38 protein-coding genes and 3 pseudogenes (1 of these 41 running past the window's edge) are annotated in these 57,671 nt (G+C 49.2%); 6 read left to right on the top strand and 35 right to left on the bottom strand.

Annotated features, from left to right (window positions below):
- Positions 1–137: 137 nt before the first annotated feature.
- From AC0YN4_RS03640 to AC0YN4_RS03570, 15 genes are all read right to left on the bottom strand, one after another.
- On the bottom strand, positions 138–779 hold the full coding sequence (locus tag AC0YN4_RS03640) for a hypothetical protein (RefSeq protein ID WP_475835177.1): 642 nt from the start codon (positions 777–779) through the stop codon (positions 138–140).
- Positions 780–811: 32 nt separating this feature from the next.
- Positions 812–1,987, bottom strand: a complete 1,176-nt coding sequence (locus tag AC0YN4_RS03635; RefSeq protein ID WP_475835176.1) for a hypothetical protein — start codon at positions 1,985–1,987, stop codon at positions 812–814.
- A 34-nt stretch (positions 1,988–2,021) separates the two neighbouring features.
- Entirely contained in the window at positions 2,022–3,824 is a 1,803-nt protein-coding gene (locus AC0YN4_RS03630) for a DNA/RNA non-specific endonuclease (RefSeq protein WP_475835175.1), read from the bottom strand.
- A gap of 55 nt (positions 3,825–3,879) precedes the next feature.
- On the bottom strand, positions 3,880–4,971 hold the full coding sequence (locus AC0YN4_RS03625) for a hypothetical protein (protein WP_475835174.1): 1,092 nt from the start codon (positions 4,969–4,971) through the stop codon (positions 3,880–3,882).
- A 60-nt stretch (positions 4,972–5,031) separates the two neighbouring features.
- Complete coding sequence (locus AC0YN4_RS03620; RefSeq protein ID WP_475835173.1) at positions 5,032–6,342, bottom strand: S8/S53 family peptidase; 1,311 nt, start codon at positions 6,340–6,342, stop codon at positions 5,032–5,034.
- A 37-nt stretch (positions 6,343–6,379) separates the two neighbouring features.
- Positions 6,380–7,933: a hypothetical protein gene (locus AC0YN4_RS03615; RefSeq protein ID WP_475835172.1), complete on the bottom strand. Its 1,554-nt coding sequence runs from the start codon at positions 7,931–7,933 to the stop codon at positions 6,380–6,382.
- The gene (locus tag AC0YN4_RS03610) at positions 7,933–12,468 is read right to left on the bottom strand and encodes a hypothetical protein (RefSeq protein ID WP_475835171.1); all 4,536 of its coding nucleotides are present in this window, start codon (positions 12,466–12,468) and stop codon (positions 7,933–7,935) included. Before AC0YN4_RS03610 ends, AC0YN4_RS03615 begins: the two co-directional genes overlap by 1 nt.
- Positions 12,469–12,677: 209 nt before the next feature.
- Entirely contained in the window at positions 12,678–15,374 is a 2,697-nt protein-coding gene (locus tag AC0YN4_RS03605; RefSeq protein WP_475835170.1) for a hypothetical protein, read from the bottom strand.
- 1 nt (position 15,375) lies between these two features.
- Positions 15,376–18,699: a DUF6603 domain-containing protein gene (locus AC0YN4_RS03600; RefSeq protein WP_475835169.1), complete on the bottom strand. Its 3,324-nt coding sequence runs from the start codon at positions 18,697–18,699 to the stop codon at positions 15,376–15,378.
- Positions 18,700–19,076: 377 nt separating this feature from the next.
- Positions 19,077–20,081: a DUF6236 family protein gene (locus AC0YN4_RS03595; protein WP_475835571.1), complete on the bottom strand. Its 1,005-nt coding sequence runs from the start codon at positions 20,079–20,081 to the stop codon at positions 19,077–19,079.
- 167 nt (positions 20,082–20,248) lie between these two features.
- Positions 20,249–20,587, bottom strand: coding sequence for a hypothetical protein (locus AC0YN4_RS03590; protein ID WP_475835168.1), 339 nt, complete (start codon positions 20,585–20,587; stop codon positions 20,249–20,251).
- Positions 20,547–20,810 carry a hypothetical protein gene (locus AC0YN4_RS03585; RefSeq protein ID WP_475835167.1) on the bottom strand — a complete coding sequence of 88 codons (264 nt, stop codon included), beginning with the start codon at positions 20,808–20,810 and terminating at the stop codon, positions 20,547–20,549. The genes AC0YN4_RS03590 and AC0YN4_RS03585 overlap by 41 nt, the downstream gene beginning before the upstream one ends.
- A gap of 172 nt (positions 20,811–20,982) precedes the next feature.
- A complete protein-coding gene (locus AC0YN4_RS03580) occupies positions 20,983–21,600 on the bottom strand; it encodes a hypothetical protein (protein ID WP_475835166.1) in 618 nt (205 codons plus the stop codon).
- 325 nt (positions 21,601–21,925) lie between these two features.
- On the bottom strand, positions 21,926–22,273 hold the full coding sequence (locus AC0YN4_RS03575; protein ID WP_475835165.1) for a hypothetical protein: 348 nt from the start codon (positions 22,271–22,273) through the stop codon (positions 21,926–21,928).
- A 192-nt stretch (positions 22,274–22,465) separates the two neighbouring features.
- Positions 22,466–22,762, bottom strand: a complete 297-nt coding sequence (locus tag AC0YN4_RS03570; protein ID WP_475835164.1) for a hypothetical protein — start codon at positions 22,760–22,762, stop codon at positions 22,466–22,468.
- Positions 22,763–22,960: 198 nt separating this feature from the next.
- Between AC0YN4_RS03570 and AC0YN4_RS03565 the strand changes: the two genes are divergently transcribed.
- Positions 22,961–24,322 (top strand): catalase, encoded by a 1,362-nt coding sequence (locus AC0YN4_RS03565; protein WP_475835163.1) that lies wholly within the window; start codon positions 22,961–22,963, stop codon positions 24,320–24,322.
- A 316-nt stretch (positions 24,323–24,638) separates the two neighbouring features.
- Here AC0YN4_RS03565 and AC0YN4_RS03560 read toward each other — a convergent pair whose 3' ends face one another.
- Positions 24,639–25,019 (bottom strand): NUDIX domain-containing protein, encoded by a 381-nt coding sequence (locus AC0YN4_RS03560; RefSeq protein ID WP_475780014.1) that lies wholly within the window; start codon positions 25,017–25,019, stop codon positions 24,639–24,641.
- Here AC0YN4_RS03560 and AC0YN4_RS03555 point away from each other — a divergent pair.
- Positions 25,001–26,139 (top strand): annotated as a pseudogene (locus AC0YN4_RS03555) (IS110 family RNA-guided transposase). The gene AC0YN4_RS03560 and the pseudogene AC0YN4_RS03555 overlap by 19 nt on opposite strands.
- 531 nt (positions 26,140–26,670) lie before the next feature.
- On the opposite strand, the gene AC0YN4_RS03550 reads toward AC0YN4_RS03555, so the two are convergent.
- The 16 genes from AC0YN4_RS03550 to AC0YN4_RS03475 all read right to left on the bottom strand — a co-directional run bounded on the left by AC0YN4_RS03550 (position 26,671) and on the right by AC0YN4_RS03475 (position 49,390).
- Positions 26,671–27,666 (bottom strand): glycoside hydrolase family 113, encoded by a 996-nt coding sequence (locus AC0YN4_RS03550; protein ID WP_475780015.1) that lies wholly within the window; start codon positions 27,664–27,666, stop codon positions 26,671–26,673.
- Between the two features lie 23 nt (positions 27,667–27,689).
- On the bottom strand, positions 27,690–28,706 hold the full coding sequence (locus tag AC0YN4_RS03545) for a glycosyl hydrolase (protein ID WP_475835162.1): 1,017 nt from the start codon (positions 28,704–28,706) through the stop codon (positions 27,690–27,692).
- Between the two features lie 32 nt (positions 28,707–28,738).
- Entirely contained in the window at positions 28,739–30,517 is a 1,779-nt protein-coding gene (locus tag AC0YN4_RS03540; RefSeq protein WP_475835161.1) for a DUF5060 domain-containing protein, read from the bottom strand.
- A gap of 27 nt (positions 30,518–30,544) precedes the next feature.
- The gene (locus AC0YN4_RS03535) at positions 30,545–31,501 is read right to left on the bottom strand and encodes a carbohydrate ABC transporter permease (protein WP_475780114.1); all 957 of its coding nucleotides are present in this window, start codon (positions 31,499–31,501) and stop codon (positions 30,545–30,547) included.
- A 63-nt stretch (positions 31,502–31,564) separates the two neighbouring features.
- Entirely contained in the window at positions 31,565–32,467 is a 903-nt protein-coding gene (locus AC0YN4_RS03530) for a carbohydrate ABC transporter permease (RefSeq protein ID WP_475780018.1), read from the bottom strand.
- Complete coding sequence (locus AC0YN4_RS03525) at positions 32,464–35,040, bottom strand: DUF5696 domain-containing protein (RefSeq protein ID WP_475835160.1); 2,577 nt, start codon at positions 35,038–35,040, stop codon at positions 32,464–32,466. Before AC0YN4_RS03525 ends, AC0YN4_RS03530 begins: the two co-directional genes overlap by 4 nt.
- Before the next feature lie 14 nt (positions 35,041–35,054).
- Complete coding sequence (locus AC0YN4_RS03520) at positions 35,055–35,675, bottom strand: Yip1 family protein (protein ID WP_475835159.1); 621 nt, start codon at positions 35,673–35,675, stop codon at positions 35,055–35,057.
- Complete coding sequence (locus AC0YN4_RS03515; RefSeq protein ID WP_475780021.1) at positions 35,656–37,128, bottom strand: gluconolactonase; 1,473 nt, start codon at positions 37,126–37,128, stop codon at positions 35,656–35,658. The genes AC0YN4_RS03520 and AC0YN4_RS03515 overlap by 20 nt, the downstream gene beginning before the upstream one ends.
- A 13-nt stretch (positions 37,129–37,141) precedes the next feature.
- Complete coding sequence (locus tag AC0YN4_RS03510; RefSeq protein WP_475780022.1) at positions 37,142–38,008, bottom strand: carbohydrate ABC transporter permease; 867 nt, start codon at positions 38,006–38,008, stop codon at positions 37,142–37,144.
- Positions 38,009–38,012: 4 nt separating this feature from the next.
- Entirely contained in the window at positions 38,013–38,885 is an 873-nt protein-coding gene (locus AC0YN4_RS03505) for a carbohydrate ABC transporter permease (RefSeq protein WP_240548257.1), read from the bottom strand.
- Between the two features lie 109 nt (positions 38,886–38,994).
- On the bottom strand, positions 38,995–41,931 hold the full coding sequence (locus AC0YN4_RS03500; protein WP_475835158.1) for an extracellular solute-binding protein: 2,937 nt from the start codon (positions 41,929–41,931) through the stop codon (positions 38,995–38,997).
- A 192-nt stretch (positions 41,932–42,123) separates the two neighbouring features.
- Positions 42,124–43,518, bottom strand: a complete 1,395-nt coding sequence (locus tag AC0YN4_RS03495; protein WP_475780024.1) for an ABC transporter substrate-binding protein — start codon at positions 43,516–43,518, stop codon at positions 42,124–42,126.
- 352 nt (positions 43,519–43,870) lie between these two features.
- Positions 43,871–44,911 carry a substrate-binding domain-containing protein gene (locus AC0YN4_RS03490; protein ID WP_475780025.1) on the bottom strand — a complete coding sequence of 347 codons (1,041 nt, stop codon included), beginning with the start codon at positions 44,909–44,911 and terminating at the stop codon, positions 43,871–43,873.
- Between the two features lie 485 nt (positions 44,912–45,396).
- On the bottom strand, positions 45,397–46,671 hold the full coding sequence (locus AC0YN4_RS03485) for a glycoside hydrolase family 5 protein (RefSeq protein ID WP_475835157.1): 1,275 nt from the start codon (positions 46,669–46,671) through the stop codon (positions 45,397–45,399).
- Between the two features lie 24 nt (positions 46,672–46,695).
- Positions 46,696–47,232 carry a GNAT family N-acetyltransferase gene (locus tag AC0YN4_RS03480; protein ID WP_475835156.1) on the bottom strand — a complete coding sequence of 179 codons (537 nt, stop codon included), beginning with the start codon at positions 47,230–47,232 and terminating at the stop codon, positions 46,696–46,698.
- 538 nt (positions 47,233–47,770) lie between these two features.
- A complete protein-coding gene (locus AC0YN4_RS03475; RefSeq protein ID WP_475780028.1) occupies positions 47,771–49,390 on the bottom strand; it encodes an ATP-binding protein in 1,620 nt (539 codons plus the stop codon).
- A gap of 522 nt (positions 49,391–49,912) precedes the next feature.
- Between AC0YN4_RS03475 and AC0YN4_RS03470 the strand changes: the two are divergent.
- Positions 49,913–50,167: pseudogene (locus AC0YN4_RS03470) on the top strand (IS110 family transposase); the annotation flags it as partial.
- A gap of 425 nt (positions 50,168–50,592) precedes the next feature.
- Here the strand turns inward: AC0YN4_RS03470 and AC0YN4_RS03465 are convergent.
- The 3 genes and pseudogenes from AC0YN4_RS03465 to AC0YN4_RS03455 form a co-directional block, all read right to left on the bottom strand.
- Complete coding sequence (locus AC0YN4_RS03465; RefSeq protein WP_475835155.1) at positions 50,593–51,357, bottom strand: SDR family NAD(P)-dependent oxidoreductase; 765 nt, start codon at positions 51,355–51,357, stop codon at positions 50,593–50,595.
- Between the two features lie 152 nt (positions 51,358–51,509).
- A pseudogene (locus tag AC0YN4_RS03460) lies at positions 51,510–51,689 on the bottom strand (NADPH-dependent oxidoreductase); the annotation flags it as partial.
- Between the two features lie 25 nt (positions 51,690–51,714).
- Positions 51,715–53,154 carry an ester cyclase gene (locus tag AC0YN4_RS03455; protein WP_475835154.1) on the bottom strand — a complete coding sequence of 480 codons (1,440 nt, stop codon included), beginning with the start codon at positions 53,152–53,154 and terminating at the stop codon, positions 51,715–51,717.
- Between the two features lie 653 nt (positions 53,155–53,807).
- On the opposite strand from AC0YN4_RS03455, the gene AC0YN4_RS03450 reads away from it, so the two are divergent.
- From AC0YN4_RS03450 to AC0YN4_RS03440, 3 genes are all read left to right on the top strand, one after another.
- A complete protein-coding gene (locus tag AC0YN4_RS03450; RefSeq protein WP_475780032.1) occupies positions 53,808–54,707 on the top strand; it encodes a LysR substrate-binding domain-containing protein in 900 nt (299 codons plus the stop codon).
- A 610-nt stretch (positions 54,708–55,317) separates the two neighbouring features.
- Complete coding sequence (locus AC0YN4_RS03445; protein WP_475780033.1) at positions 55,318–56,742, top strand: spore germination protein; 1,425 nt, start codon at positions 55,318–55,320, stop codon at positions 56,740–56,742.
- Positions 56,743–56,746: 4 nt separating this feature from the next.
- Positions 56,747–57,671: the 5' portion of a GerAB/ArcD/ProY family transporter gene (locus AC0YN4_RS03440; RefSeq protein WP_475835153.1), read on the top strand. The gene runs 197 nt beyond the window's last position; the window shows 925 of its 1,122 coding nt (coding positions 1–925); the start codon lies at positions 56,747–56,749; its stop codon lies beyond the right edge, outside the window.

Raw genomic sequence — 57,671 nt, 5'->3', positions numbered from 1 at the left:
TATTGAACTATCGTGTTCCGTTAGTTTAGCATTTCAGGTGTCTGAATCCACAAGTCAAAACACTCGGGACGTTAATGGAATTTATTATTTATTAACTTTCTTACAAAGGACATTTACCGAATAATCGACATTAATTATCACCCTTCCTTTTTAAAGGATTCAGAAAGCTCATTTTCTATTTTTTTCGGTTGAACGTATAATTTCCGGGTTTCCAGAAACACATCAAATCCGTTAATTTTATCTTCCATTGCAAAATCTTTTTTAATGTTTCGTTTGATCTCTTTATTAAATCCTCTTGGATCTAGATTTTTGAACATAGAGGATGTAAATTCTCTTTGCAATTCCTCCAAATGATGACGATACTTTATCGCATCATCTAATTCGAATATCCGGTGCGAATAGACAAGGAAACTTAAAATCGGCTTTCGATAGCCTCTAAAAGCCAATTGCTTTGATTCGCCAAATCCATCATTTAAGTCCAAATTCGGAAAATAGAATCTTCCTATTTCAATGAGTACGGACAGTTTTGACTTTAGATCTCGAATATATTCTTGTCTATCTGAAAAATCACTACAAACTTCATTCCTTAAAACAATCAGAGCCTCGATCGTTTTAGAATACCAGTCCAAATATTCTTTGTGCTTTGTGCTTTTTAGCTCATATCTCTTTGTATTTGAGATGTAGGTATATAAGAATGCGCTTGCAGACAAGAGCAATGAAAAGACAGGAACATAATCCGTAAATTGCATTTCAAACACCTCGTCTGCAGAATCCCCCATCCTTGGTCAAGCGTGGGGGTGACTTATGCGATTTACTCGAGTACCGGCGGGTTCTTAAATTGATAACTCTCTGTATACAAAATACAACGAATTTTTGTTTCTTCCATAGGCCCTCCATCAATCGTACGCCATACTTTCACTTGTTGAGTGGTATCGTCTGTCCAGAAAGTCAATGAAACATTATCTTTATTAGGTATATTCGGATCATAGATATAGAAAGTCATCTGTGACGCGTTTTGAAAATATCCCCATACAATTACCTGATGATGCTCTCCAAGATCAAGCGGGTTATAGGATACTGCCTGTATTAGACCAATGGGGGACAGTCTTCCAGCATCGATATCCGCACGCACTCGTTCTACCGTTTCGCGGTAAGTTACCCATGCCCGACCACGCCATAAGCCCACCGCTCCCGCTACATTGTCGTCACCGTCCGGATACATGGGAAATTGATAGGCCAAGTACCTGCTGCCTCTATTAGCAAAGTCAAAACTTTCTACGAGCCGATCGCGGATATATTGGAATAGCGGATCGTTGGAGGCGGCAGGCGTCATAATCCGGGTCGGAATCGACATCCCGCCGTTGAAATAGTCCATAGCTGCAAAAACCATCCCTCCGCATAGTCCAGCATTCGCGCGCGTGAGGGGAATATCTTGAAACGCTACTTCGAAAGGCGCGGTTATTAAACTAAAAGGAACCGGAAGACCCTTATGCAATTCGTGAAACAGTTGACCAACGGTCATAACGATAAGTGATGGGCTCCATTCCGTATTCTTGAAATGAAAGCCATTTGCTGTTGGTCGAAAGTTCGTTAGATGCATCTCGGCAGGACGAAATGAAAACACGGGCTCTGCCGCATGACCTTGACCGCCTGTATGAGATAATTCGAAACCCGGAGGGCATTGCTCTTGATAGGTGTTCCCAAATTGCGATTCCACCAGAGGGCTATTCCAACGTATAGTCACGGTGTCGGAACCCGGGGGTTCTCCGATGATATTGTAACTAATCCATCCATCGGTTCCGGTCACTGGAACTTCGCCCATAATCGAGTTTCCTTCGCTTTGAAACAACGCGGATTGTCCTGGCTCAATCCGCAACGGAGCTTCAAGCCCCTGAGTCCAGCTTCCATGATCAATCCCTTCAGCTACCTTCGAAAGCGGTCGATCGGTTAAGTTTTGAAAAGTTATCCTTACTGTGATTCTTGACATTATATAGCCACCTCATTTTTCGTTTATTCCTTATTCACAGCTTGATGTCCTCTGTATCTCCGACCACATGTGTCAACTCTGCTTCCATTCCCATCGGGTCATGCTCGCGCAAATTGCCGAACCGCAGACCTGTCACCTCTTCAATTTGAGCGACCGGCACTTGATAGGTACGATACTCACCATAAGCGAACTCCAGATTCGTAATCAGATTTTTTTGCGATTGAAGATAAGCTGTTGCCGACAGGCTTCCGTCGGCCTTTACCATTACGACAACTTTCCAAAACTCTCCTGGAATTTGAACGCCTCTATAACGCATGTCATCCGATCGAAAGACCGGTCCCGTAAAAACGGAAACCTTCAATCCCTCATTGTGGGCATTTTGCAAAATGTAGTCTTCCAGGTCATTCCACGTTTGTTGATTTAATTTGGCATGCTGAGGCGTACTGTTCGTAAAATGGAACGTATCCTCATTCGCGACCTCCGCAGATTTGCCCCAAACCGGATCCAGTCTGCGAACCAGATGCCCGCGATCGAGGTTGTTATTGCTGTAAAGTTCCGGACCGCACTGGAATGCGCTATCGATCCGTGGATCGAAATACCATTTGTCATCCCCACGTTTCAATTCAGTCGATTGTTTACCATCAATATTTACCGCAGTGAAATATGCCAGCTTGCGGGTTTTGCTCATCACGATAGAGAAATGGGTGTAGGTCAATACTTTATCGCCTGTCTTGAGAGGAGCAATGTCTTGCTGCAGATCTTCCCGTAATTCGGGAAGAGGTATTTTATAATCATTGCCGAGAAAAAAGGGATCGTAGCCGGTTAGCCCTGCGTATCTATCGATGCTTAATTGTTCTGCTTCCTTTGATTCCGGATTTTCTGTGGCGGATTGTCCGCTTTGGATCAATTCATCAATCAACGCTGTTTGCTCGCCGCTTATACCGGAGTGTTGCTGTTCCAGAACGAATGACATGATGCTGCTGATGCGTATACCTTCATTCGCGATGAATTTGCCGCTGTCATTAGCGTCAGGCACGCCGGCATGATGAAGTGCGATAACCGTCCATTCGTCATTAAAAACCGGCGATCCCGACGATCCTTCCAACGTATCGGACGCATAGTGGACGTACTCGTCAAAGATGTCCATAATTTTATTTTCTCTGATCGTTACGGCTTTAGGGGCACCTCCCGGGTGCTGAATGATAGATGCGGATTCGCCTACCAGCGCTTTCCCCGTCTGCCTCAAAAGCTGCAAAAACCCGAAATCGCTCAATTTGCGTCCGTCGGCGGACATGGTCTCTACAGCTGTCAGGCTAAAGTCCAGCTTCGAATTCGTCATGAAAAAACGAGTGGGATTCAGACGAAAGCTTGCAACCGACTGCTCCCGCAGCTGAAGATCCAGCTCATAGTTGAATTGCGCCAAGCTGGAAAGCGCCGTATCCTCATCTTCCAAAACGTGGTTATTAGTCAATAACAATGAAGGCGAAACAAGGAACCCCGTGCCGTATCCGCGCACTCTTCCGACGCGATCCCTGACTTCGATCCTGCAAACCGGTTTGCTTGCTTTAAGCCCCGCTTCCAGGTAATTAATCGGAAACATGTCGTTGTTTCCGATCAAACGCTCCATCGCGAGACCGTTCCTCGGATGGATCATAGCTTGGCGCCGGGCAGCCCGCTCCGCTGTGTCGGCTTCGAGCGGATTTTTCGATTCGAGCTTACGGGCGGCTTGTTCTCGCGTTTCGGTTCTTTCCTTGTAACGTTGTTGCGCCGCGCGCTGCTGCAATTCAGCACGATCATGATTCACCTGTCGGATCCCGTCAAGTCCGATGATTGACATTGATTCACACCTCCATTTATTGGAAGAAAACGGCTATCATGTATCTAGTAGAGCATTACGCGGTGGCGTTTATATAACTTTCAATTGTATGCTCAATAATAAATCGTAAAGCATTATGCGCTGTCGTATCATTAATACAATCCTGCCAAACAGTAATAAATTTTCTCCCGGATGGTTTGTGCGTGAAAATAGTCCCTTCAGATGCAACAATTACACCAGACTTCAAAGGACCCAATCCTATTTTCGTTTCGAAACAATCTATTGTGGACGGTATTATGCTTGGTATAAACCGGACTACGTTTAAAAAAGATGGTTCTCTTATTGCAGTTTCCTTGAGCATCGTATTTATCACTGCAGAACTAACCGTATCTTCAATGAGCGTTCCATTAAAAATATGCGCATATAATCTGGCCATATCGTAACAAGTCGTAGCTTGAGCAACAGGACCGTCGTTCACACTTGGAATTCGTATATAAGGCAACGATTGGTTAAAAGTACCGGCAAGCCATATGCCACTTTGACTTTCTGGGTTTGGAGTGAAGAAATCTCCTGCTTCCAATGATCCGTTAATCCAACAATAACCAAGCGATTTAATGCAAGCCGCTGCGGCATTATTATCGCTTAGAACAATCATGTCATGAAGATTATTTACAAACTTCGGGCTGAAATGAATCGTGTTGTCGGTATGAAGAATAAAGATTTCCTCGTATTTTGGTGGGTATATTGTTGATAAAATTTCTGGAGAAATTGGCGAAATGCCAAGCCGCATGATAATATCCCGGAAACTATCCGTGATGATCTGATCGAACTGCATATGTGTTTGTATGAATAAACCGTTAAAGTCAATCGGTGCAGCTGGAAACAATTCTTCAGCAAGATTATTGATACTTTTCTTTAATTCAAATGCTGCATATAAAGCTGCTATCTTCAGTAGACTTGCTGAATAACAAAAATCAGTTGCTCGTATTCCAGCATGTGAATAAACATAATTAGATTCATCAATTGCTACCAAAGAGATTGCTGGACGAAATGGGATGATACTAGGAAAATGGTTGGAAGCTTCCCCTACAGCGTTTAGTAAAAATTGCTCTAAAACGGAATCCTCTGTTAATAAATTTATATAAGTGGATGGAAATAGAGTATTCATTCGTTAAAGCCTCCTAATCTTTCCTAGAAAAGCAGAAATTATTGGTTTCATTCGTCACTCCTAAATGCGGCTGACGGCTTCTTTGAGATTCGGCATGACGCCTATCCGGTCTGCGTTCGTCGTAGCGGTATTGAACGAACCTGAAAGAAGTTCGCGCATGCGGAAAGGGGATAGTTTCTTTCCTTGCTTTTTGGCTATGCCTTGCATGACGATCGCCGCACCAGCAATAATGGCGCTGGCTCCCGAAGTTCCACCGAAACCCAAACCCTCATCACCGCCGCCAAGTGGGTTCAAGCCCGTGTATCGCCCAAGCAAGCTGGGAATCGGAGACGTTGTGACGATTCTCTCTCCCCAGGCATGGCAGTCTATGCGGCTTCCGAAATTTGAGAACGATATGCGGGAAGGGACTCCTGCTTCTCTGGCACCGACCATGATGGCTCCCGAGTCGAAAAAGTTGAACGTCGTTCGCTCAAAGCTTGTTCCATCGCTGCGCAAGATGGTGTCTAGATCATGGCGGCCATTGCCTGCTGGTTCGATGACGGTGATACCGAGGATAGACAAGGTGAGGATGATTAACGCGATATGGGGATCCATCTCGACCGGCTCACACTTTTCTGTTTGATCCTCAATAAGCAAAACATCTCCGTCTTCTAGAAATTCAAGGGATCTAAGAAGCACTTCCGACAAATTTGGTTTATGTGAACTTGCAACGGCTCCTTTTACTTTTGGCGCAATACCGATAATCCCTTTGTCGTTGTCTTGTGCGAGGACGATCCCAAGACATTTAGTCGAATGCTTTACATTTTCGATTCCGGGCTCGCTTTCAGTTAGTTCATTAATGCCTGCGCCCATTAAATCTTCATGGGTAAGGTCCCAGCCCCATTCTATATCCAGAAACTTGACGTCCGCTCCGTCCGCGCCATCAAAGTTCCATGCGGAAAAAGCATCGATTCCGATAGGCGCCGCAAGTAAATACGCTTGAGTGGCTGCCAGGGGATCGTCTATGAAATTTATGGTAGCCTGTTCGAGCGGCGATTCCTCATAGGCGTATTCAACGAAAGGCAATGCATTCAGAGCTGCCATGAGCGTCGGTCGATCGACGAAGCCTTGAACTTCCATGGCCATAATCGACAATAGATTCGGAGGCTCTTGCCCCGCTATGTCCCGGGCGGCATTCAACAATGCGGCAAGCTGATCCGCCGTATGAGACTGCACAAGCCTATTCAAGGTTAACAACGCGGCGGGAAATAGGTTCGTCAGTTGCTGCCACATGATCGAGACGGGCTCCGGTAAAAACTGCTCTGCCGCGTCTTGATAAGGAATTATAAAGTCCGGTTTGAATTTGACAATGATTCTTTTATCGGTTGGCATATGCGTCCTCCTTGAACCTTTCATTATTTTAAAGGCGTTACACCTTCAGCTCGATTTCCTCCAAGACGTCAAAACGCAGGAGATGTACAGGTGGTGAAATGAGAGGCTTACGTTGGCGTTGTATCCACGAGACGGGATTTCCCAGAAGATCCCGAGCGAGCATCCAGCGGCGTTCGATCTCGATGCCGTTCGATGGGATAGCCGATGGATCAACCCGGTGAAGCAGACGCGCATTCGGCGTTCCCGCGTATAAAGTTTCGGCTTCAGGATGAGGAAGCGGGATCGGTTGATGACGCGACAGGTCCGCGAGTCCGCGTTGCACGAAAACTCTTCGATTGTCTTCCGTCTCGAGATCATATGGGTGCCAATACCGCTGCGCGCCTATACCCGGAATGTACTGATAAGATTTGGCTTTGTGTACCGCACTGCTCGGTTTGCTCGCGGGATCCAAAATCGGCGGATTGTCGGGATCGTCGATCAAAGGTCGTTCTCTCGATTCGACCTCTCTGCCGTCGATGATGCGTTCCACGCCCCAGAGATAGTTCATTTGTTCATCGATGCCGAATTGTACGCGTTCGATCGCTTCGCTTTCGAGCGGGCACTCGGCGATGTTCCACAGCAAAAGGGACGCCGAGTCCATTCCAGCACAATTAAACAAGCCCCAGTCGGACGGCGGAAGCAGTCCCGGACACGCGGGATCCGTACTCTTGTACGATCTTCCGAAGCAATCCTTCAACTCGATTTCCTTGATCGTCGAAATACTCCCGGCCTTGACGGTAACGGGAAAGAGAAACCAATCGTCCGAGTGGGAGTAGATCAAGTCCACCAGCAGCATTGTCGCGAAACTTGACGGATCAGGAGGGCAACCGCCGATGTCGGTGTTCGCCTCTTCGATTTGCCACCAACGGGGATTAGGGGCACCCGGATAGACGAGCGGCGATGGGATTACGGTCCCCTCCACAATCGTTGCGGGATCGCCGTCATTGCTCGGTTCCTTAGCATCAACGGAATACCAGTCCATCGGCCCTCCGTGATGGCGCTTCACATCCAGAACGGATGACGATGCATCGAAAGAGCGTTCGTATTGGAGATGAGCCGAGTCCCAAGCAAGCGGGCTATCCGGCGGAGGCGCCTCGTTCCATACGAAACCGTTCAATTCGGGAAGAACATCTTTACGGCGCCATACAGCAAGTCCGTCGACTTCGCCGTGAAAAGCGTCGTATGGAGGCGGCGGTCGATAGAACTTTAGCTCCGAATGAGCGTCGCCAATCAACGATTTTACCTGTCGCCCCAACCGAATGCGCCTTCCCATCGTCCACCAGTCGTCAAGCTCCGACTCGACGACTGCTTCCGCGGGAACCTCGGTTAAATTCACTTTGAGCTCGTCTTGAAGCGTCCGAATCTCTTCCAAGGAAAAGCTGTAATGGGCTGAAACAGGCGAAGAAGCATTTTCGCCCTGGTGTTCGCCCATTTGCCATTGGCGGGCAAGAAACCAGCAGGGATCATGGACACCGGCTTCGAATCCGCGTTCCAGATTGCGCACGCGGGAGTAGGGTTCGAGCCTTACATATCGATCGTAAAAGGCTTCCATTAGAGAGTCGACCTCCTGTAACGGTAGCTTTCGTCGAACCGAACGCTATCCGGGGTACCGTCCTGAAACCAAAGACTGGAGGAGAGCTGGCCTAGTTCATTTAAATCCTCGGGTCTAACAGCCCTCGCGTGAGCGAGTTCTCTCGTCTCGGAGAGGATGTCGATCAGAGTTTCTCCCTCCAGCTTCTCTCGGGTCTTTGGCGGAACGGCAAGCAAAATAGCTTGCGGCGCCTTCGATGCCGGGGCGTTGAACCCGAACGCGACGAAGGAGGTCCGCTCTGCCATGGGAATACTCTCGCTGAATTTGTCCAGCAATCCGATGGCCAACTTATCGCCATTCCACGCATCCGAAGGTCCGTAAGCGGCGACGAGCCGCGGGATATCGAACTGTGGCGCTTTACCTGCCTTTTTCAATACTGCATTCTGTTCAATAATCCCGGTGCGCCATGGATCGTTCGGGAAATTACTCCTTGCAAGCAATGGTTCGTGCGTCTCGAGCACCAATGCTTGTAATTGAAGCGATTCGAGCTTCGCGAGAGGCCTTCTTACTGACGCCAGCTTCGTGAGCCACTCCATTTGAAATGGCGGATTTTGTTCCGTCTCCATGGCCGTCAAGGATAGTGCGTCCTCCTTCTGCCATAAGCCGAGAATCGGAAGGGAACAATCCGGTGTAGCAACGGCGGATACGATTCTCGCCAAATCCGCGATTTCCACGTTTAGTCCCGGCGATTGAGGCAAACGTGATTCGAGGGTGTCGGCAGCAGATAGGGCGAAACGAGCGAGCAAATCCGGCGAAGTGGTCTCCGCCATCTCGGGAGGTGAGCCGTGAACGAACCAATGGAACAGCATTCGTCGTTCGAACGTGTCGCTCGTCGGAACGATGCCCCAACGGAGCGCTTTGCGCAGAGCGACGAGGCGTTGAGAGTCCTCCGATGCGTTCCGAAGCTCCACCAAAGTCTCGGTCATGACTGTCGCAAGGTTGTTCAATCTAACCAAAAGATCCTCTTTGATATCGTTATCCAATGCTTTCGCATTTGCTGCAGTAAGCTTGATATCCTTCGTGAGCGATCTGGCGTCGGCCGGTTGACTGGCGAATATTCCGATCAATTGCCGGGCTGCGGAATAGGCTGCGGGAGACGTTACCGAAACAACTCGATTGAAATTACACCGAGCGCCGGCCAAGTCGGCTAAAATCTCCTCCGGCAGCAAAGCCGCTTCGGTGAGCTTCCAGCCCATTCCCAACTGAGCCAGCGTCACGATGCCGCTGCGCTCCTCTTCGACTGCTTCACCGCCGTCATCCGCCGGTAAAGCTACCGTGCCTTTCACGTTCCACGAGTAGTCATCCCCGGGGAACAGCCCCATCACGTAATCATAAAGCGAAGGTTCGGCGATCCGGCAAGGGTGTTCTTCGGATAGATCCAGAGGCAACTCCATCCACGGAAGCGCGGTCAGAACGCTTGTATGCAGCGCATACCCGGACGGCTGCGTCCGGACGGCCTCGAAAGCCGGAGGTCTTCCCAAACCGGATGCTGCCTCCATGGTCGAAGAAGCCATGTCCGGGCGCCCAGTGACGATCTGATGCACGGCGTCGGTCACAAGTAAGTCGGCGTAAGCATCGAGAGAGCGATAGAGCAGGTCGACTTCCTCTCGTTGCCCTTCGTTGAGTTCGGGAAAAGTTTCGTTCTTTCGCCATCCATTGACCGCGTTGATTCCATGGCAACTCTCCCTTAGAGGGTTATCCGATGACCGCATCGGGTAAGTTTGCCGAAGGAGTTCCACTTTTTCCTTGCTGCCGACGATACCTTCTAGGCGTCTCCCGACGACTTCATACAGATGGAATCCCATGCGAGTCTCTTCCGCGAGCTCGACGGCCGTTCGCACGGTTTGTGAATTTAAGTCGATCCGCCAAGTACCGGGGCTGTCCGCCGCCGAGCCATCGATCGCGACTGCTTCTTTTTGGGCGGTCAAATATTTGTCCCGCAAGATGAGCGCCGTTAGCGCCTGTGGATAAGAAGGCGCATGCAACCGTCCGGCGTCGGTAGGACCGGACTTTCCCAAAAACGGGCCGTCGACCCAGCCATACGCGCCGAGCCTGAACTTTTTACGAGTACTATTACCGGCCGTTTGGATACGGCCCCAAGCGAGTCCGGTCAACCAGGGATCGATCCGGTGTGTCGCCGTGTCCAGCGTAGCCTTAAAAGCACGTTCCAGTTGGGCCACTCGGTCGGCGGGAATATCGAAAAACGCAAAGCGATCGTCCAGCTCGTGCCAAAAGCCGTCCAGTTCACCGTCCAGTTCACCGGCTAGTTTATTCAAAGCGTCAATATGGGATTCCATAATCTTGTGAATGTCGGGTCCGCCTTGAGCGTCTTCATATAAAGGAGGGAATCTCCTTCGGAAGGTATCTAATACAGTACTATCCAAATTGCCCTTCAATGGCTCCAGCAACGGATCCTTGTTGTCGAGCGCGGTTTGAGAATACCAGGCTTGGCTAAGCGACAAGGCGTGGAGCATCAAACGAATGAGCAAGCTGTCCGGCCAAATGCTTTGAAACTCCTCTCTCGCGATACCGTCGAAAGAAGTGCCCGATAAGAAGGCTTTGATCATAGCTTTCATCGGAAATTTAAGAGGCGATTGTCTAGGTACGATCAGTTGAAGACCCACTTCGTGAATGCCTTTATGCATGTTTATATAAAAGCGTTCCGGATCTTTCTCCATGACGGAGATGGCGTTCTCGTAGAAGGAACGGGTCACGTCCAGGAGTTGCTGGAATTGCTGCCCCCCCAATGCGTAAGAGTCGGCCAGAAATTCCACGGAAGAGAAGACCCGATAGCCGTATGATACGCTCAAAGCGTCTTGGCTCAGAAGATCAATCAGCCGTTCCGTGTCCGAACCGACCGTCGTCCCGCGACCTTCGGCGGAGGCGGCCCAGCTTTTCCGCAACCTTGTCATTCGACGAGCCAACAGGGTTTCCAAGTCTCCCTCCCCTTCCGGGTCGCCTTCCCATCGCGTCCAAGCCGTCACCGGCAACAATCCGTAAGGCTGGTCATCGATGCGAACCGGGGGAAGCGGTCCCTCTGGATATAAATATTTCGCCGCCCAGCTGCCAAGCGCGACGGCTTCGCTTCCTTTCCCCCACAGATCTCGTAAAAAATGACCCCACAAGGCCGGCCACAACGCTTGAACGAATAGCGCGCTATCCCGGGTATCTTCCTCATGCCCTCCCGGAATGCATGGCACGGATCGGTCTTCACCCGTCAATGCCCGGCTTATGGCCGCCGAGACGGGTTGCTGTTTGGCATAATCGCCTGGCTCCGTTTGTTGCCGGATTCGGGCTAAAGCCACGCCTAGCCAACCGTCCGGATCTTTGAACAGATCGGCGGCTTCCGCGCCGTGAACGCTATTGGTGGACTCTCCTAGACGGAGAATACCCATCTCCCCGGCGTCGGCTTGTGTACGGAAATGTTCGTCAGGCGTCTCTTCGCCAAGTCCTACGACGTAGATCGCGCGAATAGTAGAGGGGCTCCACTCGGCAGGCAGGTCTTGCTCAAATCCAAGTCCGATGCGCTTCGCAACTTTCCAATTCGCCCACCAGGCATTATCCATGAATTCCTTGTCATTCGGTAAAGATAGACTGGACAGAGCCTTCTTCCGGTCTTCCAAGCCGCCTTCTCCCTCCGCTTGGAGCGTGCCCACGAGTATTCGTAGAGGAACGCCAGGCTCCTGGAGAAGGCTATCGTGCACGGCCCATACTTCCAGCGAATCGGGCAGCCCACCGAACCGGTTCGGGATGGCTTCGCCGATTCGTTCGGCCGGAACGTTTGCAACGAAGGAGCCTTCTCCGAAGGAGGCAGGAACAAACGAAGAGACGAGCCACGCGGCTCTTGCCGGAGCAACCCTTCCGCACAATCGCCTCCAAGCCGGACCGACCAGCATGCGGTCCTCCATGAGAACCAAAAGTTCGGTCAAGTTGGTCGGATTGTGCGGCTGCACGCCCAAATGAAGATCGGTCCAGAAGTCGTCCAAGTAACGATGCTCCGATTCGTTAACGTTGGACGAATCGCGTTGCAGCGACGCTTCGTCCGGTATTACTCGAAGAGAGAGTTTCCAGTTGCCAGGAGCGGACTCATCGAATAACGTCTCCAGGCGCAGCGGGAGAAGGACTCCGACTTCGTCATAGGGATAGAGACGGCTGCCGCGCTCCAGAAACCACAGGCGGTGTCCATTGATCAATAGATCGTCGAAAATCCGATCATCGGCGGCGATCGCCACCTTCACTTGTTCCGCGAAGCCAGCGGGAGCATCCCCCGTTCCAAGAGCGACGTCCGCAATTTCTTGTCCCATCTCGGCGGTAAAAGCGGTAGGCTGCTTCAACAGACGAGCCACGGGATCTTCCTGCATGCGGTTAAACGAGCTAGCGGCGTTTTCCCATAGCCATTGCAGGCCGACCTCACGGTAGATTTCGTCCGTAACTTGCCAACCGGAAGTGTTCAACAAGGCAAGTTCCCGCTCCAGAAGGGTTCTCCAATCTGACAACTGCTTCAACCGAAGACGCCGTAATGGGTCTAACGGCGATGGAACCGGAAACGGAATAGGAATACGGTTGGGGTCTGACCCTCTCCGGGGCCGCTCGCCCGTTCTGGTAGGAGGGGGAGTGCGCGCTTTTTCTTCCTCTGTGGCCAAAACTTCTATTGCCTTATTGACGAGGTCCAACCGTTGGTCTCGATATCCAAATTCCATGATTATCATTCCGCCTGTTCTTTAAGATAGTGGCCATCCCAAGCCACACGGGTCGGGTGGTCGATCGTATGCCTAGCGAAATCGACACTGGTCACGCCGTCCATAGGATCATCCTTATCCGGCACCGTCTCCTGCTTGTAAACGAATCGCAGCTCTGCCGGCGGTTCATCAAGGATAAGCCAATACTCATCGAGCGTATCAGGGTCGATGTCGAAGAGGAATGCATGCAGGTCCGGCTCAAGCTCAGCCATGAAATTCGGCCCGACGTAAGTCCGTGTGCCCTTCTCGCCGGAGCCGTAAGCGAAATCGGGGGTATGCTTTAGTTTTTCTTCGGTCGACCCGTCTTCCTGTTTGCGTACAAGATAGACAAGTGTGGAGGGGTATCTTCGGAACAAATCGGTTCGAAATACAACGGCGAGGTTTTCGTTCGACTCCTCATCGCCAGGTGCTTGAAGGGCAAGCTTCGGTGAACCGAGATCAGCTTCCGACGCCTTTACCCACTCCATGAAAGGAAGGATATCGGGTTGTCTCGCCACGTCCTCGGCCTCCGCAGTCTTCTCGTAATTCACGCGCCCCCAGAACCGGCGGAGCGGAGTGAACGTCGGGTCGACGGGCAAGTTGCGCCAACGCATCTCACGCATGAACTGGGTATTGATTCCAACCATGAAAGCGTCGATGAATGCCGGGTTCGTCTTCAGGGACACAATGGAGTCTTTGGGCAAGTCCCCAACGCCCGGCAGCAACCACTCTTTGGCGTGCTTGTTCAACAGTTGCCACGTCGGAAAGTACAGCCCGAGCGGCAGTTCCGGCGGAGACAAATGAGCGATATCCAATCCCTCAATCGTCGAAACGACGCGACGCCAGGCTGGCGGCTTCTCTTGCGTCGGGTCGATTCCGGCTCCGACTGCTTCCGCGAGCTTCCTAAGTTCTACGGGACGAACAAAGGATTGCCGAGGCGGAAGCAACGTATCCAGAATGAACGCGGGATTGATTCTCATTCTCTCATCCGTTACTTTGAAGAAGCACACCCTCAGCACGGTTCGGACGATCTGATCCTTATCCAAAACTTGGAGACTGGATTGTTCAAATACTTGCAAGACATCCGAACAGAAGTCCGATGATTTCAGCATGCGGAGCAACTTGTCTCTCATGTCCGGAGTATTGGGCTGTCCGTCGAACTTCTCTCCGATCTCGTATAAGCGCGCCAGTAAATCCGACTTGATCGGCTTCTGTTTAAATCGCTTTTCCAACGGGGATTGGCCAAGTTTGACCAAAATGTCGTTCGCATACGGGATTCCCGCGGCCGTGCTCTCAGTAGAGTCGATCGGACGATTGGCTGCTTCGAGCGCTTTGGTTCTATCGAACGTACCGTTTAGATGACGCGTTCTGGCCGTGCCGCCTCTCAGCACTCGCATAGCCGCGCTGGAGAACATGGCGGACGACAACGGACTCGTCCCGGAGGTTACTCGGTCCAGCACGCGGCGGCCATCGGAAGTTCGCATGCGCCCCATTGCCGGTCCGAAGAGGCTCAGGCGGCGAAGCGGATGATCCGGCAGCCTGCGGAGCCACAAACTTCGCGAAGCCAACAAGCCTTGCGCGAGCTGCCGAATGCGCTGCGATGCGTCGAGCAGGCTCCCCGCTTGCTCGACGGCGGCCTTCATGAGTTCCTCCTGCGATTTGATACCCAACCAAGTGCCTAATCCCGAGACCGACCTATAGCGGGGATCGTCGTTCAGCGTCGTTCCCCATACCGTTGAACGACGATCCGGTAGCCATGGTCGACCATACTGCGGCAAACCAATGATTTCTCTCGTCGGTTCGCTGACTTCCTGAGCATCTTGTGCCAAACGATTCAGGTCTTCTCTGACTTTCGCTTCTTTGTCCTGCGCTTCAGGTGTAACAGGAGGCAGCTTGAGCGAAGTAAGTGCTCCTCGCGCCTCTAACGTCACGTTAATATTGATCGGAGGCTCTTCCACTTGGCGTGCATAGCGCAGCTTAGCCAGCCCAAGATCGCCGCCTTCCTGCACCTTTAAGGCCGCGGCGAGCGTCTCGAAGTCGCCCGCTTCCGCTGTCCAAAATTTCCAACTGTAGAGTACGGTCCTTACGGCGTGGTCGGATAAATCTTCATTTGACCATGCAGGTCCTCCCGAGGCATCGAAGGCGTGTACAAGGGCTGCGACGTATTCGGTGAATGGCTCAAGTTTAACGGGAGACAGAAGACGGGATCGGCCATTCTGAACGTGGGCCCACAAATAGGAATTATCTAAATTATAATATTGAGTCAATAAGTGCGAGCTTACCTCCACCAAACGACCTTCCTTAATGACGAGCTGCTCGGGCGTGCCGACTAGCAGCGCGAGCCAGGGCTTAAGGAGTGGCGAATTCTCTTTAGGCGTATAGCGCCAAGGTAAATCTTGTTCGACGAAGTCCACATGTGCAAGTTTCGTCGTCTCCGCGTCGTGGGTGAACGGCCTCGGCGCGACGCCGTGAATGGCTCCGCTTTTTAGGCCGACGATCTCGTCCGCCGAATAGAAGGCGAAGAAAAGCGGATTTGGCGCTTTAGCGGAGCTAATCGTGATGTCGTCATGCAATGTCAACTCCAAGGATCCGACAAGCCGTTGCCCCTTTTCTTCCATCATACGGAACAAAGGCGAACGCGCATTGGCATGAAATTGCAGTGGAGCAGGTACGGAATCCGCCATGTCAGATCACCTCGCTTAGGTCGATTGTCGAATCCAGGTCGGAAAGAGCGAATCCACCCTTCGCCCGCGCAGAGAGGATGGCTTGCGTAGGATTGAGAGCAGTCCGTTCCACGGATCCCTGTTTGTCGTACGAGGACCAATTTTCCTGGCGCGTCTTCACCGTCGGTTCGGTTGCTCGCGCGGGGACGTAATTTCCTCGTTCACGTTGCAAGTCCATCAAGCAGGTGCCCATGTAGTTGAGAGCGCCTTCGATGCGAATTATGGGAAATCTTATCGGCAATTTCCGGAGATTAAGATCAACGGTATAATCATGCGTATCGGTGAAATCTAGCAATTCGGCACCGATCTTTAAGCCGGATTGCTGCTGGGAGAACGTCGGAGCGTTTAATTGATCGGCCTTGCTGAGCTTGGCGTAAGTACCAACGCCGAACCAGTCCATCTCCGGTTGAAGCTTAAATTTGTCAGACTCGCAACTGACGGACAGTCGATGAGGCCCGGCAAGATCGACGCCGCCGAAGCGAGTGATATCCAGCGCCAAGGGAACCCGCTTCTGCTCCCAAATGAGCGATCCGACGGGAGAGAGGCGAAGAACGCCATCATCCAATCCTCCTGCAGCAACTTGCCGCGGGCGGATCAGTACGCTTGCGTCCTCCCCTTCCGCTCTCAAGTTCCGCGCGATTGAGAGCTCGCTTTTGAGAAGTTCGACTAGGTTCTCGTCTACGCTGGCCGTGTCTCGGTGTCCGGACCCGAGCTCCAGAGTAACACTCTCCGAGATTTCAAAGAAAAGTATGCTTATACTTGCGCTAGCATTAATCGTAATCGGACCCGGCCCGGTCATGCTGCCCTGAACACGAACGCCGCACAAGGAATACCCCTCAACCTCGACGTCGAACCCAGCGTCGATCTCGGCTTCGAAGAAGAACGGACGGAATTGGATCAAGCTATCGAACGTGAACCAGCCGTGCGCGCTTATGGGGCCGATGGAGAGGCCCGCTTCGACGTTCGCGCCTAATTGCAACGTATTTGGCGTAACCGCGAGATACATGCCGAGCTTAAGCCATGCGCTGACGCCCATGTCCATAGACACTGATGCGCCTGCTCGGGCAAGCCGGGGAATATTGAGCGGTCCTGGATTAAATGAGGGATGGAACCCCCCAACGCTGAATACGAAGTAGCCGTTCGGGCCGTAACCGATCCGTAGAGCAGCTTCCCCGGTAATGTCAAGGATAAGCATGACGTGAGAATGCACGAGCGCGGCTTGAAAATAAATGAGCTGCTGAGTGAAGTCGATTCCGCCGACGAAATCAAGCCGGATATTGACGAGCGCAAGATTCTCGTCCGCGCCCAGCTGCATGCGCGCTGAGCCGGTGAGGAATAATTTGCGAGGTCCTGGCAGCTCAATGAAGACGCCAACATCAAGATGCAGCAAATCCAACCAATTCAGCTTGAAGGTCGGACCGACCACGAAGATGCCCTTTTCCTCGGGGAAGAAAGCACGGAGATCGTTAAGCAGTGCAGGCGCTTGCTTTACGGGATCTTCGCAGAAAAGAACGTTACCGCTCGTGCCATTGGATAACCGATCTCGCAGCAGGTCTGTATCGGCTCGTCGGTTAATGCCGACGAGACCGCCGACGCCATCCAGCGCGAAGCCCCAGCTCAGTTGAATGCCGGGGAAAGGAAACTTAATGCCCAACACAGCGACGAAAGAAGGGTCGCCCTCTGGAAGTCGCTTGTACAAGCCGTAAGCGGTCACGCCAATTCCATCCAGTACCTTGAGCTGCATAGCCCCTCCATATTCGTCGGAGCTATATTTATTTAGGAATCCACCGCCGCTGACGGGGCCTGCCGCGATTTCGAGGCCGACGCCCGCCGGAGGTTCGACGGCAAAAGCTGGACCGGAATTCCAGCGGCCAAACGTAACACCCGCCTCGTCCATGGACGCATAAAGCGGACCGAGTTGGGCGCTGGCTCCAAATTTCAACCCAACCCTGGCATAGAAGGAGCCGCCGATCGGTTTGATCTCGAGCTTGACCTGTACTTGCGTGAGCTTAACTTCGACAGGCGAAGAACCGATAGTAAACGACACTGGTGCTGCAAACACAACGGAGAATACGCCGTCCGCATCGCCATGAAGCTGTAAGCCCTTCCCCTCTTCGTAAGCAAGCCGCAGTTCTGCTTCCCATTTCGCTGACGAAGGCAACGCCGAACCGCCGATCGCTTGGAGCGACTCTGTCGTCAGCACGAGAACGATTTGTTTGAGATCAAGACTTAAAGTAAAATATGGTTCGCTCTGGCGCATCCGGAGGGCGACTCGCGCCGAGCCGAGAGAGAGATGAGTGCCGTTTGGTGGGCCGAATACGAGCGCGCTTTGACCGGGAGGAGCATCTTTGGAGACAAAGATCTCCAGTTCCCCATCGGATAGTTGCGGAACTTCGTGGCTTACATGACCGTCTTGGAGGAAAATCCGGTACGTTTTCCCGCCCGAGTCTGGACTTGCGAAGCCCAACTTCCATCCAGATCCAAGATCAAGTGTTTTCGAGAGGACGTCTTGCACGTTCTGAAGCGCGATATCTATGCCGAAACCGTTTAAAGGATGTTGGCCGGGAACGGGTGCGGCTTCTGGTCCGATGACGCGGAACAGGTCGGAGGGGTCTTCTGGGACGATTGTCTGATTGGCAAAGTCTTCGAGACTCGGCAAAATCGCAGTGGGTAATTTAACCGGAAGCGGAGAATGAACAAGCCCGAGTAGATCGTTTAGATCTATCGTCGGGTTTGCTTCCTCTGAAGACAACGCTGCGAATCCCCTACGTTCATATTCGAGTCGAATCAAGGCTAAGGGAGAAACGGCCAGCATGGAGACATACACCTGGATGAGCTTAATATCGCTGATGCTTTTTATTTTGCTGAACCACCAGTCCGGGTTAGAGGCAGTTGGGCCGGGGTTGTTGAAAAGATCGCTCAGCTTGGTCCATACGATCTCGAAATGATGGACGTTGTTCGGTCCAGCAACCGGTTCATCCACAAAGGAATAAGTGATGACGCCGAGAAAAGTCAAAGATTCCGCCACTCGCGGCGCATTCATTTGAAGAGCGCGTACAAGAAGCGAGTCGCGAAGATTTGGATCTCCGATGATCCCTTCGAACTCGTCGAGCCAGTGCTGAACCCCTTGCCCCATCCAGTCAACTGAAACGCTGGAGAGCCTTTCCAGTTTATCGCCAATAGAGTCGAGAATAACTGGTAATGGCAGTACATCCGTCGCCAACACTTTCTTGAATGCATTTGTAATGGTTTGGAACAAATCGGACACGATACGCTCCCCCTTCACTGCATCAAACCGATTGTATGATATTTCCATTATCGAAGTATTTACACCCAAAAATTTAAATATTAACCATATATTTACATCAAAACCCGTGCTTAAGCAAAAGGGGTGTAACAAAACTTAGGTAACAGTTAAATCAATTCGGCAAGTTGCTCATGGGTTTTGGGAACGTCTATTAACGCGTATGGATTGCGGAACATCGCCATAAAAGAATCGCTGCAACGGTTTAGGGGCAATCACTGGTTCCTCTATTTCATTTTCCATTCGATCACGTCTCCGCTCTAACTCAATTAAAGGGGACATTGATTATTATGTAGAGCAAAGTCATGATATACGCCGAATGATACATTTCGTATCTAGTAACCTAGCGAAGCCTTATCTTATTTGTTTACGAGTCGTCTTGAATAGTAAACATACGTAAAGGGGGATTCGTCCATTTTACTTTCTAAAATGTATTTCGATTTTAAATAATTGTACCCAATACCGCCAACTGCAGACACTGCGAGACCGGCTAATTTAGCAAGGGGAGTCAATGTCGCCATTGTGGTACCGGTTGCCAGTAAAAAGATTTCAGGCACTTTTATATCGAATAGACTTTTGATTGAATCCAGTCTGAACGAAATTTTCCGCTCTGACATGAGCCTGGTAATTGTATTCACACCTAATTCCACTTTATCACTGAATTCCGACAAAACCATATTTAGCTCCTCTATGGAAGCACACTTCGAGATTTTCGATTGATATTCCCTAAGTGTTATTCTGAAGTGGAGAAGTTCGTCTTCCCTATTCTTTCTGAAATTAAGTATCTCACTTATACTTGTGTTTTCTGTTGGTGTAGGTAAACAATCTGCAAGCAACAAGCAACCAAGGGGTGAAAATATTTGCCGTTCTGTTCTAAAAACTAATTTCTCGTGTTTGAGAGCATTGGTGCTTGGAGAAAAGTCATACGCATAACCCATGTGTTGCGCAAGCAGCCCCATGTACAGATAGGCTAACTCTTGATCGTATTCATTCCAATTTGCATCCAGACTATCAATCAGTCCTTTTCCTTTAAAATAATCGTGCATCTCATGTGAAAATTTCGTGTGATAAATCTTTACTTTTTTTCGATTACTGTTTGAATGGGCTACAAACTTACGAACATTTTTCTCTATCCTTTCACGAAATTCTGTCTCAAACAATTCCCGAAACGCGTTAGTATTCAAAAAATTTTCCGGACTCAGCGGCGTATAGATACCCTCATCCTGTAATCGTGAGGACGTATAGTCATTCCAAACTCCGATGTCAAATGGAACAATTGTCGCTAACTTATCACAATACAGTAATACTTTTCTTAACCAACGATCATCTGGCAACCCAATGTTCGGATAGAAAAGAATATTCATGCTCAATGCTTAAGCAACCCCTTTACATACCAGAATATGTCTTAATATAGGAATATAAAGAAATAGATCATATATGCTAAAGAATTTAAAATAGAGCACAGTTGCTCCAGTTTCTTACTCTCCCAGAACTCCTCTGCTCAGCGTATGCTGTATTTGTTCGACTAAGTTTATACAGTCGCCAAACGTCCCTTTATACTGTAGCAGTAAAGATATGTTCGTATAAAGGTGTTAGACCTTTCAGTGAGGCTATCCTTAAGAGAAAGTGATGGATTTACCGCTGCTGATTCTCCTAAATAATCAAAATCAATTTTATATTCATTCATTTTACTACTTGATGTTATTGACACTTTCCAGTGGCTAGGAGTTTTAGATAACAACCATTTAAATTGTGTTGCAGACTGTCCTTTCTCTGAAAGAACATTAGAAATGTCGGCAAGAGTATGTTTTTCAGCAACTAACGTCTTCTCATCGAGTAGTAAAAACGAAGGAAATTTCTTTATTTTCAAGGATTGATTGTGCCCTCTTTTTTCCATCATCCGTAGAAACGTCATAAACAATAGGTGATATATTTGAAATCATTACTGAAAAGTCATTAACTTGTTTAATCGCTTCCTCTGTATCTTTAGCTTCAACAAAGGCTACTAAAGTAAACCATCCACTCTCTTTGGAAGTGTACTCTTTAGTACCCTTCTCTTTACTCGCGCATCCACCAATAAGAAAAAGTGCCAACGGCCTCAGTCCAATGGAATTCCGGACGAAGGCCGCTTAATTGATATTAATTATTTCGACTGTCTACTTGACGGGGTGCTGTTCACAAATTGACAGTCTTTTTTTGTATTAGCCAGACTCCACGGCGAGCTCGGCCGGCAGCCTGTTGGCATTCTTTACAACTCTATATTCTTTATTTCCACAATTCTTTGCGCTTGTTATAGTTATCCGTATAGATTTTTTCCAGTTTATCAAGGCCGGCAGCTTCCATTTCCTTCAACATCGTGTTGTATAGCTCCGTAACTGCCGTATCATTCTCAGCCATTACGAGACGAGGGAAATATTTGGACTTCGTCTCCGATACCTTCTGCTGCATGATCGCCTCCGGCGTACCGCCGCTTGGACCCAGGTTATCGTAAATCGCCGTATCGAAAGAAGTATCAGCCAAATTTTTGATCGCGAGCTTGGAAACCTCGTCGGTTTCGTAACGTCCGATCAAGTCGTACGGCGTGCCATCGGATCCCGGACCGTTCTTGATTGCCCATGTCCATTTGCGGATACCGCTTTCCGTCGAGTAACCGCCCCAGTCCTTCTTGAAGCCTTCCAATACTTCCGTCCGAGGCGTATGCTTGCCGTCTTTCATATCCCAGTGCACGCCTTCAACGCCCCACATGAGCAGGTACTGACCTTCTTGTTCGGTCTCATATGAAATCGAAGCGGCTAGCGACGCTGTATATTTATAATAAGAAATTGGAAATTTCTTTGCACAAATGGGGTGCGGTTCATTTTCTACGGACTTCATTCGTGTCACTCGACAAAAATGTGGAATGACACTATGATGCTGCCCCTTTATTTGACTTTAATCCCACCGGTCTTGTATAGAAGTTCTTGTCCTAATACGGCTCTGTATAGAAGTTCTTGTCTTGAACAAACGACAAGAACTTCTATACAATAAATAAAAAAAGCCGCATTTTATGCGACTTCATTGTATAGATGTTCTTGTCGTCCGACACTTTTTCATCGTATGGTTGCTTTTTTAAATCATCAAGACCACAAACTGGACAGATGTAACTCATTTCCCTTTCCTCCAAACAAAACATTCAAATAGATTAATTGAACTAACGTTCTCCGTTAGTTCAATGATCCACAATTGTTGCACCAAGTGGTTTATCTTCTAACTCTAAAAAATAAAATTTACCTGAAACGTTAGATGAGATAATTCCGAATCCATTAATCATTAAGTTCTCATCCAACTCTGATAAAACTTGAATCAATTGAGCTAGACCATAAATCTTCTTGCCAGTTTTTACTGAACTTTGCTGCCGAGCTTTAAGTGTCGGCAAAAGGCGATCAACAATCTCTCTCGTGGGAGCTCCACCAACCAGCCGATGAGTACTATCCAGTAAAAGAACACTTGCTTTTGAAAAACTCTCTTTATCGAGTATTTCACTCATTTCATTAAGTATTTCATAAGATGACTTCATTTTAGAACTTCACTCCTTCCTCGCAGACGGGTGAGAACATGCTCTTTTTCGATTTCGAATACTCATACGTATCCTCAATAATTAAGCGGAATTTCATCTAATACTTATTCTTCCTGTTTTTCCACTATCCTGCCCGTTAGCTTAATAGAACTTTAGAAATTTAAACGTTGGGAAACAGGACTTCATTCACTTTTACTTTAGTTTGAAATATTCGTTTTTAAGTTTTTCCTCATAACTCAATAATTCGTTGTACGTATTCCTCGCACTTTCAACTAAACCGTCCACTTCTTTTTTAATGGTATCAAAATTCGATGGAATTGAGGGTTTATCGGAATTAAGCGCACTTTCAAGGACGCTTATGAGGGGAGATGCAACTTTGTGCATATATAATTCCAGTTTTTCATTAACAGTCCAATCAATATTGAGTAACATTACTTCCTCGTGTTTTTGATACTCTTCAAGAAACGTCTTTAGTTCTTGTCTTGTCATTTGCTTTTGACAAGTACTTGATCCCATAAATACAAAAAAGCCGTGATTTTCGCGGTCATTAATGAGATGATGTTCCTGTCATCCGACAGTATTTCTAGTTTTTTCTGCCGGATGACAAGAACAATATTTCTGTCGTTCTTCAATCATGCAAAAGCATCCCTCCTCATACCTTTCTATATACCCAAAGGAGGTAGAGGGATGAACGAGAATAATGACCATCGCCCGGATAACAGGCCGGGCCAGACTCCGCCTGCCCAGCACTCGCAAACGGTCGGCGAACGAGGCCCCGTCCTCGAACAGGACAGCCTGCTGCATGAAACGCTGGAGACATTCGTACATTCAACCTTGCTGGAAAGGCCCGTGCATGTCAAAGGCTGCGGCGCGTTCGGCTACTTTCAAACGACGCATACCATGTCGGCGCACACGAAGCTTTGTTTTCTGCAACAGCCGGGACAGCAAGTCCCTGTCACGGTGAGATTTTCGCTGGCCGTCAGCAACAAAGGCACGCCGGATACGTCCCGAAACATACGTGGCTTCGCCACAAAGTTCTATACGGATCATGGCGTGTTCGATTTGGTCTTCAATCATATCCCCGTGTTCCTAGTCAGGGACGCCGTCCGTTTCCCGGAAGCGGTTAAAGCGCTCTCGCCGTCGCCCGTCAACAACCTCATTAACCCGGAAATTTTCTGGAACTTCATCGCCCGGGCGCCGGAAGCGACCCATCTTATCCTCTGGCTCTTCTCCGACGCGGGCACGGCCAAGAGTCTGCGCCATATTCCGGGCCACAGCGTCAATACATACGTCTGGGTCAACGCGCAAGGTTTCCGAAGCTACGTCAAATATCATTGGCTGCCTCTCGCCGGCACGCAGTATATTGACAGCAGTGAAGCGGCCCGGCTCGCAGGTGAGAATCCGGATTATGCCGCGCAAGACTTGTATGACACGCTGCACGCCGGCAAGACGATTGAATACGGGCTCTACGTGCAGCTGATGAACCCCCAAGATGAGGTCGCCCTCCCTTATGATCCGCTAGACGATACGAAGCTGTGGGATGAACGGCAGTACCCGCTGCTCCCGGTCGGGAAGCTGGTCTTGAACCGCAATCCGAGCAATTATAGGGAGCAAGTGGAGAAACTCGCGTTCTCCCCATCCAACCTGCTGGAAGGCGCTGAACTATCCGACGATAAAATGCTGCAAGGCCGCGCCAATATTTACACGGATTCGCAGCGGCGGCGGCTTGGACCGGATTTCCGTAGCATTCCGATTAATCATCAGTTGAACTGGACGCCTGACTCGCAGATCACCAGCGGCAACGGGAGATTTGTTGAAGGACGCCTGACGCGATCCGATATCCCGAAGCAGGATGATTTTACGCAGGCCGGTCAGTATTATAGGGCGCTTCCGCCAATTCAGCAGGAGCATCTCGTCGATAACCTGGCTGCCAATCTGGCTGCTGTCTCTCCCGGCACGCAAACGTTCGTACTCGGCTACCTCACCCAAGCAGATGCCGGGCTCGGTCAGCGGGTCGCCCGCAAGATTCAGGCACAGCCTAAAGGCTAGGTTGCGTTACGAGGAATTACGGAAATGGGATCAAGTTCTTGTCATCTGGTTTTGACAAGAACCTGATCCCATAAATAAAATAAGCCCCGATATTGAGAGCCCTGCAAAAGCCTTGCATTTGATTAAAAATAAGCTATAAATTGAAACTCATTGAGAAACATTATCAATCTCAGGTAACAATCCAAGTTCTTCTCCTAAGTCGGCTAACGATATATGCTCTTGTCACCAGTCAGCATCTCTTTTGCTGCACCAAAGCGTATGAAAGATAATCCATTCTTTCATGGTAGTTGAAACAACGCGACTATCTATTTTCTGTCTAGCGCGTGAAAGTTGTTATCCATGTACAGTCCTTCTTAACTTTCAAGTTTACAATATTCTCTTGTAAGACTCTTGGTAACACGTCATATCTTTTCATACTTTCCGAATTGAAATCAATCCAATAAAACTCAAGATGATCTTCAAGAGATTTTGGCGATGAATTGGAGTCTAATAATTCAGAAGTCACCTCAAAAAGATGGCTAATCTCATGTTGCAAAATACCATTTTCATCGACTCTGTGCGTCTCAAGTACACCAAGGAATCTATCTATCTTACATTCTATACCCATTTCTTCGTACAGCTCTCTTATTAACGCATTTTGATCTCCTTCGCCTAGTTCTACGCCTCCGCCAGGTAAAAATGAATGAGCACCCTTCATTCGAGCAATTAGTATTTTATTCTCATGTACTACTATCGCTCGAGCAATATGAAAATCAACTCATTGAAAAAATTACCGCTCACCATCTGGTGGTCGGGATCGACATCGCCCAGCAAACGCATGTCGCGCATGCTGTTAACTTTCGTGGCATTGTAATGGGTAATCCTCTCTCCTTCTCAAATGATGAAGAAGGATTTCAGAACTTTCAACGATGGATCCTTTCGCTTCAAGCCGCTCAGGGTCTAACAGCAGCCATTGTTGGCATGGAACCTACCGGTCATTACTGGCTCAACCTCTCGAAGTGGCTATCCGAGCGCCAGTATGAGGTCGTTCTTGTTAATCCTCACTTGGTTAAGAAGAACAAAGAGAACCGCGACAACACGCCATCCAAGAGCGACAAAAAGGATGCTCTCGTCATTGCGGACATGGTCAAAAACGGCTACTACTCGTTCATTCGTAACACTCCTGAGGCCTTTGAAGAGTTACGTGTCTTTCTCTCAAACCGAGACTCAGTTGTGACGCGACTCGTTAGTGCCAAGAACCAAATCTCGTCAAAGGCTGGAAATCTCTTATGAAACGGCATTCTGGGGAGCGAAAAGCTCGAGCACTGATCTCTCTTGCTAGCAACTCAGTTGGTTCGAAGCAAGCTATGCATGCCTACAAACTTCATTTAGAGCAGCTACTCGATGAGTACGATCTTGCCTGCATGCAGCTGAAAACGGTAGAAACCGAGGTTAAAGGGATTAGTGCCATTTCACTTGCCGGAATTTTAGGCGAGGCGGGGGATTTGAGCGGCTTTGTACACGGGAATGCTTTGCTTCGGCATGCTGACCTTAATCTCGCAGAAGCAAGTTCGGGCAAATGGACCGGACAAATGAAGATTAGCAAACGGGGACGTTCTCGTCTACGTAGGTTCATTTTCATGATGACCATGAGTTTGGTTGCAAACAATCCGGAATTCAAAGCTGTGCATGCAAATAACGTGAAGGTTAAGAAGATGAAGAAAATGAGGTCCATCATGAAACTATGTGGAAAGTTAGCTCGAATACTGGTTGGGATGGCTTCCCGTGGTGAAGCATACGACCCTCAAAAAATATTACCAATGCAACTAGCAGCATAGCTTTCACCATCGCTTCAATGCACGAGTTTTGGATTATTCGCGGGATTTCAAAGAAAGCACGGAGTACCGGATCCATTAAACCAAAGGGCACCGACCCGTACCGTTAGCATAAACGGCCTCCACCCCTTGGAAATGCGTAACGAAGGAATGAGAGGGCATAGACCCGTTGAGACATGGGAGTTAAAACCTCCAGGGGCGGCGTGGAGATTACGTGCAGTATATGGAAGGATATGGGGTTACAACCTCCCCCTTTATTTCCTCAAGATCCCAAAAACTATGAACAATCGGATAGGACTACCAATTAGTTGATCAGCCGATCATCAAGATGTGCCGATCTGAATCGCATGGCGACCAGTTTCATCAGCTTCTCTTAGTTGACGGTGTCGAAGTAGCCTTGGATATCAACGTCGATCACCACATTCCCTTGGTGTGCCTCTGAGCATGCTTATAATGAAACAACCGCCAGAGAACAACTCTCTGACGGTCATAACAAGCGCTATTGCATTCCAAAAAATAGGCTACCGTGATACATTATCCAAGATGGACCAGCGATTCCTTAGGCTTCTCATACCATTCCTTTAAGATCTGCTCCGCCTTCTTGCCATAAATATCAAAGCCTACATTCGATTGCGCCTCTTCCTTGTCGTACAGCTTCACGCTCCAATCCCACCAGAAGAAACCGGCAAACCATGGCTCGTCCCAGAACACCTTTAAGACCGAGCTGTAGAAATTCGCCTGCTCTTCTTCACTAACGGGCAGCTCGGTATGCGTGAAATCCCAAGGCATCGTCGCGCAGCCAAGCGCGCTCCGGCAGCCGATTTCCATGAAGATAATCGGCTTGCCGAATTTCGCGTGAAGCGAAGCCATCTTCTCGCGCACCGGCAGCCAGTTGGCGATCATTTCCTCTTCACTGTCGCCAGGGTGATTCGCGACCGGATAATAAGCGCTCGTACCGATGAGATCCACTTGGTCGAACCATTTGATCCGTTCCTCCGACCCGTGATTGGCATTATAGACGATCGGCCCGTCATAGATGCTCCGGATTCGCGCGATTAGCCGCGTCCAATGCTCCTGCTTGGCTTCGGTCTTCACCATTTCGCAGCCGATGCAGAACATCTCGCAGCCTAATTCTTGAGCGAGCTCCGCATAGTGGCTAAGAAAATTGCCATAAGACTGGAACCATGCATCCCAGTAAGGCTCTGCACCGGACTCCTCCGGGAAGCCGATATGCGCGCGCCAGATCCCGTCCTTGGAGTTGACGACGGGCTTCAAGCATACTTTCATCCCCAGCGCCCTCGCTTCTTTTACGGAATGCTCGATATCCCGGTCGGTCATCGTCAATCCGTAATCGAACGGAATTTCTGTGGCATATACATTATTTTGCATCGTATAAAACGATAATGCGATCCATTCGCTGCCTGTCTCGCTCAGCTTGCGGAGAGAATCAACCGCATAAGGCTGCCTGTAAGAGCCTCGGGAACTATTCCATCCATACGTCATTCCTTTGATGAACAATTCGGTCGGCAACGCTTCTTCTCTCCTTTACGTTATTATTCTCGCACTGGCAATGGATAGCTTCTCAAGTCGGGAAGCTCCTCACGCGTCAGCGTGAATGGGTGATCGTAGAATTTCCGGAGCATGTCCCAGTCGGTAAACTGCTCGGACTTCACGAATTCGCCATACCACGTGCAGTTCCACGCCCAAAGCGCTCCGTCCGCAAGCATGCTGGCAGGGTCGGGCAGCGGTCCGTTTTCCGAGAGGGCGATGATTTTGGCTTCCTTGGTATAATCGACTGCCTGATAGAATCTCTTAACGCTCGAAACGTAATTGCGATCTGGGACATAGACGTCTTCGCCAATGATGTCAACGTATTCATCACCGGGATACCAGTCTTTATGCTGACCGTTCCAAACCCAAATCAAGTTATGGAGTCCGTGCATATTGGTCATGCGTTCGAGCATGAGCTTCCACAGCCGGATGCACGGCTGAGGGCCTTTCGCCCCCCACCAAAACCAGCCGCCGGATGCTTCGTGAAGCGGCCTCCACAGTACAGGTACGCCGGCGTCCCGGAGCTTGGCCAGCAAGCCCGAAATGGCATCGATATCGCGCAGCAGCAGCTGATAATCCTTGGAATCAGGTTTCTCCATCGCTGCAGCCAAATCGAATGTCGTCGCCGACGTATAGAAACCGCGATGCCATCCGTTGTCGGGAGGCTGATCAATGAGGTCCTTCGGCGCATTCCAGTGCCAGCAGAAGGTGACAATGCCGCCTTCTTCCCACCACTTGAGCGCCAACGCCGTGTCCGTCCCAACCGCTCCACGCTCCAAGCGCGAAGGGGAATCGTTCATGAAATCGAATCCGCCAACAGCTGGATATTTGCCTGTTTCGCGATGGATGAAATCCATCTCAGGCGTCGTGATAACGCCAATCTGCTGTCCTGTCAACATTTTTCGTCCGTAGGTATCGCATAAATATGCCATCAGCCGTTTGGCGCAATCATCGGCATTCGGATTGATTAATTTCGGCTGCACTTGAAATCGGCTGTGATCTCCAGCAATTGCTGACATACTCCGCCTCCCCATGCTTGATCGTCATGCTACTAGTTCCGCGTAATCGTAAACGCCAGATCGGATTGAGAGGTGTCCGGCGAGGCGAGAACGAGCTTGCCGTCCACTGCCTCTACAGGCACGCCGTCAAGCGAAGTACCTGTCCAAGGATCGTACCAAGTCAACGTGTACATGCCAGCCGGCCAATTCGGCAGCGTAACAGACTTGCCTTCGGCTCCACCGTTCTCCTTGAGCAGCCAGCCATAGGATTGACGTTCTCCTTGCATCGCCCATGCTTGCGCCTGTCCGCCTTCATCGCCTTCCGCACTGTTCACAGGAACGCGCTTCTCGCGAAAATCAATACCCGCCGTAAACGCGGCAAAATGCTTCATATGCAGAAACATCTCGTCGCTGACTTGTCCGAAATCCCACCAGAACGGCGAGGACGCCAAGCCGCTTGCGAGCGAAATCCAGATCGTTTGATGATACTTCAGCGTATCGGTCACATTGCCTGTTTCACCGATCATAAGCGGCTTCTCATAGCTTTCCCACCGTTTGCGGATATCTTGGGCATAGGCTTTGTAACTGAGATTGTAGTAGTTCTCTCGATCGGCAAGATCCAGCGTCCGATAGCCATAATCCCAATAATCCTGGCGATTCCCCGCCATCGAGCCCATCGTCGGATGCCCGTACGGATCATGCTCTTTGAAATAACTGTGCACCTTCGCCGTCCAAGCATCGGTATCTGTTGTGCTGCCGTGCACCCAGCCGTCCGTGCCGTTAATCTCGCATACCAAATCCCATATGCCGATTGCTCTGCTATATCCCCAGCGGGCAATGATGTACCTGTAGAGATGCTCCTGATACACCCACATCTCTTGACTCGTGAAGAAATCCTTCGCTTCGCCGAGTACCGCATAACCGCTCTTCTCCCAAGCTTTCGGCCACCCGTCCAAGGTGTCGGCCAGCGAGTCGTGCGGCCAAATGACGAAGTTCATGTGCAGTTCCCGCTGCTCGAATGATTCGATCAAGTCATCGATGCGCTTCGCCTTCAGCGGGTCGATCTTCTCGACTCCGAATGTGGAGGATTGCAGCTGATTGCTGCCGCCGCCGTTGCCGGAGCTGTCATAATTGCCGTTCCAGTAGGTAATGAGGTTGCCGCCGTGCTCTGCGATTTTATCAAGATTGACATCGGTAATTCCCCAAGGGTAGGCTACGCCTACACCGTAGAAGGAAGAGCCGTCCCTATATTCTAGATACCGCTTATTATCGTCCGAAACCTGAATCCAGCCACGACTCTTGGTAGGAGTCGCCTCGAACGAGCCTTGCGACCCTTCGCTCACAGTCCCAGCTGTTACGGCATGCAGCCGGTAGCTCCACTTGCCGGCTTCATCAGGCGAGAACCGGATCTTCCAGGCAAATCCGGTACCGTCATAGAAGCCGTTAACCGACCACTTCTTCCCGCTTGGCGAAGTCAAATCCATGGAAAGGTCAATCTCACGCGGAGCGTACGGATTCTTATAATCGGCGTCCATCTCCAGCGTGAGCTCGAATTTCGTATAGAGCTCGATGGCATCTGCATTCTCCACAACATTTTGAATGACCGGCACTTTCGCTGTTGGCGCCGCATCCGGCGCCGTCCCAGTATTAGCTGAAGATCCCGACTCCTTCTGCGACTGCGTCGTGCCTGCATCAGGAGCCGATCCCGACTCCTTCTGCGACTGCCCGACTTGATTTGTGGGACCTTTACTCGCTGTCAGCGCCATAAAGCCGACGGCAGCCAACATGAGTAAACTTCCGCCTGCGAAGAGGGCTAGTTTACGATTGATCATGAGTGATGTCTCCTCTCACGCCTCCGGTTAGCCAACGACGCCTGTCCGCTCGACACTCTCTACAAAAAATCGTTGAACAAACAGATACATGACCACAAGCGGCGCGATGGCCAGCAGAACCCCCGTATCCACAATCATGGATACCAGGTTCGGATCAACCTTCACGTTCGAGCCCGCGCCGACTCCTAGAATGCCAGGCAAATATTGATTGGCATCAGCCGGCAAGGAAGCAACCTTGATTGCCATGAGATTGCTTTGGCTCATAAAGAGCGAGCTGTAGAAGGTATCGTTATACTGCCACACGAAAGCAAACAGCGTGACCGTGATCAAAGGAGGAATCGCATTCGGCAGCATGATCGTAAAGAACGTCCGGAAGCCTCCCGCTCCGTCGATGAGCGCTGCTTCCTCAATTTCCGCAGGCATGCCGCGGAAAAATTGACGGAAAATATAAATGTACAAGCCCGACTTCAAGCCATTGGCAAGAGCGGCCGTTATCAGGGAGGGGCCATACGTATTCAGCATGTTGATGCCCTCTTTGCCTGTAAACAGGTTCACCAAGCCCATGATGTCAAAGTTGCGGAAGTGCAAATACATCGGCACCATAAGCGTGCTCGAAGGAATGAGAATCGTCAAAATAACGAGCGTGAACAGAATATTGCGCCCCGGAAATGTGAACCTCGCAAAACCATAGCCTGCAAGGGCGCAAGACGCAGCTTGCAGTACCGTCGTCGAGACGACGAATAGCAGCGTATTCTTCAGCAGCGGCCAATAATTCAGCACACTCAATGCGAGCCGTAAATTCTCCGTCGTGAAATGAACGGGAATCATATAGATCGTCGGATTGTAAATATCGGTCTTATCTTTGATAGCGACCGAAAGCTGCTGAAGGAGTGGATAGATGATGACGAATGAGATGCCGATAATCAGAATGTAACGAAAAATCGACCACAGCAGCTCGATTGATTTGTTCTTCGCCTTTTGCATCCTCAAAACTACAATCTCGTTCTCCATAAGCGAACCTTTCAAGCTGTTCTCCTCCCTTCTGCATCAGTTATAGTAGAACACTTTCCTGGAAACCAGAATGCCGACGACTACGAGAATCAAACTGATGACAATGGTGTAGATCCAAGACATCGCGGCGCTCAGACCGAAATTTTGCGCTTGGAATGCCGTGGTGTAGATCGTTCTCGTTAACTGGCTTTCCGTAAAGGAGTCGATAATTGTATAGATGATGTTAGTTAGAATGAGCGGACTTACCATAGGGAACGTGATCTTCCAGAAGGTCTCATATGGCGTTGCGCCTTCCATCTTGGCGACCTCGTACATCGTGACCGGTACAGACTGAAGCGCTGCCAGAAAAATAAGAATTTGGACGCCGGAGCTGCTAATGATCTCATAGATCCTCTGTACGGCATCGATGATGTATTCGATGAAAATGGTCGGCATACCCGCATCGGCAAGCATAAAAGCGAGCATAAGCGGGTCGAAGCCGTTCTGTGCAAGTCCTAATTCCTGTGCAACCTCGGAGCTGCCCGTTAACTGAATCAATCCGGAGGATTGAGCTGCGGCTACGGCGCCTGAAGCGAGAATGACCGGTAGAAAGAATATCGCTCTCGCAATCGATCTGCCTCTAAACTTCGAGTTTAGCATGACAGCAGTAAATAAGCTGAAGAACAGGATCATAGGCACGTTCCAAGCCATTTCCGTTAACGATTCGGTCAGGATCCGGTTATAGTTCGGATCGACCGAGAGCGCATCGGTAAAGTTCTTCAGTCCGATGAAGTCCAGCGAATACCCGCCCGGAGCCACCTTCAGCTCGCTGAAGCTGAATCGGATGGATTGAATCAGCGGCGTCGCGAACAAGAACACGAAGCCAAGCAGCCAAGGCGTAATAAACGCGACTCCGAGAAATGCACGCTTCTGCGACAAGGTTAATCGTCTGAGGTTCACGAATTGTCACCGCCTACCGAGAAATTTTTGGCTGCGATTTGAATGCCATTGACCGTAACCGACTTATCCGTATAGTTCACATAAACGGAGGTACCGTTGTCATAACGCACCTGTACGACGCCGGGTTGATGCTGGACATGTTCTGCAATCGTTCTGTTCTGCAAACCGGCGAGGACATCGTTTACTTTGCCGTATAGACTGGAAGCGGCTTTGAGCCAATCGGTATAATGCGTCGAGAAAAACGATTCGTAAGCAGTCAGTTTCAGCTTGGACGACGATTCATAAGACCAGAAGAAATGCGGCGCGGCTCCATACTCCAGCGAACGCAGCATATGGTAGGTCAAATCTTGGTTGTCATCCAGATTAAGGGCAGAGCCGGCATAATTCTTATAACCGTGTATGACCATTTCGTAGAATGGAATTTCCTGATCAGTGATGCCGAAACCGCTGGAGGCCATCGGTACGTCGATCAACTCATCCGCATATTTCAGCGCATATGCATTTCCGCCGGTCAACATCATATTGGGATTGCTCTTCTCTAGCTTTCCCAGCTGCTCCGTAACGATGTTCTTCGCGACATCGCGGAATATGACGCGGCTTACCCGGTAATCGGCCTGCAACAAGTCTCCCAAATCGCGGAGCGAAACGGCATCGATTCCGTAGCCGTCATAGCTGTCGATGAATTGGTCAACGAAGTAAGGCAGCTTGGCCGGAGAAAGCAAGTAAAAGGAGCCAAGCGAAAGGTCCATCGCGTTGAACGCGCGATTGATTGGCGCAAGCATCGCTTGCTCGCGCGTTACGAAGCGCGCCGCATCCGAGGCGGGCTTAAAGTTGCGATTCTCGCGAAGCACATGCTGGAACGCGACATCCGGATATAAACGGCCGCCCATCGCCTCAAGCTTCTCAGACAGCTGCTTCAGCTCGGTTTTGCTGCCAAGTTCACTGTCCAATTTGACGTTCTTCGCGATTTTATGATCGACGCCTTCATTGAACCAGCCGACATAGCGCATTTGGATGTTGGAAACGCCGGCAGCCTTCAGCTGATCGGCCATTTGACCGGCTTGGTCGATCGTCGTCATCGGCATGAGCCCTTTATACGGAATGCCGAGGATCGACTTTTGTTTGTCCACGGCCCCCAGCACGTCGAGGTAGAACGGCAGTCCGCTTTGCGATTCGTTCGGCTGCAGCACTTTATCCTGAACCAGCTTCTCGCGATAGCGCTTTGCCATACCGGAGTAATTCGCCTCGCTCCCTGATAAAAAGCTGTAGCGGACCTGCAGATCGTCTTTGAAGGAATCCTCGGTCAGAAGCTGAATCTCGTCCACCTTATTGCCTTTGTAGATTTCGAGCTCATCCTCTCCGCGGATGGCGAAGCTCGCGTACGCATAGTTGTACGAATTTTTGCGGCCGCTAATATCGGCGTTGATGCTGGCGATGCCTTCGCCTTTCTCGATCGTGGCGAACCAGGCGTCATCGCCTGATTTCATGCCGAATACAGGCAGGCGCGCGGCTTCCGACAGCTGCCCCCGGCGGCGGGAGTTGTTGTTCTCGTCTTCGCCATAGACACGCTGGGCGTAGACCTCCTCGCCAATCTTGCCGTTATTCAGTTGAATCAAGCTCCCGGAGCCATCCGGAACAAGCATGTAGCCTTTCGCATCGGAACCGGCTGCACCGAAGAAATCGAGCAGCTCCACCGTGCGAATTTGATAGCCCTTGCTTTCCTGAATCTCTTGCACAGGAACGCGGACCGTCAGTTCATCACCGGCGAGCTGATACTCGATGGGAACCGTAAAGTTCGGCCGGCTCGCTCCGCCCTCGACAGCCAAGCCGTTCTCTTGATTATCAGCGGCTAAATCCTCTGCCGTGTAGCCTGCTTTCGCAAAAGCATCCAGCATTCTGCTGAGCACGAGCGCTCTGGATACCGCCGTATCGAGCCGCTCCAGCACCTCCGGATTGTTCTCGAGCGGGAAATACCGGTTGCCTACATATTTCGCCGTCGCTTCATCAAGCTTGCTGTATACCTTCTCTTCCATGCGCTTCTTGCTGATTCTCTTCGGCAGCGCATCGATGCCGAGCGATGTGTCCCCGATCGTATACGTAAGCCGGATGCCGTTCTCGATGCCCTCGGCCTTAAACTGCTTGCGTGCGATACTATCCGTGAAATTCGTGATCGTTCCAAGCGTACCGATTACATCCCTGTAATTGATCGTAACCTGGGCGGCCAGCCGGTCCTTCTCGAAAGGCGACGCTTTAGCGTCCGAGCCCAGATCCTCCGGATTGCTCCGCCATACTTTGCCGCTGATTCGGTTAAGCACCGCGATTTCGGTCGTGTCCGGATTGAAATACAGCGCCAGCGTATCCGATTGAGCCGCAAGCTTCATTCCTGGAACGGCAGGTGCGCGATCAGGCAAATACTTAAGCTCTGAGGCCGCGGCCGGTTTAACGTCCGGCTGCATATAGGTACTTACCTCGATCGCCGGCGCACCTTTAGTAGACTGGTAATAGGCGAGAGCCGAGATACCCGCTATCCCGATACAAGCCAGCGCCGCATACCATTTCATTCGGTTATTCAAGGGTGCGGCCTCCTTTACGTACGGAATATGATTTCACGATACACATCATAAACGAACCAATAAATTTGTAATCCCAAGCTGAATGCCAGCGTGCCGAGGAATACGACGAATCCCATTGCGATCACGGACAGCCCTAACGTGAGAATGGCTTTAGCCGGCGTGTATTGATGGACCGTCATAATGCCGATAAACAGCAAGAGGAGGAACCAGATGCTCGCCACACTGTTTACCAGCCAATAGAATGGCGTCTCCTCCTGCGTCATGAACCGGCTTATAAACGTGATCGGCAGATTGAGCAGTACCATCGGCAGCAGCGCATAGCCGGTTGCCATAACGATTTCCTTGAACTTGCCTTCGCCCTCCATCAGTGTCGTAATGGACCAGTTCGCTATGCAGAACAGGAAGAACGGCAGCACCGTGAATTGCAAATCATCCAGACTGTTTAACGACCTCGGGTCCACGAAATTGACGAGAAAACCTGCGAATTGCTTCTGCAGGATGAGCGTCAGCACAAGCAGCAAGAGTATGGCCAAGGAAACTTTGACCTTCCCTTTGCTCTCGTATTTCATGTCCCAGAATCCGTCGAACGGATGCAAGATGAGATGGAGCGGAAATTTAATATAATCCTGCTTCACGTTTCACAGTCCTCCTTCTTATCACGTTCCTGGCGATGCGGAACGCGACGAATGCGGCAACGAGCGAGATCAGCACCGTCATGAATGGGCCGAAATTGTCCTTCATTACTTCCCGGCGATATCGTTTGTAGGCAACGGAGTAGTTTTTTCGACTCATGCCGAGCTTGAAATATTCCATGGCCTCTTCGTTCTTCTTCTCCATGAGCAGCGATTTGCCGATACCTAGGTATGCGATCTCATAGTTCGTATTCAGACGCAGCACTTGGCCCCATAATTTGACGGCCTCGTTATCGTTCCCGCTGTAATGCTGAATCGTTGCTTGACGAACCAGGCTGCCGAACTCCGTAGGACGGAAGACCGCGATATTGTTCTTGCCTCGATCGAGCACGGCGAGCTTATCGCCAATTTGTTCCACGGCCACTGGCGTATTAAATACGCCAAGCTGGTTGCCTCTGTCTCCGAAAACATAGAGCAAGTCGCCTTCGGCATTGTACGTGAACAGTCGCGCGCGATTCGAATCCAGTGCTACATACATGCCGCCGTCAAGCACCTTAATGTCAGTGAGCTTCGACGGACCCGAGTTATTGCCGAACCTCCGGAAGCGGATGTCGCCTTTGACCGGCCAGTAGCCGAATCGTTTTAGCACATCTTGGCCGGATGGATTAAGCCGTTTGATCGTTTCATCCGACGTGTTATCGATGGCAGTCGCATAAACGAACCCTTTGCTGTCAATATCGACGCTTGCGAATTCGGTCGGGATGAACAGCTCCATCTGCTGCTTCTGCGCTTTCGTGGACAATGATCTCCAGAGCCGGTCCCACAGGCTGGGCGATACGCTGATCGTGCCGACATATCCCATGAATACCTTCTTGTCGTCGAATTGCATGATGCCTTCAAAAACGCCGCGGGCGACTACGAATAATCGGTCCGCGCTGTCCACGGTTACCTTCAGCGGCACGAACTTAAAGTCTTTCGGCAAAATATCCGATTTCGGACTTTCCACGATCTTGATCAGCTTGCCATCGTTTGAAAGGACGACGACTCGATTATGCTCGGTATCGGCGACATAGACTTCATTCTTCTCCGAGACGAACAGCCCTTCCGGCGCTGCGAAGCCATCTTCCTTGCCGTTATTGTCAAACTTGGTGATGATCTGCTTGACGTTTAATTGACTATCAAGGATGACCACGCGCGCATTGCCGCTGTCCAAGATATATATAGTGCCGTCATGCGTCACGTACATATCTTTAGGCTGATTGAAATCGCCGACACCCAAGCTGCTCCCGGTAATCGCATAGTCCGGCAAGTAGGGCGCGGGCAGCGGCACTGCATCCCCGTAAAAATCGTAATTGTAAGCTTCATAAGGCGCAGCAGCCGAAGCCGGCGGCGGCACAACGATCGTCATCACCAGCGCTATAATCGCAGCAACCAGGAACACTCTCTTTATTTGCACGCTTCCACCCCCTCTAGTCCTTCATGCCGGACGTCGTCATCGTTTCGATAATGCGGCTTTGCGAGAATACGAACAGGGCAATCGGTACGCTCATGAGAATCAATGCGACAGCCGAGCCAACGCCGGCACGGGCAATCCCGCCGAAAATAATTTGATTGGATGCATAGTGAAGAGTTTTCAACTGTTCGCTATAGATAAATCCGTTGCCGTCCGTACCCCAAAGCATCTGGAACAAGAGAATGACAAGCGTCAACCAAGCCGGCTTTACGTTCGGCATGACGATTTGCCAGAAAATACGGTATTCGTTTGCCCCGTCGATCTTCGCCGATTCGAGAAGCGCGTCGGGAATTTGCTCCATGAACTGCTTCATCAAGTAGAGGCCGAGCGAGAACGCGAAGGCTGGCACGATGACCGCCCAGTACGTGTCGATTAATCCGATCCAAGACATGACCATATAGTTCGGGATTGCCGTAACCTGCGGCGTAAACATCAGCGACAGTACGACGATCGTAAAGATGATCTTGCTGCCCGGAAAACGATGCTTCGCCAGCGGATATGCTGCGGCGGAAGCCAGCAATACGTGACCGACTACTCCCATCCCGGTAATGAAGAACGTATTGAAAATATATCGCGAAAACGGTACCCACGATTGACCGAGCAGCGTCATCAGATCAATGAAATTGCTCGTGGTCGGATGCCTGACAAACAAGGTTGGCGGGAACAAGAAAATTTCATCCAGCGGCTTGAACGCCGCGTTAAGCGCATAAACGAGCGGCAGCGCCATAAAAGAAGCAACGAGAGCCAGAAATACCGTAAGCCAGAATGTCCCGGCAAAGGAACGGTTTACGCGTTTTTTACGAAGCGTTAGCGCAAGCTTCATGCGGTTAATTCCCCACCTTCCTGAGAAGTCGTTGAACCGCCAAATTCGCGCCAAGCATCAAGAGGAACAAGACGGTCGCGATTGCGGAAGCGTAACCCATTTCGAATCGGATCGTACCGAAATCGATCAGATGCGTGACGATCGTTTCCGCGGCATAGTTCACGCTCGGGAAGCCGGCCAAGTAGATGGAAACGTCCGCGATGGCTAGTGACGCCGTTATCTGGATGACGGCGCCGAACATCAGCTGAGGTTTCATCGACGGCAACGTAATATACCATAGCTCTTGCCAACGGTTCTTTACGCCATCGACGGCCCCGGCTTCATAGAGCGTCTTATCGACGGTCTGCAAACCTGCTATGAAGGCAAGGAAGCCGGTACCCAAACTAAGCCATAATTGAACGAGGATGACGATCGGCATAATGTACTTTTCCGTCTTCAGCCATAGAATCGGGTCCAGAATAACCCCCATCTTAATCAAGAAACCGTTCGCGATGCCGTAACGGTCACCCGAGAAGATCATCTGCCACAGGAAATATACGTTTCCCGAAATTGATGGCGCATAGAACACGAGCGTCATGAATGCGCGCAGCTTCGGCCGTAAATCATTAATGAGCCATGCAAACACAAAGCAGGCGATGTAGCTGAGTGGTCCCGTAATAACCGCGAAGAGGATCGTATTCTTGACCGCAATTAAGAACACGTCGTCTTCCAGAAACAAGCGGCCATAATTTTGCCAGCCGATAAAACGCGGAAATTCCAGCATATTGAAGTAAGTGAAACTAATAACGATAGACATAATGACAGGCAGTACTGTAAATACGGCAAAGAGCAGCAAATATGGCGACATTAGGATATAAGAATGCTTGTGCCCCTTCATGATCTCCCATTTGACAGCCCACCAGCTCGGAGTGTTCGTCGGCGTTTTTCCTGCCCTTGTCTTTGTTCGTTGATTCGGGATATCGATATTTGACATTTGGACCCCTCCTTTATTCCGGCAGGCCGAATTCTTTGCGTTTCGCGCGAATTTCATCTTGGATATATTGCGCGTAGTCGAGGATCGCTTCGCGCGCCTCCGTATCCGCACCGACGACGACTTTCAAGAATGCGTTCTGCAAATGCCGTCCGGTGAAGTAACCGCCCGGAACCTCCGGAATGCCGCGGACCCACTCAAATTCCTCTTTCAAGCTTTCATAATCGGCCATTGGCCAAGGCAAGCTGTCAAGCGCTTTGACGTTCGCGGTCGGATAACGGGCAGATGCGCCCATAAGCGCCTCCATCTCGCGGCCGTATTTCGTCTGCGCTTCCTCGCCGGTCCACCATTTCATGAACTGCCATGCGGCATCCTTATCCTTCGCGCCGCTTAGCATGAGCGTACCGCTTCCATTGCTTGGCGTCTCTCTTCGGATCGTGCCGTCCGGCTGTATCGTGCCCGGAATTGGAACGAAGCCCCACATGCCGCGAATTTCCGGCGCGAATACAGACAGCTGGTTGTAAGTCGTATAATCGACGATACCGATCGGCATTTCACCGGTTCTGAAGCGGTTCGCGAAATCGAATTCGCGCTCGAGCTTATAATCGCTGTAGAGGTCTGTCCAGGTTTTGAACGTTTCGACCCCGATTCTGGAATCCAAATCGGATTCCTTTCCTTCATTCCGGTAAAATTGTCCGCCATTCTGCATGAGCAGTGTAGCAAAGATGGCATTAGGAGGAATGTTCTGGCCTGGAATAGGCACGGAGGTCGCAGGTGTCGTAATAGGCATGCCAAGCTGCATCCGGTTCTTGTTCAGCACTGCAAGCAGCTTATACATATCGTCCCAAGTTTGAGGCACTTCTAGGCCCAGTTCCTTCAGAACATCCTTCCGATAAAAAAGCATATTGAAGGTTTGGGTTTCAGGCAGCGCATAGACACCCTGCTGATACGTGAACGGAACTAGCGCGCTTGGACGGAACCAATTGGCCACTTCTTGGTAATCCTGGAATTGCGACAGATCGGCTGCAGCTTTGCGCATCGCATAGTTCACCGGAATATCGTTGCTGATTTGCATCGCGACATCCGGCCCTTGACCTGCAAGCGTAGCCGGCAGCAGCGTATTCATTTGTACCAACTTCAGATTCACGTTAATGCCGGTCTCCGGAGTGAATGTTTCATCGATCATCGCCTTCAGCGTATTCGCCTGGTCGCGGCCGCTTCCGATCCACACAGTGATGGAACGCGGATTCTTCTCATCGGATGCATTGCCGATCTGGTTGTAGTCGATGAAGAAGGAATAAGCGAACGTTGAGATTTCATGGATAAGCCTCGTAAAAAATCCGTCACCGGCGGAAGGAAACTTCTTATTGGGCGAAGCGACATAGATTTCATCGATTTGCAGCGGCATTTCGAGCGCCTTCTGCAGCCAAGTGCCCAGACCGCCCGTGTTGCTCTTGTAAGCGGCAAGGCGGCGCGGAATCGTGTCCGGATTATCGATGAGCTCGCCAAGCTGCAGCGCCATCGTCTTGAGAAGCGCTTCGGAATCGCTGCTTCCGCCCGACAGTCTCTTCAATTCTTTGCTGACGGCCGTCAGTCTTTCTTCCTCCGATTTGAACGTCTTCAGCAAGTTCGGCACCTGCTCATCCACCCGGTAGTCGCGGAATTTATCCGGTGATGCGCCTGTAATCATAATGATCTTGCGGTACATCTCGTTGAGGTTAAATAAGCTGTCTTTCACTTCGCGGATGAGCGGCGCAAATTCTCCGAGCGTATCTTCAAGGCGGATGATGTTCTTGCCCTTCTTTAGCTCGAACAAATACGGCTCATCGTCTCCCATGACGTCGATGCGGTATCCACTCTTATAGCGGAACGGAATTCGCTCTGCTTCCCTGAACGGAACTTCGCCGTTTATGTATAGTGTTCGCGTCGAGTAGATGCCGCGAACGAATTGTTGTTTGGCCTTAAGAGCGATCTTATAAAGTCCGGCTTCCGGAGCATTAACCTCCCACTCGATCCACTGACCGGGCATGCGCCAATTGTAGCCGCCGATCGTATTCACCCGAACGAGCTCAGGACTATACGGCTTCACGGCTGCGCTAGCTCGTTCAGTCTGCGGATAAAGCGTCGGAGACGACTTAACGCGCGCGTCCTCGCCTTGAACCGTAATGATCATTCCGTCTGTTTCCTTCAAGCCCTCCTGTTCGTATCGCTTGACCGTTTCTTCATATAGCGCAGGATGCTTGTCTTGATATAAGCGCAGCTGCCGAATGACCATCGGCTCGCGCTGCGATACGAAGGAGAGCGTGTGCGTTCCTGAGGTCAAGTAGAACCGGAAAGGATCCGCGTAGTAGCCGTTCGAATCCTTAAGCAGTGCTTTCCGCCATTCCGGCCGCTCAAACTGCTGCGGACGCAGGTCGTTGCCGCGGTTATCCCGCTTCACCTGATCCAGCTCATTGTCCCAAATGCGGTCGAACTGCAAATAATCCGCTTCCTCGAACGGCAGCTCGCCATCGATCAACAACGACCGTTCAATACTCGAGCTTTTGCCTTGTATCGGATAATACTGCACCGAAATATTGTAAAAGCCCGCTTCAGGGACATTCACCGACCAGTCGACTCGCCCTTGCTCGCCGGTCTTCAGCGAAGTTCCGCTCATTCCCTCGTAATTGTCGAGCTGCTCGATGTCATCGCCTTCCGCATTCGCATAGTCGGAAGCATTGATGATTACTTCGCGATCAGGAAACCCGGCACTTTGATTCTTAGCCAGGTACGATGTGTAGTCTCCTCGTTCTTGCTGCAGCGAGGTCCATGAACCGCTGACGAACGACGACTTCTCGCCAGCACCGCTAACGTTGTCTGCCCCAAGCTGAGACCAGAGCACAATTAGTCCGGCCGCTCCAATGATGCCGATCGACCATAAAGTCAACTTCTTCCTTCGAACAGTTCCTTTCAATGTCAGCCCTCCTATGCGGCGACTTGATCTGCGGTCAACCTCATATTTTTTCACCTAACGAACTAACTGGACAGTTAGGTTGTTATGATCGCATGATAAGTTGAAGTAGCATCGGGAATTGGTGAAACAAAAGGGGCTGTACCGATTAGTCGGCAGCCCCTCTCCTTAGTTGCCAGTACAGCTCCAATCAGCTTATTTCAGCTTATCCAGCGCAGCTTGGCCGTTTGCCTTATACTTCTCAAGCGTTGCCGCTACGGATTGATTTTTTATGATAATGTCATCCATGATCGTGAAGAACGGGAAGTCTGCTACGCCTTCTTCAATCGAAAGGCGACCAGTACCGTTTACATGCTCGATCGCCATCTTGATATCAGCTTCGTTCTTGAAGCGGGACTCAAGCCAGTCTTGACCGAGGTACTCTTCTGTCGCAGGGATATCTTGCAATTCTTCGAAAATTTGGTACACGATTTCCGGGTCCTTCGTTCCTTTTGGAATAAAGTAACCATTTTGCGCCGTGTTCGCGAAGGTGTATTTCCCGTCGCTTTGCGGACCTGCCGGGTTAGGCACGATACCAACCTCGAAGGTCAGATCACCCATGTTCCAGTCATAGTTGATCGACATGGCGACATCGCCGTCTTTAAACGTATTTGTTTCGTTCCAGTCCATTTTATTGCCTGATTTCACTTTCACGACATTCTCCACACTGTAGAGACGGTTAACGAATTCAAGCGCTTCAGACATCTTCGGATCTGTAAAACCTAGCGTTAAGTCCGTATCGGTAACGAACAGCGCGCCGTTCGTTACGCCAATGTGACGAGCCGCGTCAGCTGCCCAGCCTGCGTAGCCCCATGTATCTTTCTTGCCATCGTTGTTAGAGTCAGTCGTTGCTTGCTTCGCGATTTCCATGAACTTCTCCCAAGTCCATTCGCCGTTGTTGTACAGATCCTGCGGATCCTGCAAGCCAAGCTTCTTGATTAGATCGCGGTTATAGTACAATCCCACTGCCGAAATGCCGGGCGTGTTGAACGAATATTCCGTTCCGCCGATTGCTGGCAGCTTCTGAACGTGCTTCTGTTCTTTGTTGATGTCGTTATCAGCCGTTGTGAAGTCTGTAAGCGGAAGTACCAAGCCTTGTTTAATTGGCGCGATCGCGCGTTTGAACTCCATGATCGAAATGTCGGCCATCGGCTCACCCGCAAGCACTGCGGTCGTGAACTTGTCCATGTATTGATCGAACGGAATGTTCACGAATTCGAGCTTCATGTTATATTTTTCTTCGAGCTCTGCAATCTTCGCGAGGGAGGCTTTCTCGCCAGCCGTTTCACCTTTTGGCTTGCCATCCCACCACATGGAGATTTTGACTGTGCGGCCGCCTAAATCGATGGCTTCCGCCACAGGCTCGTTCGCTGCGGCATTTTCTTCGGTTGCGGCATTGTTTGCGGCAGGTTCAGTAGTTGTGTTGGAAGCAGTGTTGCTTTCGGTTGTGTTTGAGCCATTGCTGCTGTTATTGCTGTTGCCTCCTCCACATGCACTTAGAGTAAGCATTAAAGCGACAGACAAGATTGTAAGTGCTTTCATTTTTCTCATTGCAAAACAACCTCCTATTTGTTTGTCTTGCCGTACTTCGGAGCAATAGCCAATCCGCCCTCGAACTGCATTTCTTTACCAGATTCCCCAACGTAAACGTTTACATTTCACCGTTTAATGTTTTCTCACCACCACCGTTAGGCTAACTTTCACAAAACTACATGCCGATCATAGCACCCACTACCAAAAACAGTCAATTAAATTTTGGTTAAAATAACAAATTAAATTATCTTTAGTTTTTAAACTGTTATGTATTTGTTATTTTGTTAGGTCTTAAGACATTCCAAAACGGCATATAAATAGCCCGCCTGAGCGCTTCGACGCATTCAGGCGGGCTTAAAGGCTCCCGAATTCAGATAACGGATTCCATGCTCGCAACGGGATGAGCATGGGCATCTCGAATAATAATATCGCCGTAAATCAACTTTTTCTCATAGGACGAGCTCGGATTAAGGATCCGCCACAGTATCTGATCGACTGCTCTCATTCCAAGCAATTCCTTGTTCACATTGACCGTTGCAAGAATCGGATAATTGTCGCAGGTGTTGTCGTAGCCGGTAACGGCGCATTGTTCTGGCACCTGGATCTGAAGCTTATTCAGCTCTTCGATCAAATACCTTGCATTCACGTCGTGCGCGCAGACGAAAACCTCAGGCAGCTCTCCCAGCTTGATCTTGGAGAATAACAGATACATATCTTGTGCGTCGGGACCGATCAGCTGCGGGTCTTGATTTAATTCGATCTGGTAGCTTTCCAACGTCGTACGGAAGGCAAGCCATCTCTCGAAATAGCTAGGCGCATCCTTGATGCTCCCAACATACTGGAACTTCCGGTATCCCTTGCTGATTAATTTCGTCATGAGCTCCTGCATACAGCTGAAATTGTCGGAGAATACCGTGTCGCAATGGAGTGCCGGATCACTGTGGTCGATCATAACGACAGGGATATTCATTCGTTTAATATCGAGCAGAATCTGAGTCGAAACAGAGCCGATCGTAATGACGCCTTGAATGGCTTCTGGCTTGAGAAGAGAAAACACATGTTCGCCAGACGGTTCGGTCAGCGTAATAATGTCCATGCCCCGTTGGCTCAATCTCGCGTTGACGCCGTCAAATACAGGACCCCAGTAAACGGAATCCCGATTCTGATAACGCACGTTCGGAAACAGTACGACAATGGTTCCGCTCCGCTTCACGTCCTCATGCTCGTTCAGCTCTCCCGTAAACCGGGAGGGCTCATTATTTTTGAAGTATCCGAGCTGGCCTGCCGCTTTCATGATCATTTCTCTCGTTCGCTCGCTCACGCCATTCTTGCCTGATAGCGCGCGCGACACAGCAAACTTTGAAACGCCAGCAAAATCGGCGATTTCTTGGATTTTCACTTTCCCTCTCATTCGGACCAGTCCATTCTGTGCACAATTTAGGTATCTCAGCCTATTGATCGGTCTTTGACCGCATATCGATGAATGAGTCCAAATTTGCAGCTTGTTGTAAACTAATCATAGCAAACCGTTTGCCAAAGGTAAATCAGATGTTGCAATTTGTTATGTATTTGTTTGGTCGAATGGCTAATTATTAACGAAATCTCCATTTGGACATACAAAGAACGACCTTGCAGACTTCAAAGCCGCAGGTCGTCCCTTATCATTTCAATCTGGTGCGCAAAGCGCCTTGGGATGCGCCTTCAATCCACGTTCAGTGGTTTGGAGGCATTTTTGCATTATCATATATAATCATTACACAAATCAGCCCGTTAGCTGAATAGGCTGCCGGTCGATCTGCCGACAGTAATCGGGTGTCGTTGAACTATCGTACCCGTTTCTTGTCCTCCGACAAGCGCTCCACCCAATTGAACTAATTATGTATTCAATAGGCCTTGCTATTCCTTATGAGGTATAAGTGCTTCCAGCAATTCCTTCCGATACCGATTAGCTATTGGGTCATATACGCCGAAGCCCGAGCAATATTCCCAATAAGCCCAGCTGAAACCGCGCTTCTCCGCTTCCTCTCGCACAAAGGTCGTCCAACGAGCTCGTGAAGGCATATCGGCTTTGCTGTACGCGCCGAACTCGCCAAGATAGATCGGGCGATGGTGCTCCTTTGCCCAATTGCTCACCTTATCAAAGGCTTCCACAATTGAATTGGGACCTGCCGGATTCGTTTCCACCGGTTTCGTATTGTAATCTTGTAACCAATCGTCCACCCACTTCACCTGCTTTGCGGCAGTGATCGGTTCCACCTTCTGCGCCGGAGGACCTGGCCAAATGATGCCGATGGTTGCGATTTCCGGCCCTCCCCATTCTGCCCCCTGGTGGGTGAAGAGAAAAGGATCGTAATAATGGAACGTAACGATCACGTTTTGTTCGTTAACCGGAATGTCGAGCGACACAAGTTCAGCATAATTGCTCCAGTTGACGGAGCCGATAATGACCGTATGCCACTGATCCTCGCTCCGAATCGTATCGAGCGCTTTCTTCATCATTCTATTCCATTTTGACCAGGTCAGAGAACCGTTTGGTTCATTGAGCAGCTCAAAATACACATTGCTGGGAAGCTCCTTGTACCGTGCCGAGATTTGCTTCCATAGCGCCAGAAAACGAGCCTCTTGCTCATCTGGATTCAGATAGATCTCATCGAAATGGTGCATGTCAAGAACGACGTTCAGCTCCTGCTTCAGCCCCTGGTCGACGACCCAATCAATGCGTTCGAAAAACTTAGCGTCAATAGCGTAAGGAGCTTTCGCGTCCGCATGCGCCGACCACTTGATCGGAACGCGGACCGTTTCGAAGCCTGCATCCTTGATCGTCTTGAAGTAGCTTTCCTGTAAAATGATTCCCCATTGCCCTTCAATCGGCGCCTCAAGCGCGTTGCCAAGATTGACTCCTCTCCCGAGCTGTTTCGCCTGTTGAAATACGTCAAGCGGCGCCGACTGCGGGTCACGCTTCGGCAGTTTCGCGTCCGGCGTAGTCGCGGGCAAAGCAGCCGGAGTCGGGTCGGGAGACAGTGTATTCTCCTCCGCTATGCTGGCCGCCGGCGTGGCATTCTCCGTCTTGTTCGATACCTCCTTTCCTAGGTTTTGCGTGCTACCCTTACACCCCGTTGCCAAAACAAACATGAGCAGCGAGACAGTGATCGCAATACTCCATATTTTCAATGTCACGGACCCCCTTGAAGTCATTCATTCTAAAACCTTTTCTAAAACGAAGATCACTTCTCTTGAATTGTATTTACGTCTTAGTTCTTCTCTTCGTAAAATCCCGCTTTCATAGTCATCTACTCGGACTCTCTCCATTTCCTCCAGAGTTGAATCTTTGACTACCAATCCCGTTGGTTTAAATCCATTTTTTAAATAAAAAGCTTCTACTTTTGGATCGTCCGCTGAACCTACACCAATTTTATAATAGCTTCTTTTCTTCACCGCTGTTTCAAAGATCCGCAGCATGTTTGTTCCCAGCCCAACTCTAGCATATTTCTTTGTAACATCCAGATTAACCGCGATCCCATTCAAATTAATGACTGAATCATTTCTCTTAGACGGACTTCCATAGCAAATACCAACCACTTCACTACCATCCACTGTTACGAAGTACAAGTCAGGATTACTTTTCACCCTTTGCATAAAATCCTCAAAGTTCTCTATATCCAAATACTCGCACTGAAATGCATACGCTTTTTCATAATCACTTTCCTCGATTAATCGTATCTCTTTCTCCACCAGGCAACCCTCCGTATTAATAAATACGATTTCCGATAATCTAAAAGTCTAAGGCTCGGAATCCGGGTCTTAGACGCATTTTAGCTATAAACGGAAGCCCTGATGCTTCGCTCGAGCGGCGAGTAGCCATCGTATCCTTCTCGCTGCAGCGATAGTAACAGCGCCATATTTTAAACGTCGAAAACGGCGTGGCAGTAATTTTCGCGGATGTCGAGGGATTCTCGTGCACGACGCCGACCTTCTCTTCCAGCTTGCCCCACAGGAACGACTGCGCCTCCAGAGCTTTGTCGATGATCTGGTCGATTTGTTCTGCCGTCTGTAAGCCAGTTTAATTGCATAATTTCATGAATGTTTTGAACTAACTTTTGTACTACTTGTGTCACAACACCACACCATAACGTGCTTAATTCCACAAAGACCCCAGAAATCCTTGTTTTGATTGAACTAATCTGCCGTTACTTCAACGAAACAAGGAGCAGCTGCCGCTGGCAAACTGCTCCTTGTTCGTTTAGCTATTTTTCTCCGTTAGTTTAATCATTTACCTTTGTAATTCCAATGAAGTCCCCAGTTTCGGCAGCCAAATGATAAAGGTTGTCCCTTTTCCATGCTCACTTTCTACTTTAATTCTTCCTTTATGCCACTCGATAATACTATAGCTCATCGATAAGCCTAGACCTAATCCGTATTTTTTCGTTGAATGAAAAGGAGTAGATAGCTTCTCCAGCGTATCTTTATCCATTCCATATCCATCGTCTCTGATTACAATTTCAATCCCATTATCAAATTGGCTCTGTTGGATTACAACGGATATGTTCCCATCAAAGTCGATGGCATCAAAGGAATTTTGCAACATATTTAGAATGACCTGTTTTATTTTGTCCTTATCGATGTGAATCTCATCTTTATAACATGGTTGATACTGAATCTTTATGTTTTTACTATGGAAGTCACTTTCCATTAATGCCAAAGTATCTTCAATAAGTTCATGTAGGCTTACACCAGTTTTTAAGATTTCTTTTTGATCAGGTTTAGCCATCATTACGAATTGCTGAACAAGATTTTTGATTCTTTCTAATTCACTAAAGATGATTCTAAAATAGTCTTTTTGCTTATGGTCAGCTGTTTTGAAATTTTCTTTAAGGAGCGCTAATAAGCCTATGATTGACGTAAGCGGATTTCTGATCTCATGCGCAAGTCCTGCGCCGATTTTGCCGATAGCTGACAATTTCTCGCTTAGCATGAGTTGTCTTTCTAAGACTAGTCTTTCTGTAATATCTCTAAACTGGCCAAAGGCACCGATTATTTGATTGGATTCATCGTAAATTGGAAAGGAGTCAAATAAAAAAGTTTTATTCGATATCGATATTTCGATATCTTCATACTTTTCACTGCCTCTCAACACATTTTCCATGTATTCTCCGATAATGGCTACTTCTGCAATTTGACGATTGCATAGTTCATCATTTTTACTAGCCAACACTTTCTCGGCATAAGGATTGATTTCAACTATTTTGCCGTCTTCATTGGTCATAATGACCCCGTTTCGACTGGTTTCCATTAGCACTTGATTCAAGACTAGCAATTTCTTATTCTGTTTCTTGGTTATTACCTCTCGTTCAATAGAATCTACTGCAGACTGGAGCAATCCTAGATGGTATGGACTTACATGATTAGCAGCCATCATCATAGTAATGGTCCCGCTTATCTTGCCTGAAGCATGGAATGGCACGGAGAAACAAGCACTTTCATGCAAACAACGGAAGAAATGGTCTGATCCGATGAGTTGGGCTGATTGTCCCATTCTTAAAGCCATTTCAATACTATTCGTGCCTACTTTCTCTTCCTCTAATCTGATTCCGGTGGATAAACCTAATGATTCAATTTGCCACTTTATCATTTCATCCCCGTACAATTCCAAAATATACCCTTCATGATCCGTGATACAGATCAAAACGGCTGTCCCATCCAAATCAGATATTAACCTCGTCATAAACTTTCTTGCTACGGAAATGGTATCATCAAGATTTCTCTTCTTTTGATCCAACACACTTTCCGGCAATTTGTCTTTAGGAGACGGCAAATCATTTGGATTTAAATTTTTATCGAAACATATTTGGTGCGAATTATTAATATATGTGTTTCTTAGTTCCGTTATCATTAGAGTCACCAACCGAAAAATATTGTGTAAGCCATTTAATCCAATTCCCTATGCGATGACGCTTCTATCGACGCAAGATGTGGCTGACCTCAATTATAGCCCATTAAAAAGAGGTTAACCATTAGTTAAGTGACTAACTATTTCAAAACCTAAATTACTTATTAAGTATTGTTCAATAATCTATGATTAATCAAACCTGCCCGTTAACGTACTGAAGCCACTGTTGATGCCGGCACCTTCGTCAGAGTTGTGTATTGAGCTAACGTTAGCCATTCATGCAGCGCAAGAAACAGCGCTGCACCACAGAGGATGAAAATAGAAATGCCGTCAATAATGCTACTACGGCTGGGAGATGAAGGTCGATCAACTATGGTGCGTTAGAGCCCATCCGATAGTCTGACTCCGACGACCACGGTGCATCACAGAATGTCGCTCCCCTTTGGGGAAGCACTCATGGTAGATTAATCCTATTTGGTTTGTTGCACCAGCTCCAATTACAGAGCCGTAGAAAGGAACCTATCAATGGATATTCTCATTGAACGCGCATGTGGTATGGATGTTCATAAAGACTCTATTACTGCATGTGTAATGACACCTGAAGGAAAGGAGATTTGTACGTTCCCTACTAAAACAGTCTTTCTGTTGCGGCTGATCGACTGGATTAAAAACCATGGATGTTCTCATGTCGCAATGGAAAGTACAGGCGTATTTTGGAAGCCAATTGTTAACCTCTTAGAAGCTGAAGACATTGAGTTTTTAGTCGTGAATGCCCAGCACTTTGGTTTTGACAAGAACTTGATCCAATAAATACAAAAAGCCGCAATTATCGCGGCCTTTAATGAGATAATGTTCTTGTCACCCGACATCTCCTTAAAAAAATAACTTATAACATAACCAATAATAGCACCTACAATAATACCTGTAATCCCTAAGTTAAGTACATTGAAAATACCAATAATTATTATATATATTTGCTCTATTCTTAATACATGAGTCTGAATGAGAAAATTGAATCATTTCGAGGAAGCGTAACAAAAACAGCAGCCGATATCGGCTGCTGTTTGCTATTCCTAGGCGGTTTTTAATTCCCTCTACACCTTGAATACTTTCTTCGTCCTCAGTCGGGCTTGATCATCTCCACCGGCTATTAATTTGTGATGCGAGTCCGTACCTGCCGGGAATGAGATCATTTTATAAATGATTTACCAAGCAGTCGCACCGCCGTCGACGGCGTAGTTAACTCCCGTGATGTACGCGGCTCGATCAGAAGCGAGGAATGCAGCGAGTTCTACAAGCTCCTCGGGTTGTCCGAACCGCTTAAGAAGCGTCTTCTTCGTAACGGCGTCCCGCGCCTCCTGATTGTCTCCTAAATCGCGATCGCTGGCCGGAGTGAGAAACGGTCCAGGACTGATAGCCACCGCGCGGATTCCATGCCGTGCACCTTCCAAAGCTAGCTGCCGGGTCATGGAGATAACGCCTCCTTTCGCCGCCGCATGCCCCACCATCGGAGGAACATCGCCAGCGATAATACCGGAAATGGAAGCGAGGTTTAATATGACGCCACCGCCTCTTTTCACCAAGTGCGGCCAGGCGTACTTCGATACGAAAAAGGGAATGTCGAGTTCTCCGGCAATCGTCCTCCGCCAATCCTCGATCGAGAAGTCCGGCATCGGTCCGAATTTCTGTATGGCCGCATTATTGTAAATCACATCAAGTCCGCCGTAAGCTTGAGCGGCTTCCTCTACCAGCTTCTTTACTTGTTCGTGATCGGTGAGGTCGATCGGTGCGATGCCTGTCATTTCGCCTCCGGCGCTTCGCACGAGTTCGACCGTTTCGTTATTTGCCTCTACGTTTATATCGCTGCCGACTACTTTAGCTCCTTCGCGGGCGAAGGTCAATGCCGCGACGCGACCCAGTCCTCCGGCGGTTCCCGTTATAAGTACAACTTTATTATCAAGAAATCTCATGATTTTTCCTCCTGGTATTCAAATTGTCATCTGAATTTAGTTATTATACGGAAAGAGAATATGGTAAAAACAAGAAAATATCCTGTACCATAAATGCAGGCACCAGTAGCAATGCTTTCTCTTAATGTTTACTACACGAACTAACTCAAATATTATTGACGAAGTTTTTTTAGTGCCCCACTCCAGGCAAGCACTTGATCGATCATACCATTAATATTCGTCAGATGAAGATCGGCTGGTTTAAATGCACCATCTTTAAAGTCGGTGAACAAAGACAACGCCGGATGTACGCGAACATCCGCTACGGACAACTCACCTAGAATGCCCCTAAGAACTGGCAAGTTTAGAGTTCCACGATTACTTGTCGTTTAGAGGTGTCGAGATTTCTTGTAGGAAACGGCCGAAGTTCCCTTCCGACCAGTGCTCGACGGATTTGCCGTTCTCAATGCGGTCGATGGAAATGCCGCTGAGGTGGACTTCACGGCCGGATGCTGGGATTCCTAAAATCGTGCCGGTATGGACGCCTCCCAGGGTCCAACGCGTAACGACTTTGTTGCCCTCTACGATTTGATCGAGCACTTCCAATTTATAACCTTTGAGCGCTCCTTTTAGCTCGAGGTCGCTAGCAAGCCAAACTCCACGGTCCATGGGACCGTCGAATCCGTGAAGCAACAGGTCCTTCGAGATATACTTATCGAAGCCGGCAGCGAGATCCCCGTTGTAGCTAGCGTAGAACGCCGCGGCTACTTGTTTTGGATCCTGTTGGTTGTTTAAAGGTGTCGAGATTTCCTGCAGGAAACGACCGAAGTTTCCTTCCGACCAGTGCTCGACGGATTTGCCGTTCTCAATGCGGTCGATGGAAATACCGCTGAGGTGGACTTCACGGCCGGATGCGGGGATTCCTAAAATCGTGCCGGTATGGACGCCTCCCAGGGTCCAACGCGTAACGACTTTGTTGCCCTCTACGATTTGATCGAGAACTTGCAGTTTATAACCTTTGAGCGCCCCTTTTAGCTCGAGGTCGCTAGCGAGCCAAACTCCGCGATCCATGGGACCGTCGAACCCGTGAAGCACCAATTGCTTTGAAATATATTTCTCGAAGCCGGCAGCGAGATCCCCGTTGTAGCTAGCGTAGAACGCCGTGGCGACCTGTTTTGGCTTCAGTAGGTGATTGGCCGAGACTTCGCTTGATACCTGGACTTTATTGTTTTTAATGTATTGAGTTACTTGATTGGTTGGGGGAGCCTGGAGCTCCTGCAAGAATCGTCCGAAGTTCCCTTCCGACCAGTGCTCGACGGATTTGCCGTTCTCAATGCGGTCGATGGAAATACCGCTGAGGTGGACTTCGCGGCCGGACGCTGGAATTCCCAGAATCGTGCCGGTTTGGACGCCGCCCAGTGTCCAACGCGTGACGACCTTGTTCCCTTCCGCTATTTGATCGAGAACTTGCAGTTTATAACCTTTGAGCGCCCCTTTTAGTTCGAGGTCGCTAGCGAGCCAAACTCCGCGGTCCATGGGACCGTCGAACCCGTGAAGCACCAATTTCTTTGAAATATATTTCTCGAAGCCAGCGGCGAGATCCCCGTTGTAGCTGGCGTAGAACGCAGCGGCTACCTGTTTTGGCTTCAGTTGATGACTAGACGATGCACCCTGGTTGGATTTTTCAACTTTGTTCGCTCTTACAACAGTAGCTGCGTAAGAATGCGAATTATTCGAGAACGATACTGTTCCGACTGTACCAAGTGTCATCGTTAGAGCAAGACTTAATACCTTTAATTTATTATGGAATTTCTTCATCGCAAATTATCTCTCCCTTAGCATCATTTAGTTAAGTCTTTAAGGTATTCGGCTTAAAGAGACTCTTAGCACTTGTCTACTCGAAGTGGTTACTATCCGAGTAAGGTCATGCGTTCAGAACATCCCCCCGCCTGCGCCGATTGTTTGACCGGTGATCCATCAGGCTTGATCTGATACCAAGATGTCAGCCCCCCCAGCGATAGCCTTACCACCGGCTTTGTACGATGCATTGCACGACCTCTTCGGCGTCTTGACGGGCACTGGGGTAGTAGTTGACTACCACGTTGACACCGTCCTTACTAAGACGCTCGCCGAGCCCTACCAATCCCACCCGACCCTCCGGTCACGAACACTACTTCGACCTGAAGAGATAATCTGTCCATGTAAATTCCTCCCTCCTTAATTTCTAGACTTAATTGATAAATTGGGGTTAACTTATCTAAGCTCCCGAGGCTTATCGGAACGCACGAATATTATAAGCTGCCCTACTATGATGCCGGCTTTCGATACGCTGTGAGAATAAATTGTTCCGCCCCTGTACAAGTACTACTTTACATCGATAATTACCGCATGATAAACACTATATCAATGTACATTAACATTAAATCTATATATAATAGTCGCTGAAGCATGATCAAACATGGAGGGTTTTCATGGAACTGCGACAATTGCGCTATTTTATGAAGGTAGCCGAGACCTTACACTTCGGACGTGCGGCCGAGCAATTGCATATGGCCCAACAACCGCTCAGTTATCAAATAAAGCGGCTTGAGGATGAGTTAGGCGTTGAACTGTTGAAGCGAACGACCCGTACGGTCGCGCTAACGTCCGCTGGCGAGGCGCTGCTGGCCGATGTTCAGGCCGGTCTTGGGCGAATTGACCGAGGGGTGGAAATAGCGCAGCGAATCGCGCGCGGTGAAGGCGGCAAGTTGATTATTGGTTACTCAAGTTACAGTTTATACAGCGTTCTGCCACCCATTGTGCGCGTGTTTCGAGAACGGTTCCCGCATTTTGAGATCGTGCTTCTCGAGTTAGTTTCTCCTGAATTGGAGCTTAAGGTTCTAAACGAAGAAGTGGACATTGGCTTCTTGATGTTCCCCGGCGCCAAAATGTCTGGATTGGCGTATGAAACGATCTATCAGGAGCCAGCCGCGATCGCGCTCCCCAAGAATCATCCCCTAGCCGAGCGACAATCACTTTCGCTCCGGGAACTAGAAAACGAGAAGTTCGTGATGTACTCACGCAGCGCAAATCGCATGATCTTCGACGATTTCATTTCGTTATGCCATTTGGCTGGATTTAGCCCCGTCATTAATCAAGAGGCGGCAACCGAGTCTGCTATCATTAGTCTTGTGGCAGCCGGAGTTGGGGTGTCTCTAGTAGCGAGCAGCATTAGCAGAGTTCGACCGGATGAAGTCGCCTATCGACGACTTATCGATCCCCCGCTGATCTCGGAGGCGGCAGTGCTATGGAAGGAGGAAAAACAACTACCGATTCTGCAAGAAATACGTCAGATCGCGCGAGAGGTAACACAAAGAGAAGGTTCTGATTAAAGTAAAAGTCCACCAGGTTTTTCACTCGGTGGACTTTTATTGTCTTGCGCAATTTATGTTTGCTATTTGACAATCACCTCTTGAGCGCCTCTTGAAATTTCCGCCTACGTGAACCCAGCGGCCCAAATACGTAATGTCGTTTTCTATTGTTATAGCCCTTTAGCCATCCGTTCACCTTGAAACAGCCAGCTCATTTGCTGCGTTAATCTGCCCGTTAGCGTAAAGGCATCTTCCCCGCATTGCATCGGCTGAGAATATGGTATGCCACGAGTATACGATCCGTGGTTATTTTCGTGATGTAACCCATGTACGTAGCGCTTGCAGGCTTCGATTCGACGACATACCGCGGATTCTAATGCATATATGTTCTTGTCCTCTTACAATTAAGAACTTTGGTATACGCTTCGCCATAGCACTTCCTCAGAACTGAAGAACCGTACTTGGTGGCTCTAGCGGTTACCCAGCTCCGCGGATTACTTTTGCGCTTTGGCTAAATCTATATAGGTTGAGTGACCTTCATTCTTTCGAAGATTCCCAATCGTTTGTTTAAAACTCGATCAAGAATAGCATAATAAAGGAAAACTTAGCGCGCTGATTCAGGGGATGAAAAATGACAGCAATCTCTTTAGAAGCTTTAAAGCAGAAACTCGCCCTAATTGAGGATGCGGAGATAATTGATCGAGATACTACCGACGGACTTCGTTTGACATTTATTTATCTTGAAACCTTAATCGATCAGGAGCGTCTTAACGAATCGATTCTTGAGCCCCTCGTTCGATCCTTCCAAAGTTCGGTGGAAAGAAGCCTGACTACCGCCAAAATTGCACGTTTATCCAATTTGGAGCAAGCCCTCCAGAATCTCATGAAGGGCTCAGTGCTAGTTTACGACTCATCCAGCGGGCGATGGAACGCTATTATGCTCCCCAACTCGCTCGGCCGGTCCATCGAAACCTCAGAGACGGAAACAATAATGTTCGGCCCGAAAGACAGTTTCAGCGAGCAGCTGGAGCAAAACATCTTGCTGATTAGAAGAAGGCTTCCTTTAACAGCGCTCAAAACAGAGAGATACTCCGTCGGCTCCTTAACCCAAACAACCGTAGTCCTTATGTACATCGACGGGCTAATCAATCCGGAATTTGTAGCGGTCGCGAAAAAAAAGCTTTCCAGCATCGACTTCGATATGTTTTTGGATTCTTCACATGTTGCAGCGTTTATGGAAGACCATTATCACAGCATCTTTCCTCAATATCTCCAGACCGATCGACCGGATTCCTGCGCGTATGCACTAGGCATCGGAAAATTGGTCATTTTAGTGAATAACACTCCTTTTGCTTTAGTCGCTCCGATTACGCTGTTTCACTTGTTTCAGTCGCCGGAGGATTATATTAACCGCTGGTTGGTAGCTAGCTTCTTGAGGCCGTTACGCTATCTCAGTTTCCTTCTTTCCATTACTCTAATTCCACTTTACGTGGCATTAACGACTCATCATTATCAAATGCTTCCCCTGCAAATTTTATATGTAATCATCGAGTCTCGTAGCAAACTGCCACTATCCCCCTTCTGGGAAGCGTTAATTATTCTTGTTACGCTAGAAATTATAAAGGAAGCCAGCCTAAGAATGCCGACCAAAACGAGCCAAAACTTGGGGGTTATTGGTGGAATCGTTATTGGACAAGCTGCGGTAGCAGCCGGATTCGCAAGCAAAGTACTAATTGTATTGGCAGGCATTTCGGCGATTTCCACTTTTCTCGTTCCAAACTATCTGGTCACCAAATCCAGTTTACTGCTTCAATTCATGTTCTTGATTCTCGCGTCCTATTTGGGCGTTCCCGGTATCTTGCTTGGACTTGTCGGCATGCTTGCCCATCTGAACGGGCTTACGTCCTTGAACCAGCCCTACTTGGCGCCGGTATCTCCGTTTTATTGGAGAGATTGGGTCGATCTCTTCGTCCGAGGGCCGCTACACGCTATGCGCAATCGTCCTGAAGCATTGCGTCCTTTGAACAAGTATCGTATGAACCGAAGGAGTAAATGAACCTATGCAAGCTATATCGCTGTTTCGAAAAACCTCACATCAAGAAGGCGGTTTTTACGCGCTCTTCCTCACCAATAGGATTCAAATGCTTTATTACATGATTGTCATGCCCTCAACCCTTGTTCAACCGTATATGTTGTTGGCGATTGTAGCAATGGGCATAGCCTCCCAATGTTGCCTATATATGCTGTCCAAGTGGTTCGCAACCCCCTACTCTGCCCAAGGGTACCAGGGTTTTGAAAGATTATTCGGAAAAACAGGTATCAAAATTTTAGCTTTGGCAAGCTTGCCTCTCCTTTTGCTCAAGATCTCTTTCATTTCAATCAGTTATGCCGAAATCATGCAGCAATTTGTTTTTCCCTCTATGGACCGAGAATGGCACATTGTGTTTCCTTTTATCCTTAGCTGCTATTTGGCGCTGTTTGGAATGGAAAACATGGTAAGGTTCGTAACGGTCGTGTTCATTGGAACGATATGGATCTTCTTTTTGTATATTCCGTTTTTTTCCGTGCAATCAAATTCAATTCACGATCTATACCCTCTCATCCCCATTGGCCCAGAGCCGTTTGCATGGAAATCCCTACTGCTCGTTTTTTCGTCGTTTTCCGGTCCTGAATTATTAATCGCTATTTCATACTGGCTGAATCCGCAACGGAAAATGCTCAAATATTTGACGATCGCTAACGCCATCTCGGTCGGCGAGTATCTCATTATTTCCATTGCGTCCTTGCTCTTCTACGGCTCCAAATACTTACCAACCATCAAATACCCGAACGTGGAGATGGGGCGCTACCTGCAATCTCCTGTATTCGAAAGGGTCGATATTATCCTGATCTCGGCATATTCGTTCAGCTTCCTTTACTCAGGCGCTTTGTTCGTGTTAATGATATATGGCGCATCTCGTTTGCTAGGCAAGACGAAGACAAGCA

The sequence above is a fragment of the Paenibacillus sp. J22R3 genome, assembly GCF_056269305.1.
Note: the sequence above shows the minus strand (reverse complement) of the source record. Positions and strands in the feature narration are given on the sequence as shown.

Coding starts and splice junctions, on each gene's coding strand:
- AC0YN4_RS03640 (WP_475835177.1), bottom strand. CDS start 779: ATGGGGGATTCTGCAGACGAGGTGTTTGAAATGCAATTTACGGATTAT.
- AC0YN4_RS03635 (WP_475835176.1), bottom strand. CDS start 1,987: ATGTCAAGAATCACAGTAAGGATAACTTTTCAAAACTTAACCGATCGA.
- AC0YN4_RS03630 (WP_475835175.1), bottom strand. CDS start 3,824: ATGTCAATCATCGGACTTGACGGGATCCGACAGGTGAATCATGATCGT.
- AC0YN4_RS03625 (WP_475835174.1), bottom strand. CDS start 4,971: ATGAATACTCTATTTCCATCCACTTATATAAATTTATTAACAGAGGAT.
- AC0YN4_RS03620 (WP_475835173.1), bottom strand. CDS start 6,342: ATGCCAACCGATAAAAGAATCATTGTCAAATTCAAACCGGACTTTATA.
- AC0YN4_RS03615 (WP_475835172.1), bottom strand. CDS start 7,933: ATGGAAGCCTTTTACGATCGATATGTAAGGCTCGAACCCTACTCCCGC.
- AC0YN4_RS03605 (WP_475835170.1), bottom strand. CDS start 15,374: ATGGCGGATTCCGTACCTGCTCCACTGCAATTTCATGCCAATGCGCGT.
- AC0YN4_RS03595 (WP_475835571.1), bottom strand. CDS start 20,081: ATGAATATTCTTTTCTATCCGAACATTGGGTTGCCAGATGATCGTTGG.
- AC0YN4_RS03575 (WP_475835165.1), bottom strand. CDS start 22,273: ATGAAGTCATCTTATGAAATACTTAATGAAATGAGTGAAATACTCGAT.
- AC0YN4_RS03570 (WP_475835164.1), bottom strand. CDS start 22,762: ATGACAAGACAAGAACTAAAGACGTTTCTTGAAGAGTATCAAAAACAC.
- AC0YN4_RS03565 (WP_475835163.1), top strand. CDS start 22,961: ATGAACGAGAATAATGACCATCGCCCGGATAACAGGCCGGGCCAGACT.
- AC0YN4_RS03560 (WP_475780014.1), bottom strand. CDS start 25,019: ATGAAGGGTGCTCATTCATTTTTACCTGGCGGAGGCGTAGAACTAGGC.
- AC0YN4_RS03545 (WP_475835162.1), bottom strand. CDS start 28,706: ATGTCAGCAATTGCTGGAGATCACAGCCGATTTCAAGTGCAGCCGAAA.
- AC0YN4_RS03540 (WP_475835161.1), bottom strand. CDS start 30,517: ATGATCAATCGTAAACTAGCCCTCTTCGCAGGCGGAAGTTTACTCATG.
- AC0YN4_RS03535 (WP_475780114.1), bottom strand. CDS start 31,501: ATGCAAAAGGCGAAGAACAAATCAATCGAGCTGCTGTGGTCGATTTTT.
- AC0YN4_RS03510 (WP_475780022.1), bottom strand. CDS start 38,008: ATGAAGCTTGCGCTAACGCTTCGTAAAAAACGCGTAAACCGTTCCTTT.
- AC0YN4_RS03505 (WP_240548257.1), bottom strand. CDS start 38,885: ATGAAGGGGCACAAGCATTCTTATATCCTAATGTCGCCATATTTGCTG.
- AC0YN4_RS03495 (WP_475780024.1), bottom strand. CDS start 43,518: ATGAGAAAAATGAAAGCACTTACAATCTTGTCTGTCGCTTTAATGCTT.
- AC0YN4_RS03490 (WP_475780025.1), bottom strand. CDS start 44,911: ATGAGAGGGAAAGTGAAAATCCAAGAAATCGCCGATTTTGCTGGCGTT.
- AC0YN4_RS03475 (WP_475780028.1), bottom strand. CDS start 49,390: ATGATAACGGAACTAAGAAACACATATATTAATAATTCGCACCAAATA.
- AC0YN4_RS03465 (WP_475835155.1), bottom strand. CDS start 51,357: ATGAGATTTCTTGATAATAAAGTTGTACTTATAACGGGAACCGCCGGA.
- AC0YN4_RS03455 (WP_475835154.1), bottom strand. CDS start 53,154: ATGAAGAAATTCCATAATAAATTAAAGGTATTAAGTCTTGCTCTAACG.
- AC0YN4_RS03450 (WP_475780032.1), top strand. CDS start 53,808: ATGGAACTGCGACAATTGCGCTATTTTATGAAGGTAGCCGAGACCTTA.
- AC0YN4_RS03445 (WP_475780033.1), top strand. CDS start 55,318: ATGACAGCAATCTCTTTAGAAGCTTTAAAGCAGAAACTCGCCCTAATT.